47 protein-coding genes and 1 riboswitch (1 of these 48 only partly in view) are annotated in these 57,671 nt (G+C 72.0%); of the genes, 21 read left to right on the plus strand and 26 right to left on the minus strand.

The window, feature by feature from the left end; translation table 11 throughout:
* Positions 1 to 616, minus strand: partial view of an enhanced serine sensitivity protein SseB gene (locus E6U81_RS26775; protein WP_136232634.1) — the 5' portion only. The gene continues 119 nt to the left of window position 1, outside the view; only the first 616 of its 735 coding nucleotides appear in the window; it begins with the start codon at positions 614 to 616; its stop codon lies beyond the left edge, outside the window.
* Positions 617 to 730: 114 nt separating this feature from the next.
* On the minus strand, positions 731 to 1,363 hold the full coding sequence (locus tag E6U81_RS26780) for an AAA family ATPase (protein WP_240804038.1): 633 nt from the start codon (positions 1,361 to 1,363) through the stop codon (positions 731 to 733).
* Positions 1,364 to 1,595: 232 nt separating this feature from the next.
* Positions 1,596 to 1,699, plus strand: a riboswitch (glycine riboswitch).
* Positions 1,700 to 1,870: 171 nt separating this feature from the next.
* Here E6U81_RS26780 and gcvT point away from each other — a divergent pair.
* The 5 genes from gcvT to E6U81_RS26805 all read left to right on the plus strand — a co-directional run bounded on the left by gcvT (position 1,871) and on the right by E6U81_RS26805 (position 7,022).
* Positions 1,871 to 2,986, plus strand: coding sequence for a glycine cleavage system aminomethyltransferase GcvT (gene gcvT, locus E6U81_RS26785; RefSeq protein ID WP_136232636.1), 1,116 nt, complete (start codon positions 1,871 to 1,873; stop codon positions 2,984 to 2,986).
* A 103-nt stretch (positions 2,987 to 3,089) separates the two neighbouring features.
* The gene (gene gcvH / locus E6U81_RS26790; protein WP_136232637.1) at positions 3,090 to 3,470 is read left to right on the plus strand and encodes a glycine cleavage system protein GcvH; all 381 of its coding nucleotides are present in this window, start codon (positions 3,090 to 3,092) and stop codon (positions 3,468 to 3,470) included.
* A 15-nt stretch (positions 3,471 to 3,485) separates the two neighbouring features.
* On the plus strand, positions 3,486 to 4,742 hold the full coding sequence (gene glyA / locus E6U81_RS26795; RefSeq protein WP_136232638.1) for a serine hydroxymethyltransferase: 1,257 nt from the start codon (positions 3,486 to 3,488) through the stop codon (positions 4,740 to 4,742).
* A gap of 236 nt (positions 4,743 to 4,978) precedes the next feature.
* Positions 4,979 to 6,361, plus strand: a complete 1,383-nt coding sequence (locus E6U81_RS26800) for an L-serine ammonia-lyase (protein WP_136232639.1) — start codon at positions 4,979 to 4,981, stop codon at positions 6,359 to 6,361.
* A gap of 151 nt (positions 6,362 to 6,512) precedes the next feature.
* Positions 6,513 to 7,022, plus strand: coding sequence for a hypothetical protein (locus E6U81_RS26805; protein WP_136232640.1), 510 nt, complete (start codon positions 6,513 to 6,515; stop codon positions 7,020 to 7,022).
* Positions 7,023 to 7,082: 60 nt separating this feature from the next.
* Here the strand turns inward: E6U81_RS26805 and E6U81_RS26810 are convergent, their stop codons facing one another.
* Positions 7,083 to 7,727, minus strand: coding sequence for a dihydrofolate reductase family protein (locus E6U81_RS26810; RefSeq protein ID WP_136232641.1), 645 nt, complete (start codon positions 7,725 to 7,727; stop codon positions 7,083 to 7,085).
* 16 nt (positions 7,728 to 7,743) lie between these two features.
* On the minus strand, positions 7,744 to 8,475 hold the full coding sequence (locus E6U81_RS26815) for a flavodoxin family protein (RefSeq protein WP_136232642.1): 732 nt from the start codon (positions 8,473 to 8,475) through the stop codon (positions 7,744 to 7,746).
* A gap of 127 nt (positions 8,476 to 8,602) precedes the next feature.
* On the opposite strand from E6U81_RS26815, the gene E6U81_RS26820 reads away from it, so the two are divergent.
* Positions 8,603 to 9,160 (plus strand): PadR family transcriptional regulator, encoded by a 558-nt coding sequence (locus E6U81_RS26820; RefSeq protein ID WP_136232643.1) that lies wholly within the window; start codon positions 8,603 to 8,605, stop codon positions 9,158 to 9,160.
* 47 nt (positions 9,161 to 9,207) lie between these two features.
* Here the strand turns inward: E6U81_RS26820 and E6U81_RS26825 are convergent, their stop codons facing one another.
* From E6U81_RS26825 to E6U81_RS26870, 10 genes are all read right to left on the minus strand, one after another.
* Positions 9,208 to 9,420, minus strand: a complete 213-nt coding sequence (locus E6U81_RS26825) for an EF-hand domain-containing protein (RefSeq protein ID WP_030846752.1) — start codon at positions 9,418 to 9,420, stop codon at positions 9,208 to 9,210.
* A gap of 110 nt (positions 9,421 to 9,530) precedes the next feature.
* The gene (locus E6U81_RS26830; RefSeq protein WP_136232644.1) at positions 9,531 to 10,718 is read right to left on the minus strand and encodes a YncE family protein; all 1,188 of its coding nucleotides are present in this window, start codon (positions 10,716 to 10,718) and stop codon (positions 9,531 to 9,533) included.
* Positions 10,715 to 11,527: a polysaccharide deacetylase family protein gene (locus E6U81_RS26835; protein WP_136232645.1), complete on the minus strand. Its 813-nt coding sequence runs from the start codon at positions 11,525 to 11,527 to the stop codon at positions 10,715 to 10,717. The genes E6U81_RS26830 and E6U81_RS26835 overlap by 4 nt, the downstream gene beginning before the upstream one ends.
* A 363-nt stretch (positions 11,528 to 11,890) precedes the next feature.
* Complete coding sequence (locus E6U81_RS26840) at positions 11,891 to 12,403, minus strand: ATP-binding protein (RefSeq protein WP_136232646.1); 513 nt, start codon at positions 12,401 to 12,403, stop codon at positions 11,891 to 11,893.
* 244 nt (positions 12,404 to 12,647) lie between these two features.
* Positions 12,648 to 13,415, minus strand: a complete 768-nt coding sequence (locus E6U81_RS26845) for an enoyl-CoA hydratase-related protein (protein WP_136232647.1) — start codon at positions 13,413 to 13,415, stop codon at positions 12,648 to 12,650.
* 96 nt (positions 13,416 to 13,511) lie between these two features.
* Positions 13,512 to 14,732 carry an Ig-like domain-containing protein gene (locus tag E6U81_RS26850; protein ID WP_240804040.1) on the minus strand — a complete coding sequence of 407 codons (1,221 nt, stop codon included), beginning with the start codon at positions 14,730 to 14,732 and terminating at the stop codon, positions 13,512 to 13,514.
* Between the two features lie 146 nt (positions 14,733 to 14,878).
* Entirely contained in the window at positions 14,879 to 15,550 is a 672-nt protein-coding gene (locus tag E6U81_RS26855; protein WP_136232683.1) for a L,D-transpeptidase family protein, read from the minus strand.
* A 133-nt stretch (positions 15,551 to 15,683) separates the two neighbouring features.
* Entirely contained in the window at positions 15,684 to 16,523 is an 840-nt protein-coding gene (locus E6U81_RS26860) for a SpaA isopeptide-forming pilin-related protein (RefSeq protein WP_136232649.1), read from the minus strand.
* A gap of 55 nt (positions 16,524 to 16,578) precedes the next feature.
* Positions 16,579 to 18,774 (minus strand): choice-of-anchor A family protein, encoded by a 2,196-nt coding sequence (locus tag E6U81_RS41240; protein ID WP_168714749.1) that lies wholly within the window; start codon positions 18,772 to 18,774, stop codon positions 16,579 to 16,581.
* Between the two features lie 135 nt (positions 18,775 to 18,909).
* A complete protein-coding gene (locus E6U81_RS26870; protein ID WP_136232650.1) occupies positions 18,910 to 20,139 on the minus strand; it encodes an Ig-like domain-containing protein in 1,230 nt (409 codons plus the stop codon).
* Positions 20,140 to 20,520: 381 nt separating this feature from the next.
* On the opposite strand from E6U81_RS26870, the gene glgX reads away from it, so the two are divergent.
* Positions 20,521 to 22,683 (plus strand): glycogen debranching protein GlgX, encoded by a 2,163-nt coding sequence (glgX, locus tag E6U81_RS26875; protein WP_136232684.1) that lies wholly within the window; start codon positions 20,521 to 20,523, stop codon positions 22,681 to 22,683.
* On the opposite strand, the gene E6U81_RS26880 is transcribed toward glgX, so the two are convergent.
* Positions 22,649 to 23,329 (minus strand): MarR family winged helix-turn-helix transcriptional regulator, encoded by a 681-nt coding sequence (locus E6U81_RS26880; protein WP_136232651.1) that lies wholly within the window; start codon positions 23,327 to 23,329, stop codon positions 22,649 to 22,651. The two genes, glgX and E6U81_RS26880, sit on opposite strands and share 35 nt — an antisense overlap.
* Positions 23,330 to 23,412: 83 nt before the next feature.
* Between E6U81_RS26880 and E6U81_RS26885 the strand changes: the two genes are divergently transcribed.
* Together E6U81_RS26885 and E6U81_RS26890 are read left to right on the plus strand one after the other, a co-directional pair.
* Positions 23,413 to 24,615: an MFS transporter gene (locus E6U81_RS26885; protein ID WP_136232652.1), complete on the plus strand. Its 1,203-nt coding sequence runs from the start codon at positions 23,413 to 23,415 to the stop codon at positions 24,613 to 24,615.
* Between the two features lie 34 nt (positions 24,616 to 24,649).
* The gene (locus E6U81_RS26890) at positions 24,650 to 25,372 is read left to right on the plus strand and encodes a CDP-alcohol phosphatidyltransferase family protein (protein ID WP_031148419.1); all 723 of its coding nucleotides are present in this window, start codon (positions 24,650 to 24,652) and stop codon (positions 25,370 to 25,372) included.
* On the opposite strand, the gene E6U81_RS26895 is transcribed toward E6U81_RS26890, so the two are convergent.
* Positions 25,353 to 25,841, minus strand: coding sequence for an adenylyltransferase/cytidyltransferase family protein (locus tag E6U81_RS26895; RefSeq protein ID WP_136232653.1), 489 nt, complete (start codon positions 25,839 to 25,841; stop codon positions 25,353 to 25,355). The genes E6U81_RS26890 and E6U81_RS26895 overlap by 20 nt on opposite strands.
* A gap of 166 nt (positions 25,842 to 26,007) precedes the next feature.
* On the opposite strand from E6U81_RS26895, the gene E6U81_RS26900 reads away from it, so the two are divergent.
* The 3 genes from E6U81_RS26900 to E6U81_RS26910 are packed head-to-tail and all read left to right on the plus strand — an operon-like array spanning position 26,008 to position 30,202.
* Positions 26,008 to 27,219, plus strand: coding sequence for a glycosyltransferase family 4 protein (locus tag E6U81_RS26900; RefSeq protein WP_136232685.1), 1,212 nt, complete (start codon positions 26,008 to 26,010; stop codon positions 27,217 to 27,219).
* Positions 27,216 to 28,973 carry a lipopolysaccharide biosynthesis protein gene (locus E6U81_RS26905; protein WP_136232654.1) on the plus strand — a complete coding sequence of 586 codons (1,758 nt, stop codon included), beginning with the start codon at positions 27,216 to 27,218 and terminating at the stop codon, positions 28,971 to 28,973. The genes E6U81_RS26900 and E6U81_RS26905 overlap by 4 nt, the downstream gene beginning before the upstream one ends.
* The gene (locus E6U81_RS26910) at positions 28,970 to 30,202 is read left to right on the plus strand and encodes a hypothetical protein (RefSeq protein WP_136232655.1); all 1,233 of its coding nucleotides are present in this window, start codon (positions 28,970 to 28,972) and stop codon (positions 30,200 to 30,202) included. Before E6U81_RS26905 ends, E6U81_RS26910 begins: the two co-directional genes overlap by 4 nt.
* 153 nt (positions 30,203 to 30,355) lie before the next feature.
* Here the strand turns inward: E6U81_RS26910 and E6U81_RS26915 are convergent, their stop codons facing one another.
* Positions 30,356 to 31,804, minus strand: coding sequence for a hypothetical protein (locus E6U81_RS26915; protein WP_240804041.1), 1,449 nt, complete (start codon positions 31,802 to 31,804; stop codon positions 30,356 to 30,358).
* A 171-nt stretch (positions 31,805 to 31,975) separates the two neighbouring features.
* On the opposite strand from E6U81_RS26915, the gene E6U81_RS26920 reads away from it, so the two are divergent.
* Positions 31,976 to 32,515 (plus strand): WcaF family extracellular polysaccharide biosynthesis acetyltransferase, encoded by a 540-nt coding sequence (locus E6U81_RS26920; protein WP_136232656.1) that lies wholly within the window; start codon positions 31,976 to 31,978, stop codon positions 32,513 to 32,515.
* 8 nt (positions 32,516 to 32,523) lie between these two features.
* On the plus strand, positions 32,524 to 33,639 hold the full coding sequence (locus E6U81_RS26925) for a glycosyltransferase (protein WP_136232687.1): 1,116 nt from the start codon (positions 32,524 to 32,526) through the stop codon (positions 33,637 to 33,639).
* A 15-nt stretch (positions 33,640 to 33,654) separates the two neighbouring features.
* Here the strand turns inward: E6U81_RS26925 and E6U81_RS26930 are convergent, their stop codons facing one another.
* From E6U81_RS26930 to gmd, 4 genes are all read right to left on the minus strand, one after another.
* Positions 33,655 to 33,870, minus strand: a complete 216-nt coding sequence (locus E6U81_RS26930; protein ID WP_031148400.1) for a DUF6458 family protein — start codon at positions 33,868 to 33,870, stop codon at positions 33,655 to 33,657.
* A 115-nt stretch (positions 33,871 to 33,985) separates the two neighbouring features.
* Positions 33,986 to 34,663 carry a hypothetical protein gene (locus E6U81_RS26935; protein ID WP_136232657.1) on the minus strand — a complete coding sequence of 226 codons (678 nt, stop codon included), beginning with the start codon at positions 34,661 to 34,663 and terminating at the stop codon, positions 33,986 to 33,988.
* 96 nt (positions 34,664 to 34,759) lie between these two features.
* Positions 34,760 to 37,537, minus strand: coding sequence for a LamG-like jellyroll fold domain-containing protein (locus tag E6U81_RS26940; protein ID WP_168714750.1), 2,778 nt, complete (start codon positions 37,535 to 37,537; stop codon positions 34,760 to 34,762).
* A gap of 245 nt (positions 37,538 to 37,782) precedes the next feature.
* Positions 37,783 to 38,796 (minus strand): GDP-mannose 4,6-dehydratase, encoded by a 1,014-nt coding sequence (gene gmd, locus E6U81_RS26945; RefSeq protein ID WP_136232659.1) that lies wholly within the window; start codon positions 38,794 to 38,796, stop codon positions 37,783 to 37,785.
* Between the two features lie 309 nt (positions 38,797 to 39,105).
* On the opposite strand from gmd, the gene E6U81_RS26950 reads away from it, so the two are divergent.
* Positions 39,106 to 40,050 carry a GDP-L-fucose synthase gene (locus E6U81_RS26950; protein ID WP_136232660.1) on the plus strand — a complete coding sequence of 315 codons (945 nt, stop codon included), beginning with the start codon at positions 39,106 to 39,108 and terminating at the stop codon, positions 40,048 to 40,050.
* A 22-nt stretch (positions 40,051 to 40,072) separates the two neighbouring features.
* Here the strand turns inward: E6U81_RS26950 and E6U81_RS26955 are convergent, their stop codons facing one another.
* A complete protein-coding gene (locus E6U81_RS26955) occupies positions 40,073 to 41,548 on the minus strand; it encodes a sugar transferase (protein WP_136232661.1) in 1,476 nt (491 codons plus the stop codon).
* Between the two features lie 381 nt (positions 41,549 to 41,929).
* Here E6U81_RS26955 and E6U81_RS26960 point away from each other — a divergent pair, with 381 nt between their 5' ends.
* On the plus strand, positions 41,930 to 44,197 hold the full coding sequence (locus tag E6U81_RS26960; RefSeq protein WP_136232662.1) for a M4 family metallopeptidase: 2,268 nt from the start codon (positions 41,930 to 41,932) through the stop codon (positions 44,195 to 44,197).
* 130 nt (positions 44,198 to 44,327) lie between these two features.
* Positions 44,328 to 44,825, plus strand: a complete 498-nt coding sequence (locus tag E6U81_RS26965) for a hypothetical protein (RefSeq protein ID WP_136232663.1) — start codon at positions 44,328 to 44,330, stop codon at positions 44,823 to 44,825.
* 20 nt (positions 44,826 to 44,845) lie between these two features.
* Here the strand turns inward: E6U81_RS26965 and E6U81_RS40040 are convergent, their stop codons facing one another.
* Both E6U81_RS40040 and glgP read right to left on the minus strand, forming a co-directional pair.
* A complete protein-coding gene (locus E6U81_RS40040; protein ID WP_168714751.1) occupies positions 44,846 to 45,517 on the minus strand; it encodes a hypothetical protein in 672 nt (223 codons plus the stop codon).
* A gap of 216 nt (positions 45,518 to 45,733) precedes the next feature.
* Positions 45,734 to 48,370, minus strand: a complete 2,637-nt coding sequence (gene glgP / locus E6U81_RS26970) for an alpha-glucan family phosphorylase (protein ID WP_136232664.1) — start codon at positions 48,368 to 48,370, stop codon at positions 45,734 to 45,736.
* A gap of 820 nt (positions 48,371 to 49,190) precedes the next feature.
* Here glgP and E6U81_RS26975 point away from each other — a divergent pair.
* The 4 genes from E6U81_RS26975 (at position 49,191) to glgB (ending at position 56,809) form a co-directional block, all read left to right on the plus strand.
* A complete protein-coding gene (locus E6U81_RS26975; RefSeq protein WP_136232665.1) occupies positions 49,191 to 51,185 on the plus strand; it encodes an alpha-1,4-glucan--maltose-1-phosphate maltosyltransferase in 1,995 nt (664 codons plus the stop codon).
* Positions 51,182 to 52,900, plus strand: coding sequence for a maltose alpha-D-glucosyltransferase (gene treS, locus E6U81_RS26980; RefSeq protein ID WP_136232666.1), 1,719 nt, complete (start codon positions 51,182 to 51,184; stop codon positions 52,898 to 52,900). Before E6U81_RS26975 ends, treS begins: the two co-directional genes overlap by 4 nt.
* Positions 52,901 to 53,078: 178 nt before the next feature.
* Entirely contained in the window at positions 53,079 to 54,524 is a 1,446-nt protein-coding gene (locus E6U81_RS26985; protein ID WP_168714752.1) for a phosphotransferase, read from the plus strand.
* A complete protein-coding gene (gene glgB / locus E6U81_RS26990) occupies positions 54,521 to 56,809 on the plus strand; it encodes a 1,4-alpha-glucan branching enzyme (protein WP_136232667.1) in 2,289 nt (762 codons plus the stop codon). The genes E6U81_RS26985 and glgB overlap by 4 nt, the downstream gene beginning before the upstream one ends.
* Here the strand turns inward: glgB and E6U81_RS26995 are convergent.
* Complete coding sequence (locus E6U81_RS26995) at positions 56,799 to 57,143, minus strand: thioredoxin domain-containing protein (protein WP_136232668.1); 345 nt, start codon at positions 57,141 to 57,143, stop codon at positions 56,799 to 56,801. The genes glgB and E6U81_RS26995 overlap by 11 nt on opposite strands.
* 22 nt (positions 57,144 to 57,165) lie before the next feature.
* The gene (locus E6U81_RS27000; RefSeq protein ID WP_136232669.1) at positions 57,166 to 57,558 is read right to left on the minus strand and encodes a MerR family transcriptional regulator; all 393 of its coding nucleotides are present in this window, start codon (positions 57,556 to 57,558) and stop codon (positions 57,166 to 57,168) included.
* Between the last annotated feature and the right edge of the window lie 113 nt (positions 57,559 to 57,671).

The following is a 57,671-nucleotide window of genomic DNA, read 5'->3' on the forward strand; positions in this document are numbered from 1 at the left end:
CGAGCGCCTCCATCGGGGCCTCCCGCATCTGCGGCTCCCATCCCACCAGGCGGACACCGATGAACAGTTCCGGGGCCCCTCCCTCGACGCTGGCGAGGCAGCGGTGCGCCGCGGCGACGACGCCGGTGGCGCGGAACTCCTCGGCGGCGGCTGCCAGGAAGTCCACCGGGTCCTCCTGCCAGTCCGGCTCGAAGAGCCGTACGCGGCCGCCGGTGGCGGTTGCGTCGAGCGGGCTGCCGCCGGTGCGGCAGAGCTCCGCGACGGCGGGCGGGGGCAGCGGTACACCGACGGCGCCCTCCGGATTGACCGCGATGCCGAGCTGCGGGGGAAGCCCCCGGGCGAACTCGACCGCCGGGGCCACCGCGAAGTCCATGCCGGGGCCGACGCAGGCGAGGAACTGGGCCTCGGAACTGTAGACGGGCACGTACGCCGCCCCGCCGATGTCCATGGTCGGCAGGTCCAGGCCGGCCGTGTCGGGGCCGGCGCCGCCCGGCAGGGGCACCCACACCTGGCTGCGTCCGAGCACCTCCAGGATCCGGCCTCCTGCGTCCGGCTGCCCGAGCGCCGCCCCGAGCACCTGCTCCAGCTCATTCCCCGGCCAGCCGCTGCCCTGCATCTGCCCCTGCCCCTGTCTGGTCCCGCGCGCGCGGTTCCGCGCGTGTCGCCCCGCAGGGTACCGGCCGCCGGGCGGACGGCGGCGCCGGGGATGCGGGTGCGGCCGGTCCGGCGGTCAGCCGTGGAAGCCGATCCCCGTCACGGCGGCGGCCGAGCGGCGGTCCAGGAGGGTCGCCGAGGCGCAGCCGGCCGGCGGGCGGCCGGCCTCTGCGTCGCGCAGCAGTCGGCCCACTGCGCCGCGGTGGCGGGCGAAGGCGTAGGCGGACACCCCGCGGCCCCGCGCGGCCTGGCCGGAGAGGGCCTCCTCCGGGCTGCTGTCCAGGAGGAGCAGGTGCAGCTCCCGGCCCCGGCGGCGCGCGGCGGCGGCGAGCAGGCCGCGCACCCAGCTCTGGGTGCCGCAGTCGTGGACGACCACGGAGGCGCCGGAGCGCAGGATCCGGTAGAGCCCCCAGTAGTGCGCGGCGCGCACGAGCGGGCGGTACACCGCGTACGGCAGCCGGGCGGGCATCCGGCGCTCCCAGCGCTCACGGGTGTCCTGGGAGTCGACGGCCCCGCCCTCCGGCGCGGCCCGCTTGATCAGCGTGGTCTTGCCGCCGCCGGGCAGGCCGGAGACCACGACGATGTCGCCCTCGGCGAAGCCGAGCCGCCGGGGTCCGTGCAGAGCGGGGCCGCGCAGGTCGCGTACGAGGCCGAGGCCGCCGTCCGCCGCCCTCCTGCGCTCGCGCGGGCCGCGCCGCTGCGCCGGCACCGCTTCCACGGTTCCCGTCGTCGTCACCACTCCGAATCTCCGCACAGTGTTCGCCTCCCCCGAATCGGGTCACCGGGACCCTTGCCCACTGAGTGTAAAGAGACGGTAATCGGCATGTCCGGTTCCGTTCTGCCCGCTCGGATGGGCGTACGAACTTTCGGACCCCGACCCCCGATCTCGGACATGGCGTGCAATGATGTGCGCCATCTGGACCAACTGCATACCGGCCGCTTGAATCCGCGCGGGAGAGTCCCGGCACGCCGCAAGGCCGTGCGCGGGCGCCGAAGGAGCAAGAACCTCCCTTGAATCTCTCAGGCCCCGTACCGCGTGGATGAGGCAGATCTGAAAAGCGAGCTGCGCGGCAGCTCCACCCAAGGTGCAAGTCGGTGAGACCGGCGATCGGACGATCGGCGGAACTCTCGGCGAACCTCTCAGGTTCCGATGACAGATGGGGAGGAACGTCCTCGTCATGTCATGTCGATGCCCTGGGACCCGGGAGCCACACCCATGAGCACTGCCCCCCGCCTGACCGCCCTCGATGCGCTGCACCGCTCGCTCGGTGCGACCATGACCGACTTCGCGGGCTGGGACATGCCGCTGCGGTACGCCAGCGAGCGCGACGAGCACAACGCCGTACGCACCAAGGCCGGTCTCTTCGACCTGTCGCACATGGGCGAGATCACGCTGACCGGCCCGGAGGCCGTCAAGGCCCTGGACCACGCGCTGGTCGGCAACATCTCCACCGTCGGCGTCGGCCGCGCCCGCTACACGCACATCTGCCAGGAGGACGGCGGGATCGTCGACGACCTGATCGTCTACCGCCTCGGTGAGACCGAGTACATGGTCGTCGCCAACGCCTCCAACGCCCAGGTCGTCCTCGACGCCCTGACCGAGCGCGCCGCCGGCTTCGACACCGAGGTCCGCGACGACCGCGAGGCGTACGCGCTGCTCGCGGTGCAGGGCCCGGAGTCCCCCGGCATCCTGGCGTCGCTCACCGACGCCGACCTGGACGGCCTCAAGTACTACGCGGGCCTGCCGGGCACCGTCGCGGGCGTGCCCGCGCTGATCGCGCGTACGGGCTACACGGGCGAGGACGGCTTCGAGCTGTTCGTCTCCCCCGAGCACGCCGTGGAGCTGTGGCAGGCGCTCACCAAGGCCGGCGAGGGCGTCGGCCTGGTACCGGCCGGCCTGTCCTGCCGCGACACCCTGCGCCTGGAAGCGGGCATGCCGCTGTACGGGCACGAGCTGACCACCTCCCTGACCCCGTTCGACGCGGGTCTGGGCCGGGTCGTGAAGTTCGAGAAGGAGGGGGACTTCGTCGGCCGCGCCGCCCTGGAGGCCGCCGCCGAGAAGGCCGCGACCAAGGCGCCGCGCAAGCTGGTCGGCCTGATCGCCGAGGGCCGCCGCGTCCCGCGCGCCGGCTTCCCGGTCGTCGCCGGCGGCAAGGTCATTGGTGAGGTCACCTCGGGCGCCCCGTCCCCGACGCTGGGCAAGCCGATCGCGATGGCGTACGTGGACGCGGAGCACGCCGCGCCCGGCACCTCCGGCGTCGGCGTCGACATTCGCGGTACGCATGAGCCGTACGAGGTCGTCGCGCTGCCGTTCTACAAGCGGCAGAAGTAACCCTCCGCGCACGACGTCCGCCGTACGGGTGCCCGTACGGCGCCGTCTCAGTACCCAAGACCGCAGTTCGTATCCACTCCCCCGCATCCAGGAGAATCAGGTCATGAGCACCCCCGAGAATCTGCGTTACACCAAGGAGCACGAGTGGCTGTCGGACGTCGTGGACGGCGTCGCGACGGTCGGCATCACGGAGTTCGCGGCCAACGCGCTCGGTGACGTCGTCTACGCCCAGCTCCCCGAGGTCGGCGACACCGTGACCGAGGGCGAGACCTGTGGCGAGCTGGAGTCGACCAAGTCGGTCAGCGACCTGTACTCCCCGGTCTCCGGCGAGATCGTCGAGGCCAACCAGGACGTCGTGGACGACCCGTCGCTGGTGAACTCCGCCCCCTTCGAGGGCGGCTGGCTCTTCAAGGTCCGCCTCTCGGAGGAGCCCAAGGACGTGCTCTCCGCCGAGGAGTACACCAAGCTCACCGCCGGTAACTGACCCCAGGGGATCCTGATGTCCGTACTGAACACCCCTCTCCACGAACTCGACCCCGACGTCGCCGCAGCCGTCGACGCCGAGCTCGTGCGCCAGCAGTCCACCCTGGAAATGATCGCGTCGGAGAACTTCGCTCCGGTCGCCGTCATGGAGGCCCAGGGCTCGGTCCTCACCAACAAGTACGCCGAGGGCTACCCGGGCCGCCGCTACTACGGCGGCTGCGAGCACGTCGACGTGGTCGAGCAGATCGCGATCGACCGCATCAAGGCGCTGTTCGGCGCCGAGGCCGCGAACGTCCAGCCGCACTCCGGTGCGCAGGCGAACGCCGCCGCGATGTTCGCGCTGCTCAAGCCGGGCGACACGATCATGGGCCTGAACCTGGCCCACGGCGGTCACCTGACCCACGGCATGAAGATCAACTTCTCCGGCAAGCTCTACAACGTGGTCCCGTACCACGTGGACGAGACCGGCGAGGTGGACATGGCCGAGGTCGAGCGCCTCGCCAAGGAGTCCAAGCCGCAGCTGATCGTCGCCGGCTGGTCCGCCTACCCCCGCCAGCTGGACTTCGCCGCCTTCCGCCGCATCGCGGACGAGGTCGGCGCGTACCTGATGGTCGACATGGCGCACTTCGCCGGCCTGGTCGCCGCGGGCCTGCACCCGAACCCGGTGCCGCACGCCCACGTCGTGACCACCACCACGCACAAGACCCTCGGCGGTCCGCGCGGCGGTGTCATCCTGTCGACGCAGGAGCTGGCCAAGAAGATCAACTCCGCGGTCTTCCCCGGTCAGCAGGGTGGTCCGCTGGAGCACGTGATCGCGGCCAAGGCCGTCTCCTTCAAGGTCGCGGCCTCGCCCGAGTTCAAGGAGCGCCAGGAGCGCACCCTGGAGGGTGCGAAGATCCTCGCCGCCCGTCTGGTCCAGGACGACGTCAAGGCCGTGGGCGTGGACGTCCTGACCGGTGGCACCGACGTGCACCTGGTCCTGGTCGACCTGCGCAACTCCGAGCTGGACGGCCAGCAGGCCGAGGACCGCCTCCACGAGGTCGGCATCACGGTCAACCGCAACGCCATCCCGAACGACCCGCGGCCGCCGATGGTCACCTCGGGTCTGCGGATCGGTACGCCGGCCCTGGCCACCCGCGGTTTCGACGCCGAGGCCTTCACCGAGGTCGCCGAGATCATCGCGCAGGCGCTGAAGCCGACGTACGACGCCGACGGCCTCAAGGCGCGCGTCTCGGCGCTCGCCGCGAAGTTCCCGCTGTACCCGTCGCTCTAGAGACGGGCGTGGAAGGGTCCGGCCTGGTCAGCGCACTGGGCCGGACCCTTCCCCTTTTCCCGCGGCTCCCGGCGGCGCGGCCACCGGCACCGTCCCGCCGCATCGGTGTCACGCGCGCCACTCCTCCCGCAGCCGGGGCGTTCACCGCGCCGCGTTAAGCTCGTCTGTCGGACATAGTCCGAACAATCCCCTCCTGCCCCCTCCCACCCCACGAGCAGACAAGGGAGTCCGCCACCGTGGCCATCTCCGTCTTCGACCTCTTCTCCATCGGCATCGGTCCCTCCTCCTCCCACACGGTCGGTCCGATGCGCGCCGCGCGCATGTTCGTGACGCGGCTGAAGAAGGACGGGGTGCTCGCCCAGACGGCCTCCGTGCGCGCAGAGCTCTTCGGCTCCCTCGGCGCGACCGGCCACGGCCACGGCACGCCCAAGGCCGTGCTGCTGGGCCTGGAAGGCCACTCCCCCCGCACCGTGAACGTGGAGACGGCGGACGACGAGGTGGAGCGCATCCGCAAGAGCGGCCGGCTGCGGCTGCTGGGCGCGGAGATAGGCGATGGCCACGAGATCGCCTTCGACGAGCCGAACCAGCTGATCCTGCACCGCCGGCGCTCCCTGCCGTACCACGCGAACGGCATGACGCTCTTCGCGTACGACGAGGCCGGAACCCCGCTGCTGGAGAAGACCTACTACTCGGTCGGCGGTGGCTTCGTCGTGGACGAGGACGCGGTCGGCGAGGACCGGATCAAGCTCGACGACACCGTGCTGAGGTACCCCTTCCGCTCCGGTGACGAGATGCTGCGCCTGGCGAACGAGACCGGCCTGTCGATCTCCTCGCTGATGCTGGAGAACGAGAAGGCCTGGCGCACGGAGGAGGAGATCCGCGAGGGCCTGCTGGAGATCTGGCGCGTCATGCAGTCCTGCGTCTCGCGCGGCATGTCCCGCGAGGGCATCCTCCCGGGCGGCCTGCGGGTCAAGCGGCGCGCCGCCGCCACCGCGCGCCAGCTGCGCACCGAGGGCGACCCGATGCTGCACCGCAGCGAGTGGGCGACGATCTACGCGATGGCGGTCAACGAGGAGAACGCGGCCGGCGGCCGTGTCGTCACCGCGCCCACCAACGGCGCGGCGGGCGTCCTGCCGGCCGTCCTGCACTACTACATGAACTTCGTCCCGGGCGCGGACGAGGACGGCGTGGTCCGCTTCCTGCTCGCCGCGGGCGCGATCGGCATGCTGTTCAAGGAGAACGCCTCGATCTCCGGCGCCGAGGTCGGCTGCCAGGGCGAGGTCGGCTCGGCCTGCTCGATGGCGGCCGGCGCCCTCGCCGAGGTCCTGGGCGGCACCCCGGAGCAGGTCGAGAACGCCGCCGAGATCGGCATGGAGCACAACCTGGGCCTGACCTGCGACCCGGTCGGCGGCCTGGTCCAGATCCCCTGCATCGAGCGCAACGGCATGGCCGCGGTCAAGGCCGTCACGGCCGCGAAGATGGCCATGCGCGGCGACGGCAGCCACAAGGTCTCCCTGGACAAGGTCATCAAGACCATGAAGGAGACCGGCGCCGACATGAAGGTCAAGTACAAGGAGACCGCCCGCGGCGGCCTCGCGGTCAACGTCATCGAGTGCTGACCGCCTCCCGATGACCGCAGGGCCCGGCGCGTGCGCGCGCCGGGCCCTGCGTCGTCCCGTACGGCGCCCCACGGACCCGGAACCGCCGGATCCGGCACGGCGTCCTTAGCCGTGCCACCAGTCCCCGTCTCTCGAGAATCGAGGGGACGTCATGATCCACGCCCGTCTCCGGCAGTTCGTGGCCCTGGCGGTCGGCGCCGTGCTCGCCGCCTGCCTGTCCTTCGCCGCGCCCGCCTCGGCCTCCACCCTCACGTCGGCCGCCGACACCCAGGTCCAGACCCCGCTCGTCGTGAACGCCCGCTGGGGCGGGCACGCCACGTACGACCGGATCGTCATCGACCTGCAGGGGTACGCCCCCACGGTGACCGTCACGCCCGTCGCACAGCTCAGGTACGACGGTTCCGGGAAGCCCGTACCGCTCGCCGGCACGTACTTCCTGGAGATCCGCCTCAACCCCGCCGCCGCGCACAACGACGCGGGCGAGAGCGTCTACCGCGGCCCCAAGCTCCAGAAGATCTACCTCAGCAAGCTCAAGGGCCTCGCCATGACCGGCGACTACGAGGGGTACGTGACCTTCGGCGCCGCCTTCGACACCCTCCCCTACTACCGGGCCTACAGCCTGCACTCGCCCGAGCGGTTCATCGTGGACATCGCGCACTGAACCGTCGTCCACAGTCCGCACGCCCGGCCCGGGGCGCCACGCGCCCCGGGCCGGCCTGTGTCATCTGCGCCAGAACAGGTGGTGCGTGACACCGCTCGGGCTGGGCACCACGTCCCGGTGGAACCGGTCGAGCAGCTCCTCGGGCGACTCCCACAGCCTCGCCCCGGAGCCGATCTCCACGGGCGAGACCGCCACGTGCAGGGTGTCGACGAGGTCGGCGTCGAGGAACTCGCGGATGGTGGTGGCACCGCCGCCGAGCCGCACGTCCTTGCCCCGCGCCGCTTCGCGCGCCGCGGCGAGGACCGCGGCCGGGTCGTCGTCGACGAAGTGGAAGGTGGTGTCGGAGAGCGTGAACGAGGGGCGCGTGTGGTGGGTCATGACGAACACGGGGGTGTGGAACGGCGGCTCGTCGCCCCACCAGCCGCGCCAGTCGTGGTCGGCCCAGGGGCCGCGCTGGGGCCCGAACTTGTTGCGTCCCATGATCTCGGCGCCGATGTTGTACGCGAAGTCCCGGGTGAAGTAGTCGTCCAGGCCGCGGCTCCCGCCGGGGTCGGTGCGGTGGGGCCAGCTCGCCGTGGCCCCGGCCCACGCGAAGAGGGTCGCGGGGTCGGCGTCGCCGAACGGCCGCTCCAGGCTCTGGTGCTCCCCGGCTCCGAACCCGTCCTGCGAGACGTTGAAGTTCTGGACTCTCAGCAGTTGCTCCACGCGCTTCCTCCCGCTTTCACCGGTGCTCGGGGTTGGGGAAGTCGAAGCGGCAGCCGGCGTCCCACAGGGAGCGCTGGTTGCCGTGCGCCGGGATGCCGCCGGAGCGCTTGAGCAGGGCGGCCAGGTGCATGAGGTTCCAGGACATGAAGGCGGTGTTGCGGTTGGTGAAGTCGTTCTCGGGGCCGCCCGAGCCGGGGTCGAGGTAGGAGGGGCCCGGGCCGGCCTCGCCGATCCAGCCCGCGTCGGCCTGCGGCGGGATCGCGTAGCCGAGGTGCTGGAGGCTGTAGAGGACGTTCATGGCGCAGTGTTTGACGCCGTCCTCGTTGCCGGTGATCAGCGCGCCGCCGACCCGGCCGTAGTAGGCGTACTGGCCGTGCTCGTTGAGGAGCGAGGAGCAGGCGTAGAGCCGCTCGATCACCTTCTTCATCACCGAGCTGTTGTCTCCGAGCCAGATGGGCCCGCACAGGACGAGGATGTCGGCGTCCATGATCCGGCTGTAGAGGACCGGCCACTGGTCGCTCTCCCAGCCGTGGTCGGTCATGTCCGGCCAGACGCCCGTCGCGATGTCGTGGTCGACGGCGCGGATGAGCGAGGTGCGGGCCCCCGCGGACTCCATGACCGCCCGGCTCTTGTCGATCAGGCCCTCGGTGTTGCTGGTCTCGGGCGAGCGCTTGAGCGTGCAGTTCACGTAGAGGGCGGTGAGGTCGGCGTAGTGCGTCCCGTTCGCGGTGTTCTCGTCGGCAGCCACGCGTCCCAGCCTGCGCAGCGTGCGGGGCGGCCGCCACCGGGCCTGGCCCGTACGGGGGCGGCCGCGCGGAAGCGATCGTGCGGAGGTGCTCGCGGAGGCCGGCCCGCCGCGTACCTAGGATGGCGGCATGTCCCTGCCGCACGCCATCCTCACCGCCCTGCTCGAGAAGCCCTCGTCCGGGCTGGAGCTGACCCGGCGGTTCGACAAGTCGATCGGGTACTTCTGGTCGGCGACGCACCAGCAGATCTACCGCGAGCTCGGGCGGCTGGAGGAGGCCGGGCTGATCCGGGCGCTGCCCAGCGAGGTGCCCGTGCGGGGCCAGAAGAAGGAGTACGAGGTGCTGCCCGCGGGCGGCACGGAACTGGCCCGGTGGGTCGCGGAGAGCCAGGACCCCAAGCCGATGCGCGATCCGCTGCTGCTGCGGATCCGGGCGGCGGGCGTCGTGGGGCCGCAGGGCCTCGGCCCCGAGCTGCGGCGCCACCTGGAGCTGCACCGGCGCCAGCTGGCACAGTACGAGGCCATCGAGGAGAAGGACTTCCCACCGGGGCGCGACGCCGTGGAGGACCGGTTGCGCCGGCTCGTCCTGCACGGCGGGATCGCCCTGGAGACGTTCTGGCTGACCTGGCTGGAGGAGGCCCTCGCCGAGGTCGGCGACATGGAGGACCCGGCCGGACCGTCGGCCTGACGCGGGCTGGCGGCCGGGCCCGCGGGCCCGGCCGACAGCGCGGGAGACTACTTGTTCAGGGAGGCCCAGAACTCGTCGAAGCTCAGCAGCTTGTCGCCGTTGGCGTCCTTGGAGGCGACGACGGAGTCCGCGACGGCCGGGGTCACGTGGGCGTCGCCCATGGCGCGCATCGCGGCGCTGTACTCGTCGGCCGTGATGAAGCCGTCACCGTTCACGTCGAACCTGTCGAACGTAGCCCGTGCGCTCTCGATGTCCGCCACTGGGTCCACCCCTTCTTGGTGCTTGTTGACCGGCCCAGGGTAGCGGCACCCGGAGCGGTGGGACCCCCCGGGTCCCGGGCCCCGCGGGCCGGGCATGATCGGCAGGACCCCTAGCGGAAGATGCCGGTGTGGCCGAGCGAGTAGCGGCCGGGCTGCGGGTAGACGGCGAGGCCGTGGGGGCCACCGCCCACCGGGATCCGGGCGAGCTGCTTGCCGGTCACGGTGTCGATCGCGTACACCTCGGAGTTGTAGCGGCCGGACAGCCACAGCACCTTGCCGTCGGCGGAGACGCCGCCCATGTCGGGGCTGCCGCCGTCCGGCAGCGTCCACTTCTTGGTGAGCTTCTTCTGCGGGAAGTCGTAGACGGAGATGGTGCCCTCTCCGCGGTTGGAGACGTACATCTCCTTGGAGTCGCGGCTCACGTAGAGGCCGTGGCAGCCCTTGCCGGTGGGCAGGAGCTTGGGGGTCTCGAAGGTGTCGCCGCTGAGCACCCACATGCCGTGCGCCATCATGTCCGCGACGTAGAAGGTCTTGCCGTCCGGGGAGACCTTGACGTCCTGCGGCATCGCGCCCTCGAACGGCAGCTTCTGCTGGCCGACGACCTCCATCCGCTCGGTGTCGACCTTGAGGAGTTCGCCGGAGAACTCGCAGCTCACGATGAAGTAGCGGCCGTCGGCGGAGAAGTCGGCGTGGTTGACGCCGTAGCAGGTCACCGGGACGGTCTTGACCCGGTCCATGGTGTGCGGGTCGCGGAAGACCAGCTCCTTGTCCATCGAGGCCATGACGATCGCGTACTTGCCGTTGGGCGTGAAGTACAGGTTGTACGGGTCGTGCACCTCGACGGGCTTTCCGGCCTCACCGGTCGCGGGGTTGATCGGGGTGAGCGTGTGGCCCCGGTTGTTGTTGACCCACAGGGTCTTCAGATCCCAGGAGGGGACGACGTGCTGGGGCTGGACCCCGACCGGGATGGTGTCGATGACCTGGTAGGTCTCCGGGTCGATGACGGACACGGTGTTGGAGTTGGTGTTCGGCACGTAGACGCGGGACGGGAAGTCCTTGACCACGGGGGAGAGTTTGCCCGGCCGGTCCGCCGCGTAGACGTCGTTCGGATCCAGCAGGGGCGGCATGCCGGGCAGCCCGGGCGGGGCGGCCGGCACGGCCTTGACGGGCTTGGCCGGGCCCTTGGTGCCGAGCGCCTCGGCGGGCCCCTTTCCGGCTGATCCGCAGCCGGCCAGGGCGGCGAGGACCAGACCGGCCAGCAGCACGCCGGCATTCCGGGGAAGGCGGGTGGTCTTCATGGCGTCAGCAGCTCCGTGGTGGTCACCGCGCGCAGCTTGCGGCGCGCGAGTTCTTCGAGGAGGGGAGGCATCGCGTCGACCGTGTCCGCGTAGCCGAAGTGCAGGCTCACCACGGATCCGGGCCGGATCGTCCCGGTGACGTTGCGGATGACGGCCGCGGCGCCGGGCGAGGTGAAGTCGAGGGAGTCGACGTCGTACGAGAGGACGTGCGGGTAGCCCGCCCGCTGGGCCAGCTTCTGGACGAGCGGGGTCGCGTACTGCGTCTGGGAGGGGCGGAACCAGGTGCCGATGGAGCCGGTGAGCCGTTTGAGGCGCTGGGCGCAGCCGGTGATCTCGGCGTAGGCCTCGGCCTCGGCCATGTCGTTGATGGCGAGGTGGTGCTGGGTGTGGTTGCCGAGCTCGTGGCCGCCGTCGAGGATCCGGCGGGCCATGTCCGGGTGGGCGTCGAGCCAGGAGCCGATCGCCAGTACGGTGACCCGCGCGCCCGCCTTTTCCGCCTCGGCCAGCGCCGCGCGTGCGACGGCGGGCTCCCCGTTGCCGTGGAAGGTGAGGGCGACCCGGCCGCCGTCGCGCGGACCGTGGCCGATCTCCACGGGCTGCCCGGCGAACCGGCGCGGGGCGGCGGGTGCCGCGGCCTGGGCGGGCCGGGCCGGGCGGGCCGGGCCGGGGGGCGGGGAGGAGGGCCCGGCGGCCGGGCGGCCTGGGCCGCAGCCGGTGGTGAGACCGGCCGCCACGGCGCCGGCCACACCGAGACCGGCCGCACGCAGAGCCGCACGCAGGGCCGCGCGGCGGCCTGGATGTGAGAGCACCTGCCCATTTAAGAGGCGGATAGCCCGAAAGGTAATGATTGACCCATTTCGGGACGTTCACCGAAGGGGCGAATCAGACGGCGCATCCGCCACGTGATCAACGATTTACTCAGAGCAGTCGATAGTTATTCATCGAATGCGAGGTAGGTGGCCCACCTCACCTAGGATTTAGCTAGAAAGTCTTATGATTTGCACACTTATGTCCAAGTAGGGACTTTTGGCGTTCGAGCCCTCGTCTGTCATAGTCGGAACCACGACTTCCCATTGACCCGAGCGAAGTCACCACGCCGAGGATCACACCCCCTTCGATCCTCGGCGCACCCATGAAGCCCCCACAGCGCCCCACGCGGCGAGCAGGGGGCTTCAGGCGTTCTGGCGGTCGGCGACCCGCATCTCGAACCAGGTGATCTTGCCGCGGGGCAGCAGGTCGGCGCCCCAGCGGTCGGACAGCTTGTCGACGAGGAAGAGGCCGCGGCCGGTGGTGTCCAGCTCGTGGACCGGCATGAGGCAGGGCAGCCCGCGCGAGGGATCGCGCACCTCCACCCGGATCCAGCCGCGCCGCCGCAGCATGCGTAAGCCGAAGGAGCGGGCTCCGGTGTGGCGGACCGCGTTGCCGACGAGCTCCGAGACCAGCAGGACGGCGTGCTCGGAGATCTGCGGCGAGAGGCCCCAGAGGCGGATCACCACGCACTGGGTGAGGCGGCGGGCGCTACTGGCCGACTCCGGCATGGACGGCAGCGTCACTTCCGCCTCGGCCGGGTTCCCGTACAACTCCAGCGCCTTGAGGCCCTGTTCTTCTTCGACGGCCGCCGTGAGCCGTACCGCCGAAGCACCGCCGCGCTGCCGCGGCTGTTCCACACCCTCCAGGCCCGCCATGCACCCATCATGGACGGCCAGCCCGCCGCCCCGGGCCGTTCCACAGGAAAACACCCCCCGGATTCAACCAATCCAAGGGGGTGTCCTGTCATATGCGGCAGGCAACAAGGTGGCCCGAAAACCGGCACTGACCTGGCGTGACGCACCGAACGGAAGCGATCACAGCGAGTTGATCACCGATTGCGCTTAAGGCTGCCTTAAGGCCTGGCTAATCCACCCACAGGGAGGACCGCTCCGGCCGGACTCAGACGAACTTCGCCTTGCCCGGGCCCTCTTCGACGAAGCTGCGCATGCCGCGCTCACGGTCCTCGGTGGCGAACAGGCCCGCGAACCAGTTGCGTTCGATGGTGAGCCCGGTGTCGATGTCGGCCTCCAGGCCCGCGTCCACGCACTCCTTCGCGGCGCGCAGCGCGATCGCCGGCCCCTGCGCGAGCCTGGCCGCCCAGGCGTGCGCCTGCTCGTACACCTCGCCGGCGGGCACCACCCGGTCGACCAGGCCCAGGGTGAACGCCTCGTCGGCCTTGACCATGCGGCCCGTGAAGATCAGGTCCTTGGCCCGGGAGGGGCCGACCAGCCGGGACAGCCGCTGGGTGCCACCCGCGCCCGGGATCAGGCCGAGGAGGATCTCGGGCTGGCCGAGCTTCGCGTTGTCGGCGGCGATCCGGTAGTCGGCGCACAGCGCGAGCTCGCAACCGCCGCCCAGCGCATAGCCGGTGATCGCCGCGACGACGGGCTTGGGGATGCGGGCGACGGCGGTGAAGGCGTCCTGCAGCGCACGGGACCGGACGACCATCGCCGCGTGGTCCATCGTCTGCATCTCCTTGATGTCCGCGCCCGCCGCGAACACCTTCTCGCCGCCGTAGATGACGACCGCGCGGACGTCGGCCCGGTCGGTCGCCTCCACCGCGAGCTCACGCAGCCGGTCCTGGGTGGCGATGTCCAGGGCGTTCATGGGCGGCCGGTCCAGGCGGATGGTGCCGACGCCTTCGGAGACTTCGAGAGAGATGGTCATACGGGCCAGGTTAGCGTCGGTTAACGTGAAGTGGCCCGGTGCTGTGGGTCACAGCACCGGGCCACTTCGATCACGTGCGCGGCTTACGCGGAGGGGTTACTTGATCCACTCCGCCCACGGCATGTTCCAGCCGTTGAGGCCGTTGTCCGGGGCGATCTGCTTGTCCTTGGAGTTCTTCACGACGACCACGTCACCGATCAGCGACTCGTCGAAGAACCAGGCCGCGGGCTGCTTGGAGTCGCCCGCGCCGCGGACGTCCTTGAGTCCGACGCAGCCGTGGCTGACGTTCGCGGAACCGAAGGTGCTGGACGGGGCCCAGTAGTTGCCGTGCACGAACGTGCCCGACTGCGACAGGCGCATGGCGTGCGGGACGTCGGAGATGTCGTACTCGCCGCCGAAGCCGACGGTCGCGCCGTTCATCCGCGTGACCTTGTACTTCTCGCTGATGACCATCTGGCCGTTGTAGGTCGTGGTCGACGGGGCGCCCGCGGTGATCGGGACGTCCTTGAGGACCTGGCCGTCACGGACGACCTGCATCGTGTGCGCGGCCGCGTCGACCGTCGAGACCTGGGAGCGGCCGATGGTGAAGGTGACCGTGCGGGTCTGCTTGCCGTAGACACCCGGGCGGCCCTCGACGCCGTCGAGGGCGAGCTTGACGGTGACCTTGGTGCCCGCGGCCCAGTAGTTCTCGGGGCGGAAGTCGAGGCGGTCGTTGCCGAACCAGTGGCCCTCGATCGGCACGGCCGGCTCGGCCGTCACGGTGATGGCCTTCTCGACCGCCTCGGGGTTGGTGATCCCACGGGTGAAGTTGATCGAGACCGGCATGCCCACGCCGACGGTCGAGCCGTCCTCGGGCGTGTAGTGGCCCACGAAGGTGTTGGTCGGGGTCAGGGTCGTGAAGGTGGTGTCCTTGGCGGACTCCCGGCCGGCCTCGTCCTTGGCGACCGCGTGCACCTTGTACTCGGTGGCCGACGCCAGGTGGCGGGCCGGCTCCCAGCTCGCGCCGTCGTCGGAGAGCTTGCCCTCGACCGCGTTGCCCTTGGTGTCGGCGACGGTCACCGTGCTGAGCTTGCCGCCGGTGCTGGTTATCTTCAGGACGCCGCTGGTCGCGACCTCCTTGGCCCCGTCGTCGGGCTTGACGCTCACGACGGCTTTCGAAGCCTCGGTACCGGTCTTGCCGCCACCCCCGGCGTTGTCGCCGCCGCTGCCGTTGCTGTTGCCGCCGCCACCGCCGCTGCAGGCGGTGGTGAACAGCAGGGCCGCCCCCAGCAGCAGGGCCGGCAGGCCCGTCCGGGCGCGGCCGCGTATCGGCTGCAGGTTCACTCGTGTTCTCCCCATGTCCCCCGCGCACGGACTGTCGCGCGCATGTCGCCAGGAAATCACACGGGAGGATCACGGTGAGCCTCGGTCTTGTCACCGTTCCGTCCCAAGTGCCGCTGATCGGCGGGGACGGCTTCTCGGGGTCAGTCCTCGGTGCCCGGCTTGGTGCCCCAGACGTAGACGTCGTCGCCCTCGGCGAGCAGGTCCCAGAGGCGTTCCGCGTCCGGTTCGGTGAGGTTGACGCAGCCGGCGGAACCGCCGCCCTCGTAGAGGGAGCCGGGGGCACCGTGCAGGGCCTGGCCGCCGTCGAAGAACTGGGCGTGGGGCATGGGCGTGCCATACAGCGTGGAGACGTGGTCCTTGCTGCGCCAGTACACCTCGTGCCAGCCGAGCCGGGTCTCCTGGTAGTCGCGGCCGGTGCGGATGGGCACGGGCGGGAAGACGATCCTGGCCCCTCTCTGCACCCACAGCAGCTGGCGCTCCAGGTCCACACACGTGACGCGGTGGTCGCGTTCGGGGCACTCGCCCGCGGCGTTGGGGTCGGGACGGGCCGTGACGACGAGCATCGTGCGGTAGGTGGCGACGCCCGGGTAGCCGTCGGCGGGGCTGACGCCGTTCGTGCGTTGGAAGGCGCGGACGGCGTGGCAGTCCGCGGTGGACTGCACCCCGTCGACCGGCCGGCCCAGGTGGCCCTCCAGCTCCCGCTGGTAGGGGCCGGTGCCCGCCACGCACGCGTTCTCCGGTTCTGCAGGGGCGGCCACCGCCGGGGGCGGGAGCGGGCCCGCCAGTGCGAGCAGGGCGCCGAATACGGTCATCCGCGCCACCCGGCCGATCCCCTGATGTACGGCCATCCGGGCCTCCTCCGGTCCGTGAACGCGACGGTCACGGACCAGCCAACCCGTCGGGCCGCGGTACGGCTCGCGCTGCTGCGCCGCCGGGGTGAGGAGGTCACTCCAGCGGCGCACCGGAGCGTACGGTCCGGGCCCGACGGCCGTCGTTCCCTCCCACGGTGGGGATCTGCTCGGCACGCTTGTTGTAGACCGTGACGACGAGTCTGCGGCCGGATGCACCGTCCAGCCGCCAGGGGCCCGCCACCGGATTCCTCGGCAGCACGTAGCCCTCGGGGACGTCCTTCTCGACCAGGAAGTACGCCCCGTCGGCGAGCCCCTCGAAGTCGCACGTACCGTCGGCGTCGGTGGCACAGCCGGGCCTCGCACGATGGTCGGCGTCGACGCCCGCGGTCTGCAGGCCCGTGGTGCCGTTGGTCTCCTTCCAGATCTGGAACACCACGCCGTGCAACGGCGCACCGGTCTTCCCGTCCCTCTTGCGGACCCGGATCCCGCCGGCGTACGCAGCGTCCCGTCGCCGGTTCGGGACGTTGACGACGGTCCCCTCCCGGGCGGCCCCCTCGCCCAGGTCGAAGTCGGCGAACGGCTCCTCCGGCCGCTCGTAGCCGGCGGGGACCTCGGTCTGGAGCGCGTAGTACGTCTCGCCGGTCGGCAGCTCCACCGAGCAGATGCCCTTCGCGTCGGTCACGCAGACGGCGCCGTGCCGCTCGTCGGCGTCCTGACCGCTGCTCTGGAGGCCGGCCCGGTCGTTGGCCTCGCGCCACAGCTCGAACCGGGCCCCGGACAGGGGTGTTCCGGTGTCCGCGTCGGTGCTGCGCAGCACCACCCGGGCTGTTGCGGGCGGTGCCTCGGGCGGAGCGGCACGGGCCGGGGCCGCCGCGGCGAGCGCCACCGCGGCGGTGAGACCGACGGGCCATACCCGCGTCGTCCTGGCTGTCATGTCGCTCCGTCCGTCGTCGGGGCCGGGGGCCGGATCCGGGGATCAGGTCCGGAGGTCAGGCCCGGGGACCCTTGCCGTGGTCGCCCTTGCCGTTGCCCTTGCCGTTGCCCTTGCCGTTGCCCTTGCCGTTGCCCTTGCCGTGGTTCCCCTTGCCCTTGCCGTGGCCGTCGCGCTGGTTCTGGAGCGTGACCACGAGCCGCCGGTCCGGGGTGGTGCCGTCCAGCCTCAGCGGCCCGGTCACCGGGTCCGCGGGCAGGGCGTAGCCCTCGGGCACGGCCGTCTCGACGAGGTAGTACCAGCCCTCGGGGAGGGGGCCGAAGTCGCAGGTCCCGCGGCGGTCCGTGGCGCAGCCGTCCGCCGCCCTGCGGTCGGCGTTGATGCCGCGGGTCTGGAGGCCGGCGGTGCCGTTGGTCTCCTGCCACACCTCGAACACGGCGCCGCGCAGCGGCCGCCCGGTCTTGGCGTCCTGCTTCAGGACCCGGACGGAGCCCTCGTACCGCTCGCTGCTGGTGTTCGGGACGGCGACGACGATGCCGTCCGTCACGTCGCCCTCGGTCAGGTCGAAGCGCGTGACCGGGTCCGCCGGCGGTTCGTATCCGGCCGGGGCCGCGGTCTCCCGCCAGTAGTACGTCTGGCCGACCGGCAGCTCCACGGTGCATGTGCCCCGGGCGTCGGTCACGCAGGCGCCGTCCAGGCGGGTGTCACCACCCGGGGTGACGGGCTGGAGCCCGGCGCTGCCGTTGGTCTCCCGCCACAGCTCGAACCGGGCTCCGGGCAGCGGCCGGCCCGTCGCCCGGTCCGTCTTGCGCAGCACCACCCGGGCGCCGTCCGGCGGCTCCGGGCTGCGCCGGTTGTCCGCCTCGTACCGGACGCCGGTCTGCGCGTTCTCGGCCGTCAGGGTCAGTTCGCGGACCGGCTGGGCCGGCAGCTCGTACCCGGGGGGCGCCTGGGTCTCGCGCCAGTAGTACGTGCCGGGCGTGGTGGTCTCCTGGCACAGGCCGCTCGCCGGTGTGGTGCACCCGGTGACGAGGGTGTCGGCGCCCGGGCCGGTGGGCTGGAGGCCCGCCGTGCCGTTCGTCTCCCGCCACAGCTCGAACTGCGCGCCCGCCAGCGCCGCGCCCGTCTCCGCGTCCCGCTTGAGGACGGAGACCGCGCCGGTCACCGGGGCCGGGCCGCCGCAGTCGGGCAGGTCGCCGTTGAAGGGGTAGGCGTGGAACTCCTGGCCGCCGCCCCCGACGGTCGCGCTGCCGTGGGTGACGGAGCCGGTGGTGAAGAAGCGGCCGTTGATGCCGGGCAGGGTGATCGTGGTCTCGGAGCTCTGCTGCCCCATCAGGAAGCTGCCCTGGAACTGTCCGCCGCCGGTCAGGTTCACGGTGGTGGCGTCCGGGAAGTTCCACAGCAGCCGGTCGCGGTAGGCGTTGAGCGGGTCGGTGTCCGAGAGGCCGCCGCTGTAGGTGTTGATCGTGCGGGTGGCTCCCAGCACGTTCACCAGGACGGTGGCCGTGGCCGGGATGCGGTCGAAGCGGATGCCCTGCGCGCCGCCGCCGTTGCCGACCATGTCCGCGTTCACGTTGAAGACCTGGAGCGCGGAGGTGCCGTCGCCGGTGAGGACGGTCTCGTAGCCCCGGTTGACGACCGTGCCGGTGGCCGGGCGCGGCTGCCCGTCGACGCGGGCGTAGCACTGGCTGGCGGCGCTGAGCCGGCCGCGCAGTCCGGCGTACGGGGTGGCGGCGGCCGGGTCGGGGGCCAGGCGGCCGGTCACCACGCCGGTGAGGGCGCCCGCGTGGCGGACCGTTCCGCCGTCGGCGAGGAGGCGTTCGTCCTGGGCGACGGTGACGTCCCCGCCGGTGGTGAGGAAGTCGGCGCCGGCGGGCGGCGGGACGAGCGATCCGGCACCGACGATCCCGACGTTGTAGCGGCTGTCGCCGCCCGCCAGCTTGTCCTGGTCGAAGTCGCCGAGGACGACGAGGCGGCCCTCGGCCTCGGAGGCCCGTCCCCGGACCCGGAAGTCGCCGCCGGCGAAGATGTTGATCCCGTTGTCGCGGCCGCGCAGGATGCCGTCGCTGTTGACGGGCGGGTAGGGGTCCGGGCAGCGGCCCGGGACGCACGGACCCAGCCCGTCGGGCAACGGCGCCCGGGCTGCCGCCACCGGCCGGTCGGCGCCCGGGCCGGCGGCGACGGCCGTGGGGGCCGCCGCGGCGGCCAGCACGGCGCCGATCGCGAGCCCGAGGGTCCACTTCCTTGCTGACATGACGCTCCGTCCGTTCCCTGCTGACCCGATGTGCCCTGACAGGCTGGGGGCAGGGGTCGGCGGCGCGGGGCGCGGACACTCTCGGCTACGGCATTCCGATCACACAAGTCACTCTTGCGGGGGGCCGTGCGCCGTTCAGGCGATGGCGGAGCCTGCCACCCAGTCCGCCCAGGACATGTTCCAGCCGCCCAGCCCGTTGTCGGCGGCGACCGTCTTGTCCTGCGAGTTGACGACCTCGACCACGTCCCCGATCAGGGTCCGGTCGAAGAACCAGCCCGCCGGGGTGTCGGAGCCGCCGCCCTTGTCGTCGCGCAGGCCCACGCAGCCGTGGCTGACGTTGGTGCTGCCGAAGGTGTCGGGGCTGGACCAGTAGTTCCCGTGCAGGAAGGTCCCGGAGTTGGTCAGCCGCATGGCGTGCGGGACGTCGGGGATGTCGTACTCGCCGCCGAACCCGACGGTCTGGCCGTTCATCCGGGTGACGTCGAAGAGCTCCATCACCACCATCTTCCCGTTGTAGGTGGTGGTCTTGGGCGCTCCGGCGCTGATCGGCACGGTCGACAGCAGCTCCCCGTCCCGGCGGACCTCCATGGTGTGGGCGGCCGCGTCCACGGTGGAGATCTGGGAGCGCCCGACGGTGAAGGTGATCGTCTTGGACTGGATCCCGTACGAGCCGGGGGCGCCCTCGACGTCGCGCAGGGCCATCTGGACGGTGACCTTGGTCCCGGGCTTCCAGTACTGCTTGGGCCGGAAGTCCAGGCGCTCCTTGCCGAACCAGTGGCCGGCGACCTCCACGGCCGGGTCGGAGGTGACCTTGATGGCGCGCTCCACCTCGGCGCGCCGTTCGACGGCCCGGCTGAACTTGAAGGAGACGATCATGCCGGTGCCGACGGTGGAGCGGTTCTCCGGCTTGAAGTAGCCGATGAACCGTTCCTCGGGGACGTAGGTGGTGAAGGTGGTGCGGCGGGCCTGGCGGCGGTTGTGCCCGTCGAGGGCGACGGCGTCCACCGTGTACTTGGCGGCGAGGGCGAGCCGGCCGGCCTGCGGTGTGGGGCTCCAGCTGAGACCGTCGGCGGCGATGGCGCCGGGGACCTCCTCCTGCTGTGCGTCCTCGACCTTGGTCACCTTGACCCGCTCCAGCCGCCCCTCGGGGACGGTGACCGTCAGCCGCCCGTCGGCCGGTACGTCCTTGGCGTTGTCGTCGGGGGTGATGCGGATGGCCTCGTCCGGCGAGCGGACTCTGCCGGGGAGCTGGATCTCGACGGGCGATTTGCCGTCCTGGGTGCAGCCGGCCAACCCGCCCAGCAGGCCCGCCCACACCGCCACGGCGGCCAAGCCCGCCCCTGCCCGCCTCGTCAGAAGTGTCACGTTCCCTCCAACGACCGGGCCCTCCGGGGGAAACGTGAGCGCGGGCCACGTTCCGGGCAGAACAGTCCGGGCAGAACAGTGGGAAGGACCAGACGGGGGCGGGCCCGGGCCGGGACGCCGGGGCCACACACTCCCCCTCCCCCCGCAGGTACCGAAGAGCCGTGGAGGCGGGCAGTGTCGAGCGCAGCCGAGCAGGAGGCGGTGGAAGCCGTCAGCAACGCCGTCGGAGCGGTACGGAGCGGACAGGCCGCGCCCGTACCGCACATCGACGGCCCATCGGGCGGCCCACTGGGCCATCAGTCGAACGGACGGTCGGACGGCCGGACCAACGGCCAGGTCAGGGGGCAGGTTCCACGGGGCCGTGCGCGCCCGGCCCCGGCGGTGTGGCCGGGGTCCTCGCATCCCCTGGGGGCCCGCTTCCACCACGGTCCGGACGGGACCGCGGGCACCAACTTCGCCGTGTGGGCGCAGGGCGCGGAGGCGGTGGAGGTGTGCCTCTTCGACGAGGGCGGGGCCGAGACCCGTTGCCTCCTGACGGAGCTCACGCACGAGATCTGGCACGGTTTCGTGCCGGGCGTGCGCCCGGGGCAGCGGTACGGCTTCCGGGTGCACGGCCGCTGGGATCCCTGGACGGGGGTCCGGCACAATCCGGCGAAGCTGCTCCTGGATCCCTACGCCCGGGCCGTCGACGGGGACTTCACCCTGCCGCCGGAGGTGTACGGGCACGTGCGGGACTGGCCGCAGCAGTACATCGCGGACACCGTGCGCGACGACCGGGACTCCGCGCCGTATCTGCCCAAGGGCGTGGTCGTGCACGACGACGACGACTGGGCGGACGACGTCCGGCCGAAGACGCCCTGGGCCGATTCGGTGATCTACGAGCTGCACGTGCGCGGCTTCACGATGCGCCATCCGGGTGTTCCCGAGGAGTTGCGCGGCACCTACGCGGGGCTCGCCCATCCGGCGGCGGTCGAACACCTGGTGAAGCTGGGCGTGACGGCGGTCGAGCTGCTGCCGGTGCACCAGTTCGCGCACGAGGACCACCTGCTGCGCAGGGGGCTGCGCAACTACTGGGGCTACAACTCGGTCGGCTACTTCGCCCCGCACGCGGGGTACTCGTCGAGCGGTACGGCCGGGCAGCAGGTCGGGGAGTTCAAGCGGATGGTCCGGGCGCTGCACGCGGCCGGGATCGAGGTCATCCTCGACGTGGTCTACAACCACACGGCGGAGGCCGGCGAGCTGGGTCCCACGCTGTCGCTGCGCGGGTTCGACAACCGGGGCTACTACCGGCTCCAGTCCGACCAGCGCCGGTACGCCGACTACACGGGCTGCGGGAACACCCTGCACGCCGGGCGTCCGCACGTGCTGCGGCTCATCACGGACTCGCTGCGCTACTGGGTCACGGAGATGGGGGTGGACGGCTTCCGCTTCGACCTGGCGGCGGCGCTGGCCCGCTCGATGCACGACGTGGACATGCTGTCGCCGTTCCTGGCGGTGATCGCCCAGGATCCGGTGCTGCGGCGGGTGAAGCTCATCGCCGAGCCGTGGGACGTGGGTTCGGGCGGCTACCAGGTGGGGGCGTTCCCGCCGCTGTGGACGGAGTGGAACGACCGCTACCGGGATGCCGTCCGGGACTTCTGGCGGGGCGCGCTGCCCGACGTACGGGACCTCGGCTACCGGCTGTCGGGGTCGAGCGACCTGTACGCGTGGGGCGGGCGGCGCCCGTACGCCTCGGTGAACTTCGTGACCGCGCACGACGGTTTCACCCTGCGGGACCTGGTGTCCTACGAGCGCAAGCACAACGACGCGAACGGGGAGGCCGGGCGGGACGGGACCAACGACAACCGGTCGTGGAACTGCGGGGCCGAGGGTGAGACGGACGACGCCCGCGTCGGTGTGCTCCGCCGCCGCCAGCTGCGCAACCTGCTGACCACCCTGCTGCTGTCGACCGGGGTGCCGATGCTGGTGGCCGGCGACGAGTTCGGGCGCACCCAGGGCGGCAACAACAACGCGTACTGCCAGGACAACGAGACGGGGTGGGTGGACTGGTCGCTGCTGGAGGATCCGGCGTGGCAGTCGCTGTTCGCGCTGGCGGCCCGGCTGATCTCGCTGCGCCACGCCCATCCGGTGCTGCGGCGGCGGGCGTTCTTCTCGGGCCGGCCCCAGGGGGCGGACGGCCTGCGGGACCTGGCCTGGTTCACGCCGGCGGGCGCGGAGATGACGGAGCGGGACTGGTACGCGCCGGCGGCCGCGCTGGGGATGTACCTGTCGGGGCGGGACATCCCGGGCCGTGACGAGCGGGGCCGGCAGGTGACGGACGACAGCTTCCTCGTCCTGCTCCACACCGGTGACCGGCCGGCGGCGTGGCTGCTGCCGGGTGCGCCGTGGGCGGAGGAGTACGAGCTGGTCCTGGACACCTCCCTGGAGGAGCAGGCGGCCGTCCCCGGCACCCTGCACCGCGCCGGGGAGCGCCTGACCGTGCCGGCCCGGTCGGTGCTCCTGCTGAAGGTCAGCGGGTCTCGACCGACAGGAGCATCCGCTTGAGGAGGGCGGCGAGCGCGGCGCGTTCGGCGTCGTCGAGGGGCTCGATCATCTCGGCCTCGGCGATGCTGCGCCAGCGCATGGCCTCGGTCCACCGCCGGTGCCCCTCCTCGGTGAGCTCGACGTCGACCCGGCGGCGGTCGGCGGCGGCGCGCAGCCGCCGGACGAGGCCGGACTTCTCCAGGGTGTCGAGGCGGCCGGTCATCCCGGCCGGGGAGAGGAGGAGTTCGGCGGCGAGTTCGGCGGAGGGGGCCCGCCAGGGTGCGCCGCGGGAGGCGAGCCGGTGCATCGTCTCGAACTCGAAGGCCTGCAGCCCGGTCTCGGAGAGCGCCCGCTCCTTGCCGTGCGAGACGTGCTTGGCGAGGAGCTGGATGCGGGTGATGACGGCTTCGGTGGGCACGTCGAAGGGCACCTTTCCGGTCCACCGGGCGATGTGCCGGTCGACCGAGTCCTCGGCGGGTTCCGCTTCCGGCGGGCGGGTGCCCGCGTGTGCGGGGGCCGGGCCGTGCGGGCCGTCCGGGCCGACGGGGGAGGCCGCTCCCGTCCGGCGGGCCGTCCCGGCCCCCGGCCGGGCGTCCGTTCCCGCCTCCGCCCCGGCGGGCCCGCCCACCGCGTGTCGCGCCCGGCCCCCGGCCGCCTCTCTGCCCATGCCCGCATTATGTCCCTTCCTCCGCCGAACCCGGGGCCGGTATTTCGTTGACGAATTATTCGTCGGCGAAATACTGTCCGCGCATGATCACGCCGATACGGCGGCTGCTCGTCGGCCGCACCTTCGCCGCCTTCGCCTCCGCGCTCGTCCCCACCACCCTCACGCTGGCCCTCCTGCGGGCCGGCTCCTCCGGCGACCTGGGCCTCGTACTCGCCAGCGAGCTGCTGCCCATGCTGCTCCTGCTGCCCCTCGCCGGGGTGGCCGCCGACCGCTTCCCGGCCCGGCGGGTGGTGCTCGTCGCGGACCTCGTCCGGGCCGGCGCCCAACTGGCGACCGGCGTCCTGCTCCTGACCGGGCTCGAAGGCCGGATCCCGGAGCTGGCCCTGCTCGCCGCCGCGACGGGAGCCGCGGTGGCCTTCGGTACGCCCGCCGTACGCACGCTCGTCGCGGCCGCGGTTCCTGAGGACGGGCGGCTGCGCGTCAACACCCGGCTCGGGGTGGCCACCGGGCTCGCGAACGTCGCGGCCCCGGCGGCCGCCGGCTCGCTGGCGCTGACCGTCGGCGGCGGCTGGGCCTCGCTGCTCACCGCGGCGCTCTTCGCCCTCTCCGCGCTCACCCTCGGCGGCCTGCGCACCACCCAGGCCCCGCGGACCGCGCCGCGCGCGGCCTTCGGCACCGAACTGCGCGCGGGCTGGGCCGAGACCCGGCGCCACCCGTGGTTCCTCACCAACGTGCTGGCCCACGGGGTCTGGCACCTGGCGGCCGGACTGCTCCTGACCCTGGGCCCGGTGATCGCCATGGAGAGCCTGGGCGGCGAGGGATCGTGGGTGGTGATCGCCCAGGTCGGCACCGTCGGCATGCTCGCCGGCGTGTGGACGGCCGGGCGGCTGCCGCTGCGCCGGCCGCTGGTCGGCGTGGCCTTCGGGGCCGCCGCCCAGGCACTGCCGCTCACCGCCTTCGCGCTGCGCCTGCCGCTCCCGGCCACCGCGGCCGCGTTCGGCTGCGCCATGTTCGGCCTGGGCGTGCTGAGCCCGCTGTGGGAGACGGAGATGCAGCGCCGCATCCCGCTGGAGACCCTGGGCCGGGTCGGATCCTTCGACACCCTCATCTCGTTCGCCGCGCGCCCGCTGGGACTGGCGGTGGCCGCCCCGCTGGCCGCCGCCGTCGGGACCACGGCTCCCCTGCTGGTCGCGGCCGTCCTCAGCGCCGCCGCGAACCTGTCCGTACTGCTCCTTCCGGACGTCCGCAGACATCCGGAACCGACTCGCTCATCTGTGCTGCGATGATGTGTTCGACATCGTCGCTGAGGGGAGCCCCTGCATGGGCAGAGTCGGTACCGCGCTGGGGGAACTGCGCGGGGCGCAGAAGTCGGCGAAGGGCGTGTCGCTCTACTCGCGCTTCGTCAACCGGCCCACCGGGCGCTACCTGGCCGCCGGTTCGTACGCGCTCGGGCTCACCCCGAACCAGGTGACGCTGATCAGCGCCGCCTTCAGCTTCGCCGCGGTGGCCGCGGTCGCGCTGACCGGACCCTCCTGGGCGCTGGGGATCGCCGTATGGGCCGCGCTCGCGGTCGGCTTCGCCTTCGACTCGGCCGACGGGCAGCTGGCCCGGCTGCGCGGCGGCGGCAGCGCGGCCGGTGAGTGGCTGGACCACGTCGTGGACGCCGCGAAGCTCACGGCGCTGCACTCGTGCGTGCTGATCGCCTTCTACCGGTTCCCCGAGCAGTACGGAACGACGGCCGACGGCTGGCTGCTGGTGCCGCTCGGCTTCCAGTTCGCCGCCGTCGTCACCTTCTTCGGCGGACTGCTGACCGAGAAGCTGAAGCCCCGGCCGGCGCCGGGAAGCCCCGCCGCCGCGCCGTCGACCCTGCGCGCGGTGGCGCTGCTGCCCGTGGACTACGGGGTCTTCTGCCTGGTGTTCCTGCTGCTCGGCGGCGGAGAGCTGTTCGCCTGGGCGTACGCCGGACTGGGCGCGGTGGCCGCGCTGTTCCTGCTGGCCTTCCTCGCCAAGTGGTTCCGGGAGCTCAGCGCCGTTCGCCGGTGACCTGCCCCGGCGCGGCGGCCGGTTCCGCGAGCGCGTCCAGCGCCCGGCGCAGCTGGGTGCTGGAGGTGTGGACGGTGTAGGGGAAGTAGACGACGTCGACGCCGTGGGCGGCGAAGTCCTTCTCCAGCTTGTCGCCCTTGGCAGTGCCCCGCCAGTCGTCGCCCTTGAAGATCACGTCGAAGCGGACCTGCTTCCAGGTCTCCACCTTGTCCGGGACCGTCTCGACGAAGGCGGCGTCGACGTACTTGACGCTGCGCACGATCTCCAGGCGCTCGACGAGCGGGATCATCGGGCGGCGACCCTTGGCGAGTTCGGCCATCTCGTCGGAGACCACTCCGGCGACCAGGTAGTCGCACTGGCTCCGGGCATGCCGAAGAATATTCAAATGTCCGATATGAAATAGATCGTAGGCACCCGGCGCGTAACCGACTCGATACGGTCGGCGCGCAGGCGCTCCAATGTCGGACATGTGCCGCTCCGTCATCTCTTCATCCCCAGCGGCCACACCCCCCGGTGCAGCGGATTAGCAGACAATAGCGTGCACGTTCCGCAGCACGCGGGTGAACGAATAGGGTGACGTGCGCATCATCCAGGGGAAGAGGGGACGCACGGTGTCGAGATCCGGTCAGCGGCGCATGCTGCTGGTTTCCACCAATTACGCTCCGGAGCACGCGGGTATCGGCCCGTACGCGACGCAGATCGCGGAGCACTGGGCGGATCTCGGCCACGAGACGCACGTCCTCGCCGGCATGCCGCACTATCCCGCGTGGTCGCTCGAGCCGGAGTACAAGGGGGCGCTCCAGCGCACGGAACAGCGCGCGGGGGTCACCGTGCACCGGCGCGCGCACACCGTGCCGCCCCGCCAGACCGCCGTGAAGCGGGCCCTGTTCGAAGGATCGATTCTGCTCCACGGCGCCGTGGCCCCGCCGCGGATGCCCAGGCCGGACGCGGTCCTCGCCCAGATGCCCAGCCTGGCCGGCGGCGTGCTCGCCGCCCGGCTCGCGGCCCGCTGGAAGGTCCCCTACGTCCCGGTCGTCCAGGACCTGATGGGCGCCGCCGCGGCGCAGAGCGGGATCAGCGGCGGCGACAAGGCGGCCGCGATCGCCGGCCGCGCCGAGGCGTACGCCCTCAAGCGGGCCACCCTCGTCGGCGTCATCCACGAGACCTTCGTGGAGCGGGTCGTCGGCATGGGCGTGGACCCCGGCCGGATCCGCCTCGTCCCCAACTGGTCCCACGTGCCCAAGCCCACCAAGCCGCGCGGCGAGACCCGTCGCCACCTGGGCTGGAGCCCCGGCGAGACCGTCGTCCTGCACTCCGGGAACATGGGCCTCAAGCAGGGGCTCGAAGTCCTCGTGGGCGCCGCCCGCCTGGACCCGAAGGTCCGTTTCGTCCTGATGGGCGACGGCAGTCAGCGGTCCGCGCTCGCGGACCTCTCCGCGGACGTGCCGAATCTGGACATCATCCCCCCTGCCGCTGACGGCGAGTTCCCGGATATCCTCGCGGCGGCGGACGTTCTCGCGGTCACACAGCACGCCGCCGTGCTGGACATGAGCGTCCCGTCGAAGCTCACCTCCTACTTCCAGACCGGCCGGCCCGTCGTCGCCTCCGTGGCGGCGGAGGGCGGGACCGCCCAGGAGGTGGAGCGCTCGGGCGCAGGGGTGCTCGTACCGCCGGAGGACCCCGAGGCCCTGCTGAAGGCCGTACGGGCCCTCGCGGAGGACCCCGAGGGCGCGGACGCACTGGGAGCGGCCGGGCCCCGCCACGTGGCGGCCCACCTGAGCCGTGAAGCGGGCCTGGCCCGCATCGACGCACTGATAGACGAAGCACTTGGGGGAACCCGGCCGTGATCGAGACGAACCGCCCGGCAGCGGCACCGGCCGACGACGAACCCGACCTCCTCAGGGACCAGTTCCGGCAGCTCCTGCGCTACCGCAGGCTGATCGGCGCGGGCATCGCCGTCGGCCTGCTGGGCGGCGTCTACCTCGGCATATCCACCGCCGACACCTACGTCGCCACCGCCGACGTGGTGCTGCGCGCGCCCACCGACGACCCGTTCAACCCGAGCCTCGCCCCCGACAAGGCGATCAACATCGGCTCCGAGCGCCAGGTCGCGCTCAGCTCCTCCATCGCCAACGAGGCGGCGAAGAAGCTCGGGGTGTCCGCCAAGGACTTCGCCGCCCTGCGCGCCGGCCTCCAGGTGACCAACCCGCCGCAGACCATGGTGCTGCGCTTCACCTACACCGCGGACTCCCCCAAGGAGGCCGCCAAGCGCGCCAACGCGATGACCGAGGCCTACCTGCTCAAGCGGCAGGAGTCCCTCGACGCCACCCGCGACAAGATGGTCAAGGGCTACAAGGAGCAGCGCGACCCGATCGCCAAGCAGCTCGACGAGACGTCCAAGGAGATCGCCCGGATGCCCGCCGGCGCCGGACGCGACGCGGCCAGCTCCGCCAAGACCGACCTGCAGAGCGAGGTCGGCAGCTACAACACCAAGATCACCAAGCTTGAGGCCCTGGACATGACCCCGGGACGGGTCACCAGCGCCGCGACCGCGCCCACCGCGACCGACGGCCCCGGCATCCTCATGTCCCTCGCACTCGGCGCGGCCGTCGGCCTCGCGCTCGGCCTGCTGGCCGCCTGGGTCCGGCTGGTCTTCGACCCGGCGCCGCGCTCCGAGGGCGACGTGGCCCGCGCCCTGCGCGCCCCCGTCCTGGGCTACCTGCCGCGGGACCGGACGGGCGGCGGACCGCTGCTGGCCGCCGGCGAGGCCGACCCCCGGCTCGCCGAGGAGTACCGCTCGGTCGCCTTCCGCCTCGCCTACGACTCCCGCTTCGCCGACCGGCGCCGGCTCCTCGTCGTCGCGCCGCGCGGCAGCAGCGAGACCGCGGCCGCGGTGGCCGTGAACATGGCCGCCTCCTTCGCGGAGACCGGCAAGGACGTCCTGCTCATCGAGGCCGACCTGCGCACCCCGGTGCTGGCCAGCCAGCTGCCGACCGACGCGGGCGGCCGGCCCCGCTGGAGCCAGGGCCAGGGAGGCTCGCCCGCGCCCGGGCGCCACGCCGACTCCGAGTGGCCCGACGGCCGCCAGCTCGTCGTGGACGCCGGGGAGTCCGGCTCCTTCGACCTCATCCCCGGCGACCGGGCGCGCAACGTCCCGCGCGCGCTGACCTCCGCCCGCGCCACCCGGCTGATCTCCGAGGCCGACGCCCCCAACTCCACCGTCGTCGTGCTGGCACCGCCCGTGCTCTCCTACGCCGACGCCCTCGCCCTCGTCGACCGCGTCGACGGCGTCCTGGTCGTCTGCGACCCGCGCGCCATCCACCGCACCGACCTCATCCGGATCCGCGAACTCATCAGCGGCGCCGGCGGCACGGTGCTCGGCGCGGTGCTCCACGCACCGCTGCCCGGCGAGAAGCGCGGCAAGGGCAAGGGCAGCAAGGGCGGGACGCCCGCCGCAGCCCCGGCGGCCCCCGCGAAGTCGGGCAAGGCCGCACCGCAGCCCCAGCCGATCCCGTACGAGGTGGCGGAGCCCGAGCAGCACATCCCCGGTGACGGCACCGACACCGTCGCGCTGCGCACCGTGCGCATGGGCCGCAGATGAGCCGACGCGGCCTCGCCGCCGTCGCCTCGGTCCTGGACCAGGCGGCCTCCAGCGCCACCAACATCCTGGTGCTGGTGCTGGCCGCCCGGCTGTCGTCGGCCTCCGCCTTCGCCGACTTCTCGATGGTCTACGTGGCCTTCAGCGTGCTCCTCGGGCTGAACATGGCCTACGTCGGCCAGAGCCTCGTCCTGCAGAAGGGCGAAGGGCTCGGCGCCGCCTGCCGGTCGGCCGCCGGCTTCACCGGGGCCGCGTCGGCCGCCGCGGGCGTCCTGCTCGCGGTGGTGGGCCTCGCCCTGCCCGGGGCCACCGGACGGGCCTTCCTCGCGCTGGGCCTCGTCCTGCCGCTGGTGCTCCTCCAGGACGGGCTGCGCTACTGCTTCTCCGCGCTGCGCGCCCCCGAGCGCGCCCTGGCCGCGGACGCGCTGCGGCTGGTGTGCGTGGTCGCCGCGCTGGCCGTGCAGCCCGAAGGGGCCTCGGCGGGGCGGCTGGTGCTGGTGTGGGGCCTGTCCGCACTGCCCGCACTGGCGGTGGGCCTGTGGCTGCTGCGGCCGTACGTACGCGGCTCCCGCGCGGACCTGCGGCCGTACCTGCGGCGGGGGCACCTGGGGCAGCGCTTCGTGGTCGAGTTCGCGGTGGGCAACGGCTCCAGCCAGCTCGCCGTACTGGGTCTCGGCGTCTTCGCGACACCGCTGGCCGTCGGTGCGCTGCGGGGTGCGACCACCCTCTTCGGGCCGCTGAACGTGCTGTTCAACTCGGCGAACGCCTTCGGGCCGCCGATGCTCGGCCGCCTCGGCGGCAAGCGCGCCACCGTACGGGCCACGGCCGCGCTGGGCCTGGTGCTGGCCGCGGTCGGCGCGGGCTGGGCGACCGCCCTGTACCTGCTGCCGGACCGGCTGGGCCGGGAACTCCTGGGCGACACCTGGGAGGCGGCGTCCGCGCTGCTGCCGGCCACGGGTGCGCAGTACGCCGTGATGGGCCTCGGCACCTGCGCGCTGCTGACCCTGCGGGTCCTCGCCCCGAAGGCCACGCTGTCCCTGCAGGTGGTCTTCTCACTGCTGTCCGTGGGACTGCTGCTCGGCGGCTACGCGGTGTGGGGCGTGGCGGGCGCCGCCTGGGCCTTGGCGGCCGGCTCGGCCCTGAAGGCCCTGGCCGCCTGGTGGCGCGTGGCCCGGCTGCCGGTTGCCGGTGCCCGGCAGGACAGCGAGCCCCTGCCGGCCTCCGCGGCCTGATCCGCTGCGCGGGGCCTTCTCCCCGCCCCGCCCTTTCTCCGTTTCCCGGGCGCTGCCCAGACCCCGCGCCTCAATCGCCGGCGAGGCTGAAATACCCAGCCCCGCCGGCGATTGAGGCGCGTGGTCTGGGGCGGAGCCCCGGCAAGGGCCGCGTCAGCGGAGGGTGGTGGACTTGTCCGTGCGGTAGGTCGCGACCAGCGCCAGGCAGAGGGCCGCGATCGCGACGCGTCCCGACGCCTGCAGCAGCGGTCCGCGCAGCAGGATGAAGGAGTAGCCCGCGACCAGCGGGACGACCACCGAGATCAGGCTGCCCGGCGGCGCCCTCCGCGTGGCTCGCTTCGCATAGCGCCGGTCGATGCGGGCCGAGGCGTAGCCCATGCCCAGCAGGCCCGCGCCCATCCCCAGCGGCCCGAAGTCGAGCCAGAGCTCCGCCCAGATCGGGGAGGAGAGGTTGGTGTTGACCGTGCCCATCCACTGGCCGACCATCACGCCCGTGTCCCGCGGTTTGCCCTCCCAGACCGAGCGGGGCACCGCGAAGAAGATCGACCCGGCCAGCTGGCGGCCGTAGAAGTGCCCGGGGCCCGACTCCGAGAAGGTGATGGTGTTCGCGAACATGCCGATCTGGTCGTAGTCCTTGAGGGCCATCGGCTCCAGGAAGGACGTGGTCTCGACCGGCCGGTAGTTCTTCTCGTCGTACCGGAAGCGGTCCGCGAACGGGAAGATCAGGAGGGCGACGACCACTGCCATCGACAGCGCCACGCGGTACATCGCCGCGCTCACCGGGAAGACGGTGAAGAGCAGGGCGAACATGACCGTCAGGAACCAGTAGCGCGGGTTCGAGATGGGGTTGTTGACGATCAGGTTGAGGCCGGCGAGCGCCGCCCACGTGACGATGATCGACACCTTGCGGCGGGCGAACTTCGAGGTGATCAGCCAGCGCGTGTACAGGAGCAGGGCGAGCAGGGCCGGCACCGTGCCGAAGCCGCGCAGCAGGGCCTGGCCGGCCTGGCCGTCGCCGTTGGAGACGCCCGCCTCCTCGATGCCGGCGATGATCTCCTGGCGGCTGGAGAAGAAGACCGCCGGACCGCCCAGCTTCATGATGAAGACGGCGCTGCACAGGAACGACAGGACCGTCAGGAGCTGGAGCCGGCGCCGGTGCGCCATGACGGGCCTCGACTCCTTCTGGGAGCCGCCCGCGCGCCCGGCCGGCCGGTGGCGGGCCAGCAGCACGCCGACGTCGAAGGCGGTGCAGCCCAGCAGCACCAGCCCGATGGCGACGGTGAGGTCCGAGCGCGGGCCGACGACCGGCGTCGGGACCTGGCCGAGGACGGCCTGCGCGAGCGGGGCCACGCCCATGGCCATGTAGACGAAGAGCCAGAAGGAGCCCTGGAGCAGTTTGCGGCGGCTGGTGAGCACCATCGCGGAGAGCCGGGCACCCGCGTACATGGTGAGCAGCAGCTGGAGCCAGAAGGCCGCGTCGCGCGCGCCGGCGCCCGTCTGGACGGCGACGAACAGCGGGAGGAAGACGGTGAATCCGAGCGCGAGCGGTACGGACAGCGCCCGCGAGAGCAGGGTCCGCGGGAGGGTTTCCCGGCCCCACATGCTCTCGTCCTCGAAGGGGGACGGGACGACCGGCTTGGCGGGCGCTGCGGAGGGCTTGCGTATGTCCGTCGTCACTGCCGCCCCCACCCGATGTGCCTGGTCCGCGCGCAGTCTAGTCTGAGCGGGCCGCGCCCGGGGAGGCCGTGGCCGAGAGCACGATGGGGGCTTCTGTTGCGTGATCTTCCTTCCTTCACGCTGGCCGGGTACGACAAGGGGCGCGGACTGCTGACGCAGGCGCTCTGGTTCGCCGTGATGAACACGGTCTTCATGGCCTGGTTCTGTCCGGCCCGGCTGCGGGTGGCGCTGCTGCGGGCCTTCGGGGCGAAGATCGGCGAGGGCGTGCTGATCCGGCACAAGGTCCGCGTGCTGTGGCCGTGGAAGCTCACCGTCGGCGACCACGCCTGGATCGGCGAGGGCGTCTGGGTGCTGAACCTGGAGCCGGTGACCATCGGTTCGCACGTGTGCCTCTCGCAGGAGGCGATGCTGTGCACCGGCTCGCACGACCACCGGGCCGCCGACTTCCGCTACCGCAACGCGCCGATCACCGTCGAGGACGGCGCCTGGGTGGCGGTACGGGCGACCGTGCTGGCCGGGGTGACCGTCGGCCGGTGCGCCGTCGCGGGCGCCGGGGCCGTCGTGCACAAGGACCTGCCGGAACTGACCCTGCAGACCCAGGACGGGCGGCGCCGCCCGGTGGAGGAGCCCAAGTGAGTGCCGCGATGAGAGTCCTGCACGCCGTCACCCTGCACTCCCCCTCGCACGCCTTCGGCGGGCCGGTGCGGGTCGCGCTGAACCTGGCGAAGGGGCTGCGGGCCCGCGGCCACGAGGCCCGGCTGCTCGCGCTGGGCGAGGGCTTCGAGGAGTGGCCCACCTCCGTGGAGGGCGTGCCGGCGAAGCTGTTCCCGGCCCGCCGGCTGCTCCCCCTCGGCTTCAGCGGGATGACCTCGCCGGCGCTGCTGGCCTCGGCCGGGCGCCTGGTGCGGGACGCCGACGTGGTGCACGTCCACCTGGCGCGCGACCTGGTGACCCTGCCGGTGGCGCTGGCGGCGCTGCGCGCGGGCAAGCCGCTGGTGCTCCAGACCCACGGCATGGTGGACCCGAGCGGGAAGCTCCTGGCGAAGGTGCTGGACGCGGTGGCGGTGCGCCGGCTGCTGCGCGGCGCGGACGCGGTGCTGTACCTGACCCCGCACGAGCGGGAGGGCCTGGACGCGGTGGTCGGCGCACCGCTGGCGAACACGGTCCGGCTGATCAACGGGACCCCGGCGCAGGAGGAGCGGCCCGCCCCGGAGGGACCGCCGCGCATCCTGTACTCCGCGCGCCTGCAGGCCCGTAAGCGGCCGGTGGACTTCGTGGACGCGGCCCCGGCGGTCCTCGCCGAGCACCCGGACGCGCACTTCGTGGTCGCGGGCCCGGACGAGGGCGAACTGGCGGCCGTACGCGCCCGGATCGGGGCGCTGGGCCTGACGGACCGGTTCACCGTCCCCGGAGCGCTGTCCAGCGAGCAGGTCCTGGCGGAACTGCGCCGGGCCCACGTCTACGTCCTGCCCTCGGTGGACGAGCCGTTCCCGATGTCCGTTCTGGAGGCCCTCGCGGTGGGTGTCCCCCCGGTCGTGACGCACTCCAACGGGCTGGCGCGCGACATCGCGGCGGCGGGGGCGGGCCGCGCGGTCGACCCCGGTCCGGCGGGTGTGGCCGCGGCGGTCCTGGAACTGCTGGACCCCCGAGCGGGCGGCGAGGCCTCCCTCGCCGCCCGCAAGCTGGCCGACGGGTCCTTCTCCATGGACGCCGTCATCGACACGCTGCTGCCGGTGTACGGGGCCGCGCTGCGCCGGTGAGGCGGGGCCGCCGGGTCAGATGACGTCCCGGCGGTGTTCCTCCACCACCGGGATCGCGCCCGCGGTCCGGCGCCGCTTGTAGATGCTGGTGTACACGGCGAGGCCGATCCCGCCCACCGCCATCATGATCAGACCGACCAGGTCGAGGTTGACGCTCTCCATCTCCCAGTCGCTGGCGAAGGTGAGGATGGCGCCCACCACGATCAGGCCTATGCATCCGCCGATGCCCATGGGTCCGCCTTCCGTCGGGTGACTGTGACGGCGCGGGTACCCGGGTATCGGGCACGAAAACGCCCTCCGGCCGGAAGTACCGGCCCCGGAGGGCGTTTTCGCGACTGCTGTGGTGTTACGCGGGGATCCAGGCGTAGCAGCCGGAGGAGTTGAACTCCGCGGCGCCCGACGGGATCGTGGCCGTGATCTTGTCACCGGCCTTGGGCGGCGTCTCGGGGCCCGAGGCGAGGACGGAGCCGTCCTTGCCCTTGGCCTCCCAGGTGCAGTTCGTGGCCTGGGTCAGCGCCCGGTAGCTGCCCGCGGCGGGAGACTTGCGGGATCCCTCGGGGAAGCCCTTCTCCGCCGCGGCGAGGATCGGCTTCTGGTCCGGGCACAGGTGCGTGATCGCGTCCTTGGCGCCCGGGATCTCCCCGGTGATGATGGCGCCGGTCGCCGCGTCCTTGTCGCGCTTGGCCGTGCGGGCCACCCGCTGACAGGCCTCCTGGCCGGTCTGCAGGACGGCCGCCGGGTCCATCTTCTCCGGGACGCGCCCGCTCAGGTACTTCTTCTCCTCCGCCGTGAAGCTGCCCGTCTTCGGGGTGAGCTTGGCGTCGGGGAGGACCGGGCCGGTCGGCTTCGCGTCGGCGGCGGGCGACGCCGCCGGGTCCGGGGTGTCCGCCGGGTCGGGGGCCGCCGACGAGGCCGGGGGCTTCGCCTTCGCCTGGGCGTCGGAGTCGTCCCCGCCCGAACTGCAGGCGGTCAGCGTCAGTGCGGCAGCGAGCAGGACAGCGGCCGCTGCGGAGCGTCGGTACATCGGGTGGCTCCCGTACTCAAGGGGGTGTACGCAGGAATGCGGGGCCCGGCCACGCAGCCGGGCCCCGCATTCCGTCAGGCGGTTGCTTCGGTACTACTACTTCGCGCCGAAGGTGAGGACCAGCTGCGGAGTGCCCTCCGCGGCCGTGGACTCCGAGGCCCAGAGCCACAGCGGGTCGGTCCCGTTGCTCGTCAGGCCCAGGCTGTAGCTGCTGCCCAGCACCGCGGTGACCGCGGCGGTGTCCAGCTCGACGTTGTGCACGGCCGAACCGTCCGGCACGCCCGCGATGCTGCCGAGCGGGGTGGCGCCGAGGGCCGGCTTGGTGTTGAACGACGTGCTCGCGCCGCTCCAGGTACCGGTGACCGGGACCACGGAGACGGTGTCGACGGTGCCGGCGCTCGCCTGGGTGCTGGTCTTGAACTGCAGCGAGGCGGACTTCAGGACCTGGCCCGCCGGGGCGGCCGGGACGTCGAAGCGCATGTACGCCTGGTACAGCGAGCCGCTGCCGCGCACGGCGAGCGAGGTGGCGGTGCCGTAGGCGGTGCTCGGGGCGCCCTGGTTGATGTAGGTGTCCTCGGTCGTCTTGACCGTGGAGACCGTGTCGGTGGGAGCCTTGGCCAGGTCGAAGTGGTTCTTGACCTGGGCCTGGGTGAGCGTCGTCGGGTACACGGCGGTCTCGTCGAGCTGACCCGCGAAGAAGTTGCTCGTCGGACGGGTCGGCCAACCGGAGAGGTTGTCACCGCCGGCGTGCCAGTAGCCCGCGTAGGTGCTGTTGCTGGTGGCGTTCAGCGAGCCCTTGTTCTGGCCGTCGACGTACAGCGTGATGCCGCCGGGGCCCTGGGTGCCGACCACGTGGTGCCACTTGTTGTCGTTGTACGTCTCGAACAGGCCGGTGGAGACCGTCCGGGCCGAGCCGTTGTAGACGCCGAACACCAGGCGACCGGTGTTCGTCATGTAGATGTGGCGGTCGTGCGACCCGCTGCTGCGCGTGGTGTTGTTGCCGAAGCCGATCAGCTTGCCGCCGCGCGTGGTGTTGGTCTTGAACCAGGTCTCGATGGTGAACGTGTTGCCGACCGACTGACGGCGGTCGCTGTGCACCAGCTGGCTGGTCCCGTTGAAGCCCATCGCCGTGCTGCCGGGGACGGCGCCGGGCGACTGCTTCAGGGCGGGGGCGTTGAACTGGACGCCGCTGCGGTTGCCGGACACCGAGGTGTCGGCGACGTAGGGGCTGACCGAGTCGTCGTAGCGCCAGTACAGGTCGGCGCCGTCGGTGCGGACCTGGTTCGGGTAGGACTGGACCGAGGTCGGGACGGTCACCGAGGTGGTGGCCGACAGGGCGCTGGTGTTGCCCGCGGCGTCGGTCGCCGTCACCCGGTAGGTGTACGACTGGCCGGCCTTGACCGTGGTGTCGTTCCAGGAGGCCTGCGGGCGCTCCCACTCCAGCGAGCTGGCGGTGACGGTGGCGGCCGGGGTGGCCGAGCCGTTGCGGTAGATGCGGTACGTCAGCTTGCTGTCGTCCGCGTCGTAGCTGGTGCGCCAGCGGACCTGGGCCTCGCCCGGCTTGACGCTGGAGGCGCTGGCCACCGGGGTGGTCGGGGCGCCGACGTCGCCGGTGGAGGCGAAGCGGGTCAGACCCTGCTGGGCCTTGCCGTTGATGAGGGTGAACTCACCGCCGACCCACATGTACTTCACGTCGTTCTTCTCGGCCACGGCCATCACGCGCGGGCCGATGCCCTCGCCGAGACCGTCGTTGGCCGTGGGGTGCCAGCCGAGCTTGGCCGGACCGCGCACGAAGCCGTCCACCGGCGCGGGGGCGGCACCTTCGTGGTTGGTCGGCTGCGCCAGCAGGAAGTGCCGCTTGCCGTCGGGGAACTCCTGCTCGGTGGAGCAGTCGTGCGCGTGCGAGGAGCTGTAGAGGACGCCCTCGTACGGCAGGACGAACTGCGTGGCGCCGAGGCAGCGGTCGCGCCACTTCTCGGTGAAGTCGCTCAGGCGCAGGCCGATGCGGCCGTCGAAGACACCGCCGCCGGAGCCCTCGTTGCCCGCGTAGAAGCCGGTGTCGTCGGTGGAGATGTCCTTGACGACCGAGTTCGACGGGATGTTGGTGTAGGTCTTCTTCACGGCGCCGGAGGTGGCGTCCACAACGGCCAGCGCGTGGCTGTTGGCGTTGTTGACCGTGAAGAAGTCGCCGCCGAGCAGCACGTTCTTGCCGTCGGGGGTGACCTCTACCGCCCGGCCCGGCTCGTCGACGTTGGCGACGAAGGGCTTGAGCGCACCGGTGGACGCGTCCACGGCGGCGAACCGCTCGCGGGTCTGGCCCTCGACGGTGGTGAAGTCGCCCGCCGCGTACAGGGTGTCGTCCGTGACCGCGAGTCCGCGCACGGTGGCGGGGAAGCCCGGGTGGAACGCTGCCTTGGGGGTGCAGGTCGCGATGTCGATGGCCGCGAGGCTGGAGACCGGGGTGCCGTTGACGGCTCCGAAGTAGCCGCCCGCGTAGAGGGTCTTCTTGTCCTTCGAGACGACCAGCGTGCGCACCGTCGCGGTGCCGTCGCCGATGGTGAAGGCCAGCTTGCAGGAGGTGGGGTTGCCCGTCGCGGCGTCGAGCGCGACGAAGTTCACGGCCTCCCGCTCGGCACCCGCCACGCCCTCGGGCGGACGGACGGCGGAGAAGGTTCCGCCGGCGAAGACAGTGCCTTCGGCCTGGGCCATCGCCCAGACGATGCCGTCGGGCTGCCAGGTCGGCAGCTCGTCGGCGGTGAATGCCACCGGCGCCGTGATGGCGGACGCCTGGGGCATCAGCACCAGGCCTATCCCGGTGCCCGCACCGGCCAGTGACAATACGAGGGCGGCAGTCAGCCCTCTGGATCTACGCATGAGCCCCCCAGGGCAATCGCCCGGTTTGATGGCTGGAACTATCCGAACAGCCATATGTATCTGGCGCAGACTAGGGCTCACGCGAGGGCCTGGTCACCTCCCTTGACCCATTGCATACCAACTTGGAATCAAAGGTTCAGCTTGGAGGGCGCACTAGGGACATACGGCACGTTTGCCCCGGTCATGCTGGCGCAGAACCGCCTGCATGACCGGAACACGGCAAATCGTAGGGGAAATATAAGCCCTCAGCGATCGATACGGACCGTCACGCCCGCCAGTTGGTCCTCAACCTGGCGGATGTCGGCGTCGACCATGATCTGCGCCAATTCGGCCACCAGGACCGACGGCTTCCAGCCGAGCAGGTCATGGGCCTTGGAGGCGTCGCCGATGAGGGCGTCGACCTCGCTGGGGCGCTCGTACTTGGCGTCGTACCGCACGTGCTCGCTCCAGTCGAGACCGGCGTGCGAGAAGGACGACTCGACGAACTCGCGGACGGTCGCGGCCACACCGGTGGCGACGACGTAGTCGGTGGGCTCGTCCTGCTGGAGCATCCGCCACATGGCGTCCACGTACTCGGGGGCGTAGCCCCAGTCGCGCACCGCGTCGAGGTTGCCGAGGTAGAGGTGGTCCTGCAGGCCGGCCTTGATGCGGGCGACCGCGCGGGTGATCTTGCGGGTCACGAAGGTCTCACCGCGGCGCGGGGACTCGTGGTTGAAGAGGATCCCGTTGACGGCGAACATGTCGTACGCCTCGCGGTAGTTCACCGTGGTCCAGTACGCGAAGACCTTCGCGGCGCCGTACGGGCTGCGCGGGTGGAACGGGGTCTGCTCGTTCTGCGGCGGCGGGGTGGACCCGAACATCTCGGAGGACGAGGCCTGGTAGATGCGGGTGTCGACGCCGCTGGCCCGGATGGCCTCCAGGAGCCGCAGCGCGCCGAGGCCCGTCACGTCGCCCGTGTAGAGCGGGGCGTCGAAGGAGACGCGGACGTGGGACTGCGCGCCGAGGTTGTAGACCTCGTCGGGGCGTATGTCGCGGAGCAGGTTCACCAGGGCGACGCCGTCGGAGAGGTCTGCGTGGTGCAGGACGAAGGACCGGTTGGCCGTCTGCGGGTCCTGGTAGATGTGGTCGACCCGCTCCGTGTTGAAGCTGGAGGACCGCCGCACGAGACCGTGCACCGTGTAGCCCTTGGAGAGCAGGAGCTCGGCGAGGTACGAGCCGTCCTGTCCGGTGACTCCGGTGATCAGTGCGGTCTTGCCCATGGGGTCCCCTTGCTGGTGGTTGCTGTGTGTCGTGGTGAGGCGTTGCCTCGGTGTGGGTGCGGAGCGGGCCGTGTGGCGTCGCACCGGGCGGCCCGGCCGCGGCCCGGGGGCCGGATTGCGTTACCGTACACGGCCGCTCCCGGACCGCCCCGGCGGGGCGGACACCCCTGCCCGGAGCGGACGCGGTCCGGCCCGGCCCCGGTTCCGGACGGCGCCGGGCGGCCGTCCGGGGCCGGGCGGTCCGGGGGCCCGCGCCCCGGCCGTGGACCACTGCGATCCCCGCGGGAGCGGACTGGCATCATCGGCGGTATGACAAGTTCGCTGCCGCTCCTGCCCCCGAACGCCCGCGTCTTCGTCGCGGGCCACCGCGGCCTCGTGGGGTCCGCGGTCGCCCGCCGGCTCACCGCCGACGGCCACGAGGTGCTCACCCGGGGCCGTGCCGACCTCGACCTGCGCGACGCCGCCGCCACCGGGGCGTACCTGAAGGACGTCCGCCCGGACGCCGTCGTGCTGGCCGCCGCCAAGGTCGGCGGGATCATGGCCAACAGCACGTACCCGGTGCAGTTCCTCGAGGAGAACCTGCAGATCCAGCTCAGCGTGATCGGCGGCGCCCACGCCGCCGGCGTGGGCCGGCTGCTGTTCCTCGGGTCGTCCTGCATCTACCCGAAGCTGGCGCCGCAGCCGATCCACGAGGACGCCCTGCTGACCGGCCCGCTGGAGCCGACCAACGAGGCCTACGCCCTCGCGAAGATCGCCGGCATCGTCCAGGTCCAGTCGTACCGCAAGCAGTACGGGGCCTCGTACATCTCGGCCATGCCGACGAACCTCTACGGGCCCGGCGACAACTTCGACCTGGAGACCTCGCACGTCCTGCCCGCCCTGATCCGGCGCTTCCACGAGGCCGCAGCCGAGGGCCGCGAGGAGGTCACCCTGTGGGGCTCCGGTACCCCGCGGCGGGAGTTCCTGCACGTGGACGACCTGGCCGCGGCCTGCGCCGTCCTGCTGGAGAGCTACGACGGCGACGAGCCCGTCAACATCGGCTGCGGTGAGGACCTGACCATCCGCGAGCTGGCCGAGACGGTCGCCGAAGTGACCGGCTTCCGGGGCCGGCTCGCCTGGGACACCTCCAAGCCGGACGGAACGCCGCGCAAGCTGCTGGACGTCGGCCGCCTGACCTCGCTCGGCTGGAAGCCCGGCATCCCGCTGCGGGACGGCATCGCCTCCACGTACAAGTGGTGGCGCGAGCAGAGCTGATCGCACAGGCGGCCTCGGCCCCTCAGTAGGCTCCGCGACCGTCGACGACGGCGCGGAGCGTACGGCCCATCACGTCGACGTCACTGGTGAAGGACCAGTTGTCGACGTACTGCAGGTCCAGCTGGATCGTCTCGTCCCAGGACAGGTCCGACCTGCCGCTGATCTGCCAGAGCCCCGTCATCCCGGGCCGCACGGTCAGCCGGCGCAGCTCGACCTCGTCGTACTGGGCCACCTCTTCCGGCAGCGGCGGGCGCGGGCCCACCAGCGACATGTCGCCGAGGAGTACGTTGACGAGCTGCGGCAGCTCGTCCAGGGACGTGCGGCGCAGGAGCCGGCCCACCCGGGTGACCCGGGGGTCGCGGCGCATCTTGAACATCAGGCCGTCGTTCTCGTTGGCCCCGGCCAGTTCGGCCTTGCGCGCGTCGGCGTCCACCACCATCGTGCGGAACTTCCACATGACGAAGGGGACCCCGTCGCGGCCGATGCGCCGCTGGCGGTAGAAGGCCGGACCTCGCGAGCCGAAGCGGATCGCGAGGACGATCCCGAGGAGGAACGGGGAGAGCAGCAGCAGGCCGGCCGCGGCGCCCACCCGGTCGAGGGCCGACTTGAGCAGGGTCTGCACACCGCGGCCGACCGGCGGCGCGACGCGCAGCACGGCGAGTCCGCCCGCGGAGAGGGTCTCCAGCCGCTTGACCGAGACCTCCACCAGCCCGGGGAAGACGGCCAGCTCCAGGCCCGCGTCGTGCAGGGCCCAGGCGACGCGGCGCAGCCGCTCCCCCGTGATCCGCACGCCGGGGGCGACCAGCACCAGGTCGGCGTGGTGGCTGAGGACCGCGCCGAGCACGTGCGCGGAGTCGACTCCGGGGGCCTCGGGCGCGTCGGCGTCGAGCCGGGCCGCCACGGGGACGCCGCTGGCGAGCCGTCCGGTGCCGACCGGGACGACGCCGACGACGACGTACGGGTGGTCGGTGCGGGCGGCGAGGTGCGCGATGACGTCCTCGGCCGCGTCGGGCTCCCCTATCACCAGCACGCGGCTCACGGCCTGGGCCTCGCGGCGGGCCGCCGAGAGGTGACGGTAGGTCAGTTTGTGGCAGGCGACGGTGATCAGCAGGGCGGGCAGCAGGGCCCCGAGGGCGGACAGCCGGGGCGTGTCCTCCTCGGTCACCACACGTGCCACGGCCAGCACGCCGATCAGAATCAGCCAGTCGTGGAGGACCGGGAGCACACCGCGGGACTCTCCGAGCGCCCGGGTGGCGTACCGGCGGCGCAGCGCCTGGATGCCGGTCCACGCCACGGCCGCGGCCAGGGCGCAGTAGACGGGCCGGACCTGCTGGGCCGCGTCGAAGACGAGCCCCACGGGGACGGCAGCGCCGAAGAAGTCGGCGACTATCGCGGCCGGACGGTACCAACGGGCCTTGTCACCGAGGCGCCGCACGGGCGCCAGGGACTCATGGGCCGCCCTGGCCACTCTTTGCGCAGGAAAATGAACATGCCTCATGGGCCCCCCTGGCACGTGGTCTATGACAGTGGCAAGTGTCCATGGCTTCCCCTGGCGATGAACATCTGCCGCACCGGCAAACAGTACGACAAACACCCGTACGGTAAATGCCGTTTCGGTCAACCCAGCCTCTTGTTGCGCAAGTGTTAGCAACCGGTAGCTGGCGTTCCACATCCCGGACGCCCTGCGCGCACGCGAAGGTGAATGCTCCGGATACCGGATACGTATCTTCGAACAACGAACCGTTTCCGGCCAACCTTTTGACGCGGCCCTGACATCCGACGCGCCAAGTGGCAATCTTCGACCGTTCATCGCACCGCACCTGCTCTGCCCGGAGGCCCACCCAGCCGTCCGGAACCCCCCTTGCAGAAGGAGTCTGCGTTGAGGTCCACCCCCCAGAGGCGTGCCACCGCGGCGGGCGCGCTCGTTGCCGCGGCAGCCCTGCTCGCCGTAGGTATACAGACCGGAACCGCCACCGCCGACGCCACCGCGTCACAGGCACCCAAGGCCGCCCAGTCCAACCCGGGCTCGGCCAACCGCGTACTCAGCGCATCGGAGCGTGCGACGCTCCTCGCCGAAGCCAACTCGACCACCGCGCAGGCGGCCAAGGCGCTCGGCCTCGGAAGTGGCGAGAAGCTCGTCGTCCGCGATGTCGTCCAGGATGCGGACGGCACCACGCACACCACGTACGAGCGGACCTACGACGGTCTGCCCGTACTCGGCGGCGACCTGACCGTCCACGCCAAGAACGGCGTCACCAAGAGTGTGACGAAGGCGACCCACCACGAGATCAAGGTCGCGACGACCGAGGCCTCGGTCACCCCGGCCGCCGCCGAGAGCCAGGCGGTCTCCGCCGCCGGCGCCGAGGGCTCGAAGGAGGCCAAGCCCTCCAAGAACGCCCGCAAGGTGATCTGGGCGGCCGAGGGCGCTCCGAGGCTCGCGTTCGAGACGGTCGTCGGCGGTCTCCAGCACGACGGCACGCCGAACGAGCTGCATGTGGTGACCGACGCCAGGACCGGCGCCAAGATCACCGAGTGGCAGGCCGTCGAGACCGGCACCGGCAACACGATGTACAGCGGCCAGGTGACCCTCGGGACCACCCAGTCGGGCAGCACCTGGAACCTGACCGACGCGGCCCGCGGCAACCACAAGACGTACAACCTCAATCGCGGTTCGTCCGGCACCGGCACGCTCTTCTCCGGCCCGGACGACATCTGGGGCAACAACCAGCCGTCCAACCTGGAGACGGCCGGCGCGGACGCCCACTACGGCGCCGCGGTCACGTGGGACTACTTCAAGAACGTGCACGGCCGCAACGGCCTGCGCAACGACGGCGTGGCCCCGTACAGCCGGGTCCACTACGGCAACAACTACGTGAACGCGTTCTGGCAGGACTCCTGCTTCTGCATGACGTACGGCGACGGTGACGGCAACGCCAAGCCGCTCACCTCCACCGACGTGGCCGCGCACGAGATGTCCCACGGCCTGACCTCGGTCACCGGCAACATGACCTACAGCGGTGAGCCCGGCGGTCTGAACGAGGCCACCTCCGACATCTTCGCGGCGGCGGTCGAGTTCTACGCCAACAACCCGCAGGACGTCGGCGACTACCTGGTCGGCGAGAAGATCGACATCCGCGGCGACGGCACCCCGCTGCGCTACATGGACAAGCCCAGCAAGGACGGCTCGTCCAAGGACGCCTGGTACTCGGGCATCGGCTCGATCGACGTCCACTACTCCTCGGGCCCGGCCAACCACTGGTACTACCTGGCCTCCGAGGGCTCCGGCGCCAAGGTCGTCAACGGCGTGAGCTACGACTCGCCGACCTCCGACGGTCTGCCCGTCACCGCGATAGGCCGCGACGCCGCCTCGAAGATCTGGTTCCGCGCGCTGACCACCGGTCTGTTCAAGTCGAACACCAACTACGCGGCCGCCCGTACGGCGACCCTGCAGGCGGCGGCCGACCTGTACGGCGCCGGCTCGACCACCTACAACAACGCGGCGAACGCCTGGGCGGCCATCAACGTCGGCCCGCGCATCGTCAGCGGTGTCTCGGTCACCCCGATCGCCAACCAGAACACCCAGATCAACACCGCTGTGAGCCTGCAGGTCCAGGCGACCAGCACCAACCCGGGTGCGCTGAGCTACGCGGCGACCGGCCTGCCGGCCGGCCTGTCGATCAACTCCTCGACCGGTCTGATCTCCGGTACGGCCACCACCGCGGGCACGTCCAACGTGACCGTCACCGTGACCGACTCGCAGAGCAAGACCGGCACGGCGTCCTTCACCTGGACGGTCGGCACCGGCCAGCAGAACGTCTTCGAGAACACGAACGACTACCAGATCGCGGACAACGCCACGGTCGAGTCCCCGATCGCGGTGACCCGCACGGGCAACGCCCCGAGCACGCTGAAGGTGGACGTGAACATCGTCCACACCTACGTCGGTGACCTGGTGGTCGACCTGGTCGCCCCCGACGGCAGCGTCTACAACCTGCGCAACCGCAGCGGCGGCAGCGCGGACAACATCGTCCAGACCTTCACCGTGAACGCCTCCTCCGAGGTCGCCAACGGCACCTGGAAGCTCCGCGTCCGCGACGCTGCCAGCCTGGACACCGGCTACATCAACAGCTGGAAGCTCACCTTCTGACCCCTTCGGGGCCGCGTGAGCCACGGCTGGACCGATAGATAGACACGGGGCCGCCCGGGAGAAGACCTCCCCGGGCGGCCCTGTCCCATGGGCCCTCGGCCCCGTCCCATGGGCCCCGCCGCGCGGACCGGTGCGGCTGGACGCCAGCGGGGAGCCGGTCCACGGACCGCGCGACCATCCGGATCTCGCCAAAATGGCGGCGCTCGGGCTGCCGTTCTGGCTCGCGGGCGGGCAGGCCGACCCCGAAGCGGTCGCCGCAGCCCGCGCCGCGGGCGCGGCCGGCGTCCAGATCGGCAGCGCCTTCGCCCTGCGCGAGGAGTCGGGCATGGCCCCGCACCTGCGCGAGGAACTGCGCGGCCGCGCCCGGGCCGGCACCCTGACGGTCCGCAACGACCCCGACGCCTCGCCGACGGCGTTCCCCTTCAAGGTGGCGGAACTGCCCGGAACCCTGTCCGAGCCCGAAGTGGCCGCAGCCCGTCGCCGCGTGTGCGACCTGGGGTTCCTGCGCACGCCCGTGCGCGCTCCACGCGGTCTGCTCTACCGGTGCGCGGCCGAGCCCGTACGCGCCTACGTCCGCAAGGCGGGGACGAGGCCGACACCACGGGCCGGCGCGGTGCGGCCGGCCTGAGCCGTCGGAGGTCCCCCGGATCAGCCGATGGCGCGCAGCACCATGGAGAGGAAGTCCTCCTCGACGTCCGTCTCCGCTTCCTCGCCCTCCTCCCCTTCTGCTCCTTCCTCCCCTTCTTCTGCTTCCTCGCCTTCTTCCTCCGCCGCGTCCGTCTGGTCGCCGCGGCCCTGACCGCCGTTGCCCCAGTCACCGCGGCCCTGCCCCTGGTCGGCCCCGTCCGACTCGTCGGCCGCGCCCTCGTCGGCCGCGTCCTCTTCGTTCTGGTCGCCGCGGCCCTGGCCCTGCTCGCCGCCGTTGTTCCAGTCGCCCCGGCCCGGCTCCTGACCGGCTCCGTCCACCGGCTTGAAGAAGGCCGCCACGACCTCCACGTCCGACACGGCCCCGTTCGGCCTCAGGGTCGCGACCGCTCTGCCGCTGCACCCGGGGTTGTCGAACAGCAGGGCCCGCGACCGCGTCCGGTTGCGGACGTCGACGGCGGGCTCGTTCCGGGACGTCCCCGTGAGCAGGTAGCAGGTACCGTCGTCCGCCGGCCGGATCCGCCCCTGCCGCTCGCGGCCCGCGTCGTCGAGGTACCGGTAGTACAGCGTGCCGAGGGCGCGGTCACCCGGGTCGTCGGCCGACGAGGGACCGGCGGTGGGCAGGACGAGGGCGAGAGCGCCGACGAACACGGCGGCGGTGGTGCCAAGACGCATGGGGGAGAGTCCGTTCCTCGGGTTCCGCGGATGCCGGGTCCGGTGGCATCCGCGGGCAGCGTAGGAGCGGACAAGGGCGGCGAATCGATTCGGCATACCGGGCGCGTACACAGGTTCACCCAGGAGGTCCCCCCGCCGTACACCGACTCGGCTCCCTGGGCGGCGGGCGGCGGATGGACCCGCCGCCCGCCCCCTCGCAGGCACCTCCCGCCGTGCCTACCGCAGCAGTACCCCGCCGCCGGTGTCCGTGTCCGCCGGGGCCGCGACCAGGCCGAGTTCGGCCGGGGTGGCCAGCAGCGGATGCGTCGGCAGGATGCGGACCGTGTAGCCGAAGGGCCCGGTGCGGTCGAGGGCGAGCGGGCCCTCGTACACCCAGCGGCCCTCCAGGTCGGGACCCGCGGCAGGCTTGAGCGGGAAGGTCCGCCCGTCCCGGATCACGTCCTGCGGGTCCACCCGGCCCGCGACCGCCTGCACCTCCACGTCCTCGGGCGCCAGCGTGTCCAGCGACAGCTGCACGCGCAGCGTGAGGGTGGCCCCCAGCTCGGCGGTGCCGTTCACCGGAGCCTCGGCCAGCGCCTCCACGTGCTCGACGCCGACCCGCGGCCACGCCGCCCGGACCCGGCCCTTCCACCAGGCGAGGTCCCGCGCCGCGTCGGCGGTCAGGGAGCGGTGGGCGAGCGCGGCCGGCGCGTACAGCCGCTCCACGTACTCGCGCACCATCCGTCCGGCGAGGACCTTCGGCCCCAGCGACACGAGCGTGCGCCGGACCATCTCGATCCACCGCACCGGGAGCCCGGTGCGCCCGGCCCGGTCGTAGAACCGCGGCGCGACGCGGCCCTCGATCAGCTCGTAGAGGGCGCTCGCCTCCAGGTGGTCCCGGCGGTCCTCGTCCGCGCCGAGCCCGTCGGCGGTCGGGATGGCCCAGCCGAAGTCCGGCTCGAACCACTCGTCCCACCAGCCGTCCAGCACCGACAGGTTCAGACAGCCGTTCAGCGCTGCCTTCATGCCGCTCGTGCCGCACGCCTCCAGCGGGCGCAGCGGGTTGTTCAGCCAGACGTCGCAGCCCGGGTAGAGCTTCTGCGCCATGGCCATGCCGTAGTCGGGCAGGAAGACGATCCGGTGGCGCACCCGCGGGTCGTCGGCGAAGCGCACCAGTTCCTGCACGAGGCGCTTCCCGCCGTCGTCGGCCGGGTGCGCCTTGCCGGCGACGACGATCTGTACCGGCCGCTCCGGGTCCAGCAGCAGCCTGCGCAGCCGGTCCGGGTCGCGCAGCATCAGCGTCAGCCGCTTGTAGGAGGGCACGCGCCGGGCGAAGCCGATGGTGAGCACGTCGGGGTCGAGGACGGAGTCCACCCAGCCCAGTTCGGCCGCGGCGGCGCCGCGCTGGAGCCACGAGGCCCGCAGCCGGTCCCGTACCTCCTGCACCAGCTGCTCGCGGAGCACCCGGCGCAGGTCCCAGACGTCCTGGTCGGGGATGTCTGCGACCGCGTCCCAGCGCCGGGAGCCGCCGACCGACAGGGCGTCCTCGGTGCGGCCCGCGCCGATCTGGCGGGCACCGAGCCGGACCACCTCGGGCGCCACCCAGGTCGGGGCGTGGACCCCGTTGGTCACGGAGGTGATGGGCACGTCGGCCGGGTCGAAGCCGGGCCACAGGCCGGCGAACATCTCCCGGCTGACCGCGCCGTGCAGGGTGGACACCCCGTTGGCCCGCTGGGCCAGCCGCAGCCCCATCACCGCCATGTTGAAGACGCCGGGGTCGCCGCCGGGGAAGGACTCCGCGCCCAGTTCCAGGATCCGGTCGACCGGTACGCCGGCCAGCTCACCGCCGTCGCCGAAGTGCCGGGCGACCAGGCTCCGCTCGAAGCGGTCGATCCCGGCCGGGACGGGGGTGTGCGTGGTGAACACGGTCCCGGCGCGCACCGCCTCGACGGCGGCGTCGAAGCCGAGGCCCTGCTCGCGCTCCAGTTCCCTTATGCGTTCGAGGCCCAGGAAGCCGGCGTGGCCCTCGTTGGTGTGGAAGACCTCGGGGTCGGGGTGGCCGCTGATCCCGCAGTACGCGCGGACCGCGCGCACCCCGCCGATGCCCAGCAGCATCTCCTGGAGCAGCCGGTGGTCGCTGCCGCCGCCGTAGAGCCGGTCGGTCACCTCGCGGGCGGCGGCGTCGTTGTCCTCGACGTCGGAGTCCAGGAGCAGCAGCGGTACGCGTCCGACGCGCGCCTGCCAGATGTGGGCGTGCAGGGCGCGGCCGCCGGGCAGGGTCAGCGAGACGCGGGCGGGTGTGCCGTCGTCCTGGCGGAGCAGGCCGAGCGGAAGTTCGTTGGGGTCGAGGACCGGATAGTGCTCCTGCTGCCAGCCGTCGCGGGAGAGCGACTGGCGGAAGTAGCCGTGCCGGTAGAGGAGTCCCACGCCGATGAGCGGGACTCCCAGGTCGCTGGCGGCCTTCAGGTGGTCCCCGGCGAGGATGCCGAGGCCGCCGGAGTACTGGGGCAGGGCGGCGGTGATCCCGAACTCGGGGGAGAAGTAGGCGATGGCGGCGGGCAGTTCCGTGCCGTTCTCGCGGCTCTGGTACCACCTCCCGCCGTTCACGTAGTCATCGAGGTCGGCGGCGGCGACGGCCAGGCGCCGCAGGAACCGGCGGTCTGCGGCCAGTTCCTCGAGCCTGGCGGCGGAGACGGTGCCGAGCAGCCGGACGGGATCTCCACCCGCGGCCTGCCAGCCCTCGGGGTCGACGGATTGGAAGAGTTCGCGGGTCTCGGTATGCCACGACCAGCGCAGATTGCGCGCGAGATCGGTGAGCGGCAGCAGGGACTCCGGGAGGACGGGGCGCACGGTGAATCGACGGATAGCCTTCACACGTTCCACCTTCGCAGGGGATTGCGGATCGGAGCGGCCGCACCACGCTGTGCACCCGCGCATCACCCCGGGAAGGCTAGCGAGGCCCCCGCATTCCGGCCATGCCGCCTCCGGCGGCTCGCGCACCCCCTCCCTGCGGCTCTGCGTGCGGTGAACCTGTTCGCGGCGGCCGGGGTGGCCCAGCTCGTCCGGGACGTCCGCCGGCTCGCGGCCGACCGGTTCCGAGTGGTCCTCGACCTCGCGGAGGCGATGCGGGGGGGGCGGGGCCGGTCCCGGTGCGGAGCCCCGGGCGGGGTCCCACGGGTGGGTCCGACCCGGCACTCCGCCCAGGAGGGGCTTTTTTCGGCCACATCTCTCAAATCCTGCGAAACAGTGGTCACTCCCGCCCCGCGACGACGGCGACCGTCTGTCTCGCGTACCCCCGCGCGGGTGGTTCCCGAGGGGCTCCGGAGACGGGTGGGACCGGTGTGCCGGCCCCCTACGTCACCTAGTCCCGGCCGACTTGACGGAGCCCCGCCGGATGTCGAGCCGGGCCTCGGTATTGCCCGTGCCACTACGTACGAGTAGTTAACCCAGTGCGCGGATTGGGCGGGGGGAGAGTGGGAAGGGCTCCCCGGGTACACGTCGTACACGCACGGCGCACCCGCCCACAAACCCTCTCCCCGCCACCCGAGTGAACGCGGACAGGAGCGGCCATGCCCGCAGCCCAGCCGTCTCTTGAGCGGCTAGAAACAGAGCGAACAGAGCGTGCACTACCAGTCGTGATACCGGCTGGCCTGTTGTCACCGAGCCCTGCGAACTGCCCCCAGGTGATCCCATCATGATCGGTCGCATTCCCGTGCTGGACGTCCGCCCCGCCGTCGACTGCGGCGCCAGACCCGCCAAGGCGGTCGTGGACGAGGTCTTCGAGATCTCGGCCACCGTGTTCCGCGAGGGACACGACGCCCTCTCCGCCCACGTCGTCCTGCGTGATCCGAAGGGGCGGCTGCGGCCCCCCGTGCCGCTGCGCGAACTCGCTCCCGGCACCGACCGGTGGGGCGCCCGGGTCTCCGCCGAGGCCGAGGGGAGGTGGACGTACACCGTCGAGGCGTGGAGCGACCCGCTGGGCACCTGGCGGGCCCATGCCGCGATCAAGATCCCCGCCGGGATCGACACCGGGCTCGTGCTGCTGGAGGGCGCCGAGCTCTACGAGCGGGCCGCGGCCCGGATCCCCAAGCGCGACGGCCGCGACGCCGTCCTGGCCGCCGCCGGGATCATGCGGGACGAGGACCTCCCCGCCGCCGAGCGGTACGAGGCGGCACTCGCCCCCGCCGTGGGCGCCGCGCTCGCCAGGCGCCCCTACCGGGAGCTGGTCACCGCCTCCAAGCCGCTGCCGATCCTCGTCGAGCGCAAGCGGGCCCTCTTCGGCTCCTGGTACGAGATGTTCCCGCGGTCCGAGGGCGCGGTGCTGGAGCCCGGCGAGGCCCCGGTCAGCGGCACCTTCCGGACCGCCGCGGAGCGGCTGCCCGCGATCGCCGCGATGGGCTTCGACGTGGTCTACCTGCCGCCCATCCACCCGATCGGCAGCACCTACCGCAAGGGCCCCAACAACACTCTCTCGGCCGGGAGTTGGGATCCCGGTGTGCCGTGGGCCATCGGCTCCACCGAGGGCGGGCACGAGGCGGTCCACCCGGAACTCGGCACCATCGAGGACTTCGACGCCTTCGTCGCGCGCGCCCGCGAGCTGGGCATGGAGATCGCCCTGGACTTCGCCCTCCAGTGCTCCCCCGACCACCCGTGGGTGGAGAAGCACCCGGAGTGGTTCCGCCACCGCGCCGACGGGACGATCGCGTACGCCGAGAACCCGCCGAAGAAGTACCAGGACATCTACCCGGTCCACTTCGACACCGACATGGCCGGCATCGTCGAGGAGACCTGCCGGATCCTGCGGCACTGGATGGACCACGGGGTGCGCATCTTCCGGGTCGACAACCCGCACACCAAGCCGGTCGTCTTCTGGCAGAAGGTGATCGCGGACATCAACAAGTCCGACCCGGACGTGATCTTCCTGGCGGAGGCCTTCACCCGGCCCGCGATGGTGCGCGCGCTCGCCGCCGTCGGCTTCCAGCAGTCGTACACCTACTTCACCTGGCGCAACACCAAGGCCGAGCTGACCGAGTACCTGACCGAGCTCTCCGCCACCCCGTCCGCCTCGGTGATGCGGCCGAACTTCTTCGTCAATACGCCCGACATCCTGCACGAGTACCTCCAGAAGGGCGGCCGTCCCGCCTTCGAGGTGCGCGCGGTCCTCGCCGCCACCCTGTCCCCCGCCTGGGGGATCTACTCCGGCTACGAGCTCTGCGAGAACACCCCGGTGCGGGAGGGCAGCGAGGAGTACCTGAACTCCGAGAAGTACGAGTTCCGGCCACGCGACTGGGCCGCCGCCGATCGCGAGGGCCGCACCATCGCCCCGCTGATCACCGCTCTGAACCGGCTGCGCCGGCGCAACCCCGCCCTCCAGCAGCTGCGCGACATCCACTTCCACTCGACCGACAACGAACAGGTGATCGCCTATTCGAAGCACGCGGGCGCCAATTCCGTACTGGTGGTCGTCAACCTCGATCCGCACCACACCCAGGAGGCGACGGTCTCGTTGGACATGCCGGTACTCGGCCTCGACTGGCACGGGTCCCTCGCCGTGCGCGACGAGCTCACCGGCGAGACCTATCACTGGGGCAGGGCGAACTACGTGCGCCTAGAGCCGGGCCGCACGCCCGCGCACGTCCTGGCCGCTCTGCGACCGTCCCCGCCCACCGGAGGGTCACCCACCACATGATGATCAACGATCCCGTCCACGACACCTTCGAGGACACCCCCGCCAAGGACCGCGATCCCGACTGGTTCAAGCGGGCCGTCTTCTACGAGGTCCTCGTCCGCTCCTTCCACGACAGCAACGGCGACGGCGTCGGGGACCTCAAGGGCCTCACCGCCAAACTGGACTATCTCCAGTGGCTCGGCGTCGACTGCCTCTGGCTGCCGCCGTTCTTCGCCTCGCCCCTGCGCGACGGGGGCTACGACGTCTCCGACTACACCTCGGTGCTGCCCGAGTTCGGCGACCTCGCCGATTTTGTGGAGTTCGTGGACGCCGCGCACACCCGCGGCATGCGGGTGATCATCGACTTCGTCATGAACCACACCAGCGACCAGCACGAGTGGTTCCAGCAGTCGCGCAAGGACCCGGACGGCCCCTACGGCGACTACTACATGTGGGCCGACAACGACAAGCAGTACCAGGACGCCCGGATCATCTTCGTCGACACCGAGACCTCGAACTGGACGTACGACCCGGTCCGCAAGCAGTACTACTGGCACCGCTTCTTCTCCCACCAGCCGGATCTGAACTTCGAGAACCCGGCGGTCCAGGAGGAGATCGTCTCCGCCCTCCGCTTCTGGCTGGACCTCGGCATCGACGGCTTCCGCCTCGACGCCGTGCCCTACCTGTACGCCGAGGAGGGCACCAACTGCGAGAACCTCCCGCGCACCCACGAGCTGCTCAAGAGAGTCCGGGCCGAGATCGACGCCCACTACCCGGACACGGTGCTGCTCGCCGAGGCCAACCAGTGGCCCGAGGACGTCGTCGACTACTTCGGGGACTTCGCCAAGGGCGGGGACGAGTGCCACATGGCGTTCCATTTCCCCGTCATGCCGCGCATCTTCATGGCCGTGCGAAGAGAGTCCCGCTACCCGGTCTCCGAGATCCTGGCCAAGACCCCGGCCATCCCGAAGAACTGCCAGTGGGGCATCTTCCTGCGCAACCACGACGAGCTCACGCTCGAAATGGTCACGGACGAAGAGCGCGACTACATGTACGCCGAGTACGCCAAGGACCCGCGGATGCGGGCCAACATCGGCATCCGGCGCCGGCTCGCCCCGCTCCTGGACAACGACCGCAACCAGATGGAGCTGTTCACCGCCCTGCTGCTGTCGCTGCCCGGCTCGCCGGTGCTCTACTACGGCGACGAGATCGGCATGGGCGACAACATCTGGCTGGGCGACCGCGACGGCGTCCGCACCCCCATGCAGTGGACCCCGGACCGCAACGCCGGTTTCTCCTCGTGCGATCCGGGCAGGCTGAACCTGCCGGTCATCATGGACCCGGTCCACGGGTACCAGGTCACCAATGTCGAGGCGGCCATGGCGTCGCCCTCCTCACTGCTGCACTGGACCCGCCGGCTGATCGAGATCCGCAAGGCGAACCCGGCCTTCGGCCTCGGCTCGTACACCGAACTGCAGTCGTCCAACCCGGCGGTGCTCGCGTTCCTGCGCGAGTACGGGGACGACCTGGTGCTGTGCGTGCACAACTTCTCGCGCTTCGCGCAGCCCACCGAGCTGGACCTGCAGTCGTTCAACGGGCGGGTACCGGTGGAGCTCACGGGCGACGTGCGCTTCCCGCCGATCGGCGAGTGGCCCTACCTGCTGACCCTGGCAGGACACGGCTTCTACTGGTTCCGGCTCCGTGCCGAACAGCGCGGTGACCGCCGCGCCGAATAGCCGGCACGGCCACAGGCGGACCACGCCTGGGCCAGGGGGCGGGCGGCTCGAACGGGTCAATCGCCCGCCCCTGTACGGATCATCCTGACCCGACACTCGCACATGCCGGAGAAGCAACTGCCGCGCATCCGGGACACTCTGCGCATTCTGTGACGGCCCGGGGAAAGGACGCGACGCCATGTCGGAGGCTGCATCCGCCCGGAGCCGGCTCACGGCCGACCGGACCGCCGGGATCGCCCCGCTGGAACCGATGCTGCGGGCCTGGCTGCCCGCACAGCGCTGGTTCGCGGGCAAGGGGCGGGCCATCAGCAGACTCACGACCGTCTCGGCGGCCGACCTGCTGCCCCCCGGGTCCACCCCCGGACTGCTGCACGTGCTGCTCGACGTGGACGGGGACTGCTACCAGCTGCTGCTGGGCATCCGCCCGTCCCTGCCGCCCGCCCTCGCGCCCACCCTGATCGGCCACGCCGAGGACGGGCCGTACGCGGGCCGGGCGGTCTACGAGGCCCTGGGCGACCCGCGGCTCGCGGCGATGCTGCTGGAGCGGCTGCGCTCCCCCGGCGTGCTCGGACCGCTGCGCTTCGACCGGGATCCCGCCACTGCGATCCCGGCCGGGCTGACGCCCCGGCCGCTGTCCGGGGAGCAGACGAACTCGTCTCTGATCTACGGAGATTCGTTCATCCTGAAGGTCTTCCGCCGGGTCGGCCCCGGGGTCAACCCGGACCTGGAGCTGCCCAGGGCGCTGGCCGCCGCCGGCTGCACGCGGGTGCCGGCACCCGTCGCCTGGTACGAGGCCGAGCCGCCCGGCGGCGAACCGCTGACCCTGGGCGTGCTCCAGCCGTACCTGCGCGGCTCCGACGACGGCTGGCAGCTCGCGCTGCGCCGGCTCGGCGCCGGGGAGGACTTCACCGCGGAGGCGCACGCGCTCGGCCGGGCCACCGCCGAGGTGCACAACGCGCTCGCCGCCGCCCTGCCCACCGTCGCGCTCGGTCCGGAGCAGACCGCGCGGCTGGCCGCCGGGATGACGGCGCGGCTGGCCGCCACCGCCCGGGAGGTGCCGACGCTGCGCCCCTACGAGGCCGGGCTGCGAGGGGCCTTCGACGCGCTGGCCGCGTCCCGCGGGACGGGGGTGGCCGCCCAGCGGATCCACGGCGACCTCCATCTGGGTCAGACCCTGCGCACCCTCGACGGCAGCTGGTCGTTGATCGACTTCGAGGGCGAGCCGGCCCGGCCCCTGGCTGACCGGCGCCGTCCCGAACCGGCGGTGCGCGACATCGCCGGGATACTGCGTTCCTTCGACTACGCCGCCCGCTCGCACCGGCCGTTCGCCCCCGCCTGGGCGGACGACTGCCGGGCCGCGTTCTGCGAGGGCTACGCCCGCACCACCGGCCGGGACCCGCGCGAGGATCCCGTACTGCTGCGGGCGTACGAGACCGACAAGGCGGTGTACGAGGCCCGCTACGAGTCCCGGCACCGCCCCGACTGGCTGCACGTCCCGATGGCCGCGATCCGGCGGCTCTCGGAACCCGCGCGGCCCGCCCACCGCGTGCCGCCGACCCCGCCCGCCACGGGTGCCCTCTCCCCCCACCCCCACCCGAAGCCCCCGAGGAGGCCGCTCGCGTGAGCGCCGCACGACAGCCGTCATCGACCGTCCGCGACGAAGCCGCAACCGCCCCGGCGGCGGGCAAGAAGCCACGCACGCCCCGGGCCCGCCGCGCCGCACCTCCGCACGGGGTCCGGCCGGCGCCGGCGCTCGCCGCGGGGGAGCGGGCCAGGCTGCTGGAGGGCCGCCACCACGACCCGCACGGGGTGCTGGGCGCACGCACCCAGCGCGGCGGGGTGGCCTTCCGGGTGCTGCGACCGCACGCCAAGGCGGTCACGGTCATCGCCAAGGGGCTGCGGGCCGAGCTCCACGACGACGGCGACGGACTGTTCTCCGGGCTGCTGCCGCTGACCGCGGTGCCGGACTACCGGCTGCTGGTGGCGTACGAGAGCGACGAGATCGAGATCCACGACCCCTACCGGTTCCTGCCCTCCCTCGGCGAACTGGACCTGCACCTGATCGGCGAGGGCCGCCACGAGCGGCTGTGGACGGCGCTGGGCGCCGAGCCGATGGAGCACCAGGGCGTGGCCGGGACCCGGTTCACGGTGTGGGCGCCGAACGCGCAGGGGGTCCGGGTCAGCGGGGACTTCTCCTACTGGGACTGCGTCGCCTATCCGATGCGCTCGCTCGGGTCGAGCGGCGTCTGGGAGCTCTTCCTGCCCGGGGTGGGTGCCGGGACGCTCTACAAGTACGACATCACGCGCCCGGACGGCAGCCACACCCTGCGCGCCGACCCGATGGCCCGGTCCGCGGAGGTGCCTCCGGCGAACGCCTCGGTGGTCACGGCCTCGCAGTACGAGTGGCAGGACACGGAGTGGATGGCGCGGCGCGGCGCCCGCGCCCCGCACCAGGCCCCCTTCTCCGTGTACGAGCTGCACCTGGCGTCCTGGCGGCCCGGACTCTCCTACCGGCAGCTCGCCGAACAGCTCCCCTCGTACGTCAAGGAGCTGGGCTTCACGCACGTGGAGATGATGCCGGTCGCCGAGCACCCCTTCGGCGGCTCGTGGGGCTACCAGGTCACCGGTTTCTACGCGCCGACCTCGCGGATGGGCAGCCCGGACGACTTCCGCTTCCTCGTGGACTCGCTGCACCGGGCCGGGATCGGCGTGATCGTCGACTGGGTGCCGGCGCACTTCCCGCGGGACGACTGGGCGCTCGCGGAGTTCGACGGGCGGCCGCTGTACGAGCACCAGGACCCGCGGCGGGCCGCACACCCGGACTGGGGGACGCTGGAGTTCGACTACGGGCGCAAGGAGGTCCGCAACTTCCTCGTCGCCAACGCCGTCTACTGGTGCGAGGAGTTCCACGTGGACGGGCTGCGCGTGGACGCGGTGGCCTCGATGCTCTACCTGGACTACTCGCGCAGCGAGGGCGAGTGGACGCCCAACGAGCACGGCGGGCGGGAGAACCTGGACGCGGTGGCCTTCCTCCAGGAGATGAACGCCACGGTGTACCGGCGCTGCCCTGGGGTGGTCACCATCGCGGAGGAGTCCACGGCCTGGAACGGCGTGACCCGGCCGACGGACGGCGGCGGCCTGGGCTTCGGCCTGAAGTGGAACATGGGCTGGATGCACGACACCCTGCGCTACATGTCGAAGGAGTCGGTGCACCGCAAGTACCACCACCACGACATGACCTTCGGGATGATCTACGCCTTCAGCGAGAACTACGTGCTGCCGATCTCGCACGACGAGGTGGTGCACGGCAAGCGCTCGCTGGTGTCGAAGATGCCCGGGGGCGACTGGTGGCAGCAGCGGGCCGCGCACCGGGCGTACCTGGGCTTCATGTGGGCCCACCCGGGCAAGCAGCTGCTCTTCATGGGACAGGAGTTCGCCCAGGGGTCGGAGTGGTCGGAGAGCCACGGGCCGGACTGGTGGCTGCTGGACTCCTCCTACGCGGCGGCCGGCGACCACCGGGGCGTGCGCGATCTCGTGCGGGACCTGAACCGGACGTACACGGCGGCGCCTGCGCTGTGGGAGCGCGACACCGTGCCCGAGGGCTTCGCCTGGGTGGAGGCGGACGCGGCGGAGGACAACGTCTTCGCCTTCCTGAGGTACGCCCAGGACGGCTCGCAGCTGCTGGCGGTGTGCAACTTCTCGCCGGTGGTCCGCCACGGCTACCGGATCGGGGTGCCGGAGGAGGTGCCCCTGTGGCGCGAGGTCCTCAACACCGACCTGGAGGCCTACGGCGGCAGCGGTGTGCACCACGGGCAGCCGCTGCGGCCCGAGCCGGTGCCGGCCCAGGGCCGCCCGGCGAGCCTGCGGATGACGCTGCCGCCGCTGGCGACGATCTGGCTCAGGCCGTAGCGAGCTCGTCCTCCAGTTCCTGGAGGAGGCGGCGCTTGGGCCGGGCGCCGACCAGCTGGCGGACGGGTTCGCCGTCGCGGAAGACGAGCAGGGTCGGCGTGGACAGCACCCCGTACCGGGTCAGGGTCTCGGGGTTGCGGTCCGCGTCGATCTGCACGACCTTCAGGCGGGCGGCCTCCTCGGCGGCGATCGCGGACAGCACCGGGGCGAGCTGGCGGCAGGGGCCGCACCAGTCCGCGGTGAACTGGACGAGGACGGCCCTGCCGCGCTCGCCCAGCACCTCCGCCTCGAAGTCGGTGTCGGTCACCTCGGCCACTTTGCGGGCGTGCACCATCTCGGTTCCTCTCTCGTGTGGGTCAGGGCGTCATCTCGCAGCGCGGGGCGGCGGCCCCGCCGGCCGCCTCCTCGGCGCCGGCGAGCTGGCGCGCGACCTGCTCGCGTACGTCTGCGAGCCGGCCGATCAGGTCGTCCAGCTCGGCGAGCTTGCGCCGGTACACGGCGAGCGAGGCAGGGCAGGAGTCCCCGGCCGGGTGGCCGGCCCGCAGGCACTCCACGAAGGGCCGGGTCTCCTCCAGTTCGAAGCCGAAGTCCCGCAGCGTGCGGATCTCCCGCAGCAGCCGCAGGTCGTCCTCGTCGTAGGTCCGGTGGCCGTTGTCGGCACGCCGCGCGGGCAGCAGCCCGCGCGCCTCGTAGTACCGGAGCGTCCTGGTGCTGGTCCCGGCCCGTTTCGCCAGTTCGCCGATGCGCATGGCCCGACCGTATGCGTTGACGCCGACGTCAAGGCAAGGGGTGCGTGGGCGGGGCCCTCGCCACCCCCGTGGGCGAGGGCCCCACAGGAACCACGTACGGGAAGGGGCTCCGG

Source organism: Streptomyces sp. A0592 (genome assembly GCF_004795115.1).
GTDB classification, from domain to species: Bacteria; Actinomycetota; Actinomycetes; order Streptomycetales; family Streptomycetaceae; genus Streptomyces; species Streptomyces erythrochromogenes.

Coding starts and splice junctions, on each gene's coding strand:
- gcvT (WP_136232636.1), top strand. CDS start 1,871: ATGAGCACTGCCCCCCGCCTGACCGCCCTCGATGCGCTGCACCGCTCG.
- gcvH (WP_136232637.1), top strand. CDS start 3,090: ATGAGCACCCCCGAGAATCTGCGTTACACCAAGGAGCACGAGTGGCTG.
- glyA (WP_136232638.1), top strand. CDS start 3,486: ATGTCCGTACTGAACACCCCTCTCCACGAACTCGACCCCGACGTCGCC.
- E6U81_RS26805 (WP_136232640.1), top strand. CDS start 6,513: ATGATCCACGCCCGTCTCCGGCAGTTCGTGGCCCTGGCGGTCGGCGCC.
- E6U81_RS26820 (WP_136232643.1), top strand. CDS start 8,603: ATGTCCCTGCCGCACGCCATCCTCACCGCCCTGCTCGAGAAGCCCTCG.
- E6U81_RS26830 (WP_136232644.1), bottom strand. CDS start 10,718: ATGAAGACCACCCGCCTTCCCCGGAATGCCGGCGTGCTGCTGGCCGGT.
- E6U81_RS26840 (WP_136232646.1), bottom strand. CDS start 12,403: ATGGCGGGCCTGGAGGGTGTGGAACAGCCGCGGCAGCGCGGCGGTGCT.
- E6U81_RS26845 (WP_136232647.1), bottom strand. CDS start 13,415: ATGACCATCTCTCTCGAAGTCTCCGAAGGCGTCGGCACCATCCGCCTG.
- E6U81_RS26855 (WP_136232683.1), bottom strand. CDS start 15,550: ATGACCGTATTCGGCGCCCTGCTCGCACTGGCGGGCCCGCTCCCGCCC.
- E6U81_RS26860 (WP_136232649.1), bottom strand. CDS start 16,523: ATGACAGCCAGGACGACGCGGGTATGGCCCGTCGGTCTCACCGCCGCG.
- E6U81_RS41240 (WP_168714749.1), bottom strand. CDS start 18,774: ATGTCAGCAAGGAAGTGGACCCTCGGGCTCGCGATCGGCGCCGTGCTG.
- E6U81_RS26880 (WP_136232651.1), bottom strand. CDS start 23,329: ATGGGCAGAGAGGCGGCCGGGGGCCGGGCGCGACACGCGGTGGGCGGG.
- E6U81_RS26885 (WP_136232652.1), top strand. CDS start 23,413: ATGATCACGCCGATACGGCGGCTGCTCGTCGGCCGCACCTTCGCCGCC.
- E6U81_RS26890 (WP_031148419.1), top strand. CDS start 24,650: ATGGGCAGAGTCGGTACCGCGCTGGGGGAACTGCGCGGGGCGCAGAAG.
- E6U81_RS26895 (WP_136232653.1), bottom strand. CDS start 25,841: ATGTCCGACATTGGAGCGCCTGCGCGCCGACCGTATCGAGTCGGTTAC.
- E6U81_RS26900 (WP_136232685.1), top strand. CDS start 26,008: ATGCTGCTGGTTTCCACCAATTACGCTCCGGAGCACGCGGGTATCGGC.
- E6U81_RS26910 (WP_136232655.1), top strand. CDS start 28,970: ATGAGCCGACGCGGCCTCGCCGCCGTCGCCTCGGTCCTGGACCAGGCG.
- E6U81_RS26915 (WP_240804041.1), bottom strand. CDS start 31,804: ATGTGGGGCCGGGAAACCCTCCCGCGGACCCTGCTCTCGCGGGCGCTG.
- E6U81_RS26925 (WP_136232687.1), top strand. CDS start 32,524: ATGAGAGTCCTGCACGCCGTCACCCTGCACTCCCCCTCGCACGCCTTC.
- E6U81_RS26930 (WP_031148400.1), bottom strand. CDS start 33,870: ATGGGCATCGGCGGATGCATAGGCCTGATCGTGGTGGGCGCCATCCTC.
- E6U81_RS26935 (WP_136232657.1), bottom strand. CDS start 34,663: ATGTACCGACGCTCCGCAGCGGCCGCTGTCCTGCTCGCTGCCGCACTG.
- E6U81_RS26940 (WP_168714750.1), bottom strand. CDS start 37,537: ATGCGTAGATCCAGAGGGCTGACTGCCGCCCTCGTATTGTCACTGGCC.
- gmd (WP_136232659.1), bottom strand. CDS start 38,796: ATGGGCAAGACCGCACTGATCACCGGAGTCACCGGACAGGACGGCTCG.
- E6U81_RS26950 (WP_136232660.1), top strand. CDS start 39,106: ATGACAAGTTCGCTGCCGCTCCTGCCCCCGAACGCCCGCGTCTTCGTC.
- E6U81_RS26955 (WP_136232661.1), bottom strand. CDS start 41,548: ATGAGGCATGTTCATTTTCCTGCGCAAAGAGTGGCCAGGGCGGCCCAT.
- E6U81_RS40040 (WP_168714751.1), bottom strand. CDS start 45,517: ATGCGTCTTGGCACCACCGCCGCCGTGTTCGTCGGCGCTCTCGCCCTC.
- E6U81_RS26975 (WP_136232665.1), top strand. CDS start 49,191: ATGATCGGTCGCATTCCCGTGCTGGACGTCCGCCCCGCCGTCGACTGC.
- treS (WP_136232666.1), top strand. CDS start 51,182: ATGATGATCAACGATCCCGTCCACGACACCTTCGAGGACACCCCCGCC.
- E6U81_RS26985 (WP_168714752.1), top strand. CDS start 53,079: ATGTCGGAGGCTGCATCCGCCCGGAGCCGGCTCACGGCCGACCGGACC.
- E6U81_RS26995 (WP_136232668.1), bottom strand. CDS start 57,143: ATGGTGCACGCCCGCAAAGTGGCCGAGGTGACCGACACCGACTTCGAG.
- E6U81_RS27000 (WP_136232669.1), bottom strand. CDS start 57,558: ATGCGCATCGGCGAACTGGCGAAACGGGCCGGGACCAGCACCAGGACG.